This window comes from Tenacibaculum haliotis, from assembly GCF_025215075.1.
Classification (GTDB): domain Bacteria; phylum Bacteroidota; class Bacteroidia; order Flavobacteriales; family Flavobacteriaceae; genus Polaribacter; species Polaribacter haliotis_B.
On the sequence record NZ_JAOBTH010000025.1, the window covers coordinates 131,411 to 189,081 of the forward strand.

The following is a 57,671-nucleotide window of genomic DNA, read 5'->3' on the forward strand; positions in this document are numbered from 1 at the left end:
CAGTAAAATAATATGATAACCAAAAGGAGATTTAAAAGGTTCTGATATTTGACCTTCTTCTAGAGAAAATGCGATTTCTTTAAATTCTTTTACAAAACCTGTTTCTTTGGTTATGACCCCCATATTACCACTATTTTGAGAAACACTAGGATCGTCAGAGTTTATAATCGCTTTTAATTTAAAACTAGCTCCAGCTTCAACTTGCTTTTTAATTTCAGTAAGCTTGTTTATAATACGATCGTTTTCATCTTTTGTAGGTGTAGCTTTTAAAACTAATTGTGCTATTTTCACTTCAGCAGGAATTTCTGGCAATTCTTTTTTATCTGCTAAACTTTTAAAATACACACGTATTTCTTCTGGAGTTACATCTATATCTCCAGTAATTTTTTGCTGTTCTTTTTCGATAAGAAGGTTTTCTTTTTGAACTTTTGCTAGCTCTTTCTTTAAATCTTCAATATCGTTAAAACCATAGGCTTTAATTACTTTTTCTTCGCTACCATATTCATTTGTAAAGTAAGCAATACTTCTTGCTACTTTACTGTCAATATCTGATTGAGCAACAACAACACTATCAATAACACCATGGTGTGCTAATAATTTTTGCTCCATTAACTCTTCTAACATTTCACAATTAGAAATTTTAACTTTCCCTTCACTCCTTAGCTCAACCTCTTGCTTAAACTTATCTATATCAGAATCTAAAACAATGTTTTTACCAATTACTACTGCTACTCCATCTATTTTAGTTTCTTGTGCATTTACAGCCCCTAAACTAGCTAAGAAAAAGGTGAATAATAGACTAGTATTCTTTAAAGTTTTTGTTTTGAATTGCATCATTTATCAGCGTTTTTTCTATCTCTCTAATTAATTCTAATTTTCTTTTGTGTAAAATTATTTGTTTAATCCTCGGACTTACAAATAACAAAGGTGCTGTGGCGTTTTGTTGCAACATCTTTTTTACAGCGACCAAATATACTCCTAAACTATCTTCTTTTTGTATGTATTTAGAAATTTTTAACAAACTTTGCTTCGTTTCCGCCTGAAAAGGCGGAACTTTTTCTTGTAAGTAAGAAAATGAGACCCAAGTTGAATCTTGTAATCGATAAGATTTAAAGTTTAATAAATACCTTTCTAAATCTTCTTTGTCTTCTTCCTTTGAAGATTCAAAGTTTTTGATGACTTCTTCTTTGTCTAAAAAATCTTTTCCGAAGTGAATATATTCAAACTGTAATAATTCTTCATTTAGCTTAAAATTATCTTTATTTTTTTGATAATACACTTCAATTTCTTGCGGATTTACAATCGTATCTAACTGCTGTTTTATTAAACGCTCTTTGTAACCATTTATATAAAGGCCTTTCTTATAATCATTTACTAATTTTTCAATCTTAGTACTATTAACACCAGATATATTTTCTTCCGCTTTAGCGAGTAATAATTGTTTTTTTGCCCAAGAGTTAATAAGTCCTTTTACAATAACTAAACTATCTTTTTTGCTAATACCTTTTGGTAGTAACTCTTCAATATCTTTTTTATAAAGGTTTTTGTTATAAACAGTCGCAATAGGCCTGTGTTGTGTTACTTTTTTAGTTTTTAAACTAATTAAATCACACGAAACAATTAAAATACTTATTAATAAAAAGATTATTTTTCTCACTTTTTTATTGATTAAATGTTTTTAAATTTAAAATATCTTGTTCCTTTTATAAAGAAATAATTCCTTTAATAACGTCTGCTTTTTTGTAATAAGCAATTACTTCGTGAGCACTTTTTACATTTAAAAAAATAGAAAGACTATTGTATTTACCTGTTTTAGATTTTTTAGTCTCAATAACGGCACCACCTTTATCAAATAAATTCTTTACCTCTTCTACCTGATTTTCATCTGTTGGCACAATAAATTTATATAAATATTTACTTGGGAATGTAGTGGTATCTTCTAACTGACCTTTTAACTTAATATAAAATGCTTCTCTATCTGACATAATGCTTTATAAATCTTTTTTCTAAAAAATAATATGCATCAATTAAGGCAACCTTAAAATGATACAGCACAAAATTACACTATTTATTACATTTATAGTTTGAAACTTATATTTTTGCATCATGCAACAAAAAATAGTTTTAATAGGAGGACCAGGTACGGGGAAATCTTCAATTTTAAGAGAGCTTATAAATCAAGGATATAATTGTATGCCTGAAATTTCGAGAGAAGTAATACTTAAAGCTCAAAAAGAAGGAATAGATCAATTGTTTTTAGAACAACCCTTGCTTTTTAGTCAAATGTTATTAGAAGGTAGAGAACAACAATATTTAGAAGCTGAAAAAAGTAATACCGATATTGTTTTTTTTGATAGAGGGATTCCTGACGTACATGCATACATGAATTATTTAGGAAATGAATACCCTCCTATTTACAGAGAAAAAAGTGATCAATATTTATATACAAAAGTATTTATGTGTGCTCCATGGCAGAAAATTTACAGATCAGATAATGAGCGCTACGAAAGCTACGAACAAGCTGTAAAAATTGATACTTATTTAAAAGCTGCCTATAAAGAAATAGGATATGAAATTATAAATGTTCCTTTCGGAACTATAAAAAAACGTTGCGATTTTATTTTACAATCGTTATAAAACGATGTATGAAGCATCCATAAACATATTAAAACATTATTGGGGACACAGTTCTTTTAGAGCTCCGCAGCAAGAAATTATAGCGGCTATATTAGAAAAAAAAGATACCATCGCTTTATTACCCACAGGTGGCGGTAAATCTATTTGTTTTCAAGTTCCTGCTTTAATAAATGATGGTGTTTGTATTGTTATTTCGCCATTAATAGCATTAATGCAAGACCAAGTAGAAAGTCTTGTTGCTAAAGGCATAAAAGCTACCGTTATTCCTTCTGGAAGCTCCCAAGATGATATTATTACACTTTTTGATAATATCCGTTTCGGAAAAATAAAGTTCTTATATATTTCTCCCGAACGCTTACAATCTCGTTTTATTCAAGAAAAAATAAAGCAATTAGAGGTAAATTTAATTGCAATTGATGAAGCGCATTGTATTTCTGAGTGGGGACACGATTTTCGCCCTTCTTATCAGCATATAGCTATTTTAAAAGAACTACATCCAACAACAAGTATTATTGCTTTAACGGCAACAGCTACCAAAAAAGTTATTGATGATATTATAGTTTCTTTAGGCTTGGAAAAACCTACGGTTTTTAAAAAGTCTTTTTATAGAGAAAATCTAGCGTATCAAATTTTTAAAACGGATGACAAACTCCGTAAACTACATCAGATTTTTACTAAAACAAAAGCACCAGCAATTGTTTATGTAAACGCTAGAATTAAAACCAAAGAAATTAGTGCTTATTTAAATGCAAATGGTTTTAAAAGCACTTTTTATCACGGCGGATTAACAAGTTTAGAAAAACAACTTTCTTTTGATAGTTGGATGACCGAAAAAACACCAATTATTGTTGCTACAAACGCTTTTGGTATGGGAATAGACAAACCAAATGTTCGGGTTGTTATTCACTTAAACCTTCCAGGATCTATAGAAAATTATATTCAAGAAGCTGGTCGTGGCGGACGAAATGGTAACAAAGCTTTTTCTGTCGTTTTAACAAATGATAATGATATTAAGCTTAGCAAAGAATTATTGGAAAAATCGCTGCCTGTTATCGAAGATATAAAACTGGTACATCGAAAGTTATATCAACATTTTCAAATTGCCAAAGGAGAACTTATAGAAACTGCTTTCGATTTTAACTTTTTAGAATTTTGCAGTAAATACAAGTTAATTCCTAATAAAACCTACAACGCTTTACAGATATTAAATAGTAACGGAATCATAGAATTAAATTCTAATTTTCAACAAAAATCTACCATTCAATTTTTAGTTTCAAGTAAACAAATTTTGCTGTACTCTCAACAAAATCCATCTTCTAAAAACTTTGCACAAACATTATTACGCTTGTATGGTGGTGTTTTTGAAAACCTGGTAAAAATTGATGAGTTTTATATCGCTAAAAAAGTAGGTGTTACTTCTTGGCATGTTATTGAGGAATTAGAACGAATGGCTGAAAAAGAAATGCTTGAATACAACCAAGCAACCAATAATTCAGAATTATTTTTTCTGCATCCGAGAGAAGACGATACAACTGTAAATCGTGTTTCTAAAAACATCCGTTTGTATTTAGGTCAAAAAAAACAAAAAAATAATGATTTATTAGCGTTTATTAAAAACAATAACGTTTGCAGAAGTGTACAGTTGTTACATTACTTTAATGAAACTAGTAGTAAAGAATGCGGTATTTGCGATGTTTGCTTGCAAGCAAAACAAAACATTGTTATAAAACCGGCTGATATTCTTAATTTATTGCAAGAATATAAAACCTTAACATCATACGAAATCAGTACACATCTAAACGAAAAAGAAGCAAACATTTTAATACTTTTGCGCACGCTTTTATCCGAAGAAAAAATAAACGCTATTAATAATAAATACTTTTTATAAATGAGAGATTTACGCATCGTTTTTATGGGAACACCCGATTTTGCTGTGACCATTTTACAACACCTAATCGAAAACAATTATAATGTAGTTGGTGTAATTACTGCTGCAGATAAACCTGCCGGTAGAGGTCGTAAGCTAAATCAATCTGCTGTAAAAAAGTATGCGTTGTCTCAAAACCTTCCTATTCTTCAACCTACCAATTTAAAAAATGAAGAATTTCAGGATGCTTTAAAAGATTGGAATGCTAATTTACAAATAGTGGTTGCTTTTAGAATGTTACCAAAAGCTGTTTGGGCAATGCCGGAATATGGTACTTTTAATCTGCATGCATCTTTATTGCCGGAATACCGTGGAGCTGCTCCTATTAACTGGGCACTTATAAATGGTGAAACCAAAACAGGTGTTACAACTTTTTTTATTGATGATAAAATTGATACTGGTGAAATTATCTTACAAAAAGAAGTAACTATTAAAGAAAATGAAATTGTTGGTGAGTTACACGACCGATTAATGCATTTAGGTGCAGGCTTAGTTGCTGATACTTTAGACTTAATAGCTACTGGAGATGTAAATACCACAAAACAGCCCGAATTAGAGGAGAAACCTGCTCATAAACTGTTTCCTCATAATTGTAAAATAGATTGGGATAAATCTTTAACCGATATTTACAATCATATTCGTGGCTTAAACCCATACCCTGCTGCTTGGACAACTATAAAAAATGGTGAAGAAGAAGTTTCAGCTAAAATATATGGAGTAACAAAAGAATTTTCTGCCCATGAATTTACAAACGGAACAGTTATTACTTCTAAAAAGGAATTAAAAATTGCTGTAAAAGATGGTTTTCTTATTGTTGATGAAATTAAGATTTCTGGTAAAAAATTAATGGATGCTAAAAGTTTGTTAAACGGTTTTCAATTCGATAAAGAAGCAAAAGCGCTGTAGCCCTCTATTTATAAGGTTTTAACGTTTTATGGTAAAAAACGACCGTGGTTATTAACAATTGTAACCTACTTATTAACAAATAAGCTTTTTTTCAGAGTCAAAACTTGCATGGTACCGCATTCCTACTATATTTGTTGAGCTATTTAGCGAAAAACAAAAATTAATTTTTAAAACTTATTAAAATTATGAACAAATCAGATTTAATCGATGCAATGGCTGCTGACGCAGGAATTTCTAAAGCTAATGCTAAAGCTGCATTAGACTCTTTAACTTCTAACGTTACTAAGTCTTTAAAGTCAGGTAACAAAGTTGCATTAGTTGGATGGGGAACTTGGTCTGTTTCTGAAAGAGCTGCTAGAACTGGTAGAAACCCTCAAACAGGAAAAGAAATTCAAATTGCTGCTAAAAACGTAGTAAAGTTTAAAGCGGGTGCTGGCTTAAGTGATTCAGTAAACAACTAAGACTTTTCTTAAAAACATATTTAAAACAGCATTTAGGCAACTAAATGCTGTTTTTCTTTATAATAGTGTCACAAGTAAAACAAATATTTGTCTATTAAGTATACTACAAAAACAAAAACATGAAAAATACAATTACATTTATTGCCGTTTTATTATGCTTAACTACCTATGCGCAAAAAACAGTAAATGCTTCGGATATTATTAAAGATGTAAAAAATGGTAAATCAGTAACTATTTCTAACGCTACCATTAAAGGCGTATTAGACTTTACTTTTATGAATGAAGCGCTACCTAAATTACCAAAAAGGAAAAGCTGGTGGAATAACGGCGGCTCTAATACTATAGAAAAACAAATTACTAATAAAGTATCATTTGTTAATTGTACTTTTAATAATGATGTATTAGCATATATTCCTCATGAAAAAAGCGGTTATACATTTATTGCAAATTTTGAAGACGAAGTAATATTTAAAGATTGTACTTTTAAACAAAAAGCCATGTTTAAATACTCTGATTTTGAAAGAAATACTGATTTTTCAAATACTAAATTCAACGATGACTCTACTTTTAAATATGCCAAGTTCGAGAGAGGTATTTCTTTTAAAAATACTTTCTTTGAGGAACCTGCTACATTTAAATATGTCAATTTTAAACAATATGTAAGTTTTGCTAATTCAGTTTTTAATGAAAGTGCTATTTTTAAATACACCGAATTTAATAATGGAGTTTCTTTTAAAAACGTAAAGTTTAACGAAGATTTAAATATAAAATACGCTAAAGTATCTGGTGATTTTAATATTACCGATATGGATGTTGCTTATGATATAGACTCTAAGTACACTAAAATAAACGGAAAAAGCTTTAGCAAACATTCAATAAAAAATAAATAGTAAGTTTATAAGATCTCAAAAAAAACTCTAGCTAATGCTAGAGTTTTTTTTATGATATTATCTACCCCTATAGAAAATATCATAAAGATTGAAATAAAACCCCTTAACTTTTTATTTCATTACAAAAATGACACTTTTTTGGTGTATAATTCAAAGGAAAAACACCTTTTATAAAACAGAACAATCTAAAAAACAAACGAAAGCTCTAGTGTTATACACTAGAGCTTTGTTTATAATGATATTTTATCCCCTTACAGAAAATATCATCTAAATTGAAATAAATCCCCTTATTTTTATTTCACTACAAATATGTATCATTTTTAAAATTCTTTGTTTAGGAAAACCACCTTTTAAAATTCTGATAACAACCTTTTTTTCTACAAAAAAACAAGATTTGTATATTTCTTATAAATAATTTCACAAAAAACAATGCTTCGTTACATTTGACACTTCAAATAATAGATAAAAATGAATAGAGAAGAATTATTAAATTTAGCCAACAAGTATGGTTCTCCACTTTATGTATACGATACTGAAAAAATAATACATCAGTATAAAAATATAACAGCAGCTTTTTCTAAGGTTAAAAGTTTAAAATTAAATTATGCTGTTAAAGCATTATCTAATGTTAATATTTTAAAGGTTTTTAATACACTAAAAAGTGGATTAGATACTGTTTCTATTCAAGAAGTAAAACTAGGCTTACATGCAGGGTTTAAACCTAAAGATATAATTTATACTCCTAATGGTGTTTCTTTACAAGAAATTGAAGAAGTGGCTAAATTGGGAATTCAAATTAATATTGATAATTTGTCGATACTTGAATTATTTGGACAAAAACATCCTAAGGTTCCTGTTTGTATTCGTATAAACCCACATATAATGGCTGGTGGAAATAGTAATATTTCTGTTGGACATATAGATTCTAAATTCGGAATTTCAATACACCAAGTTCCGCATATAAAAAGAGTTGTTGAAAATACAGGAATGCGTATTAACGGTATTCACATGCACACAGGATCTGATATTTTAGATATTGACACCTTTATTAGAGCTTCTGATATTTTATTTGACGTTGCTAAGCAATTTAAAAATATCGATTTCATTGATTTTGGTAGTGGTTTTAAAGTGCCCTATAAAAAAGATGATATTTCTACTGATATTGTTGAATTAGGTGAAAAATTATCTGATCGATTTAATAAATTTTGTAAAGAATACGGTAAAAATGTTACCTTAATGTTTGAACCAGGTAAGTTTTTAGTAAGTGAATGTGGATATTTTTTAGCAAAAGTAAATGTTATAAAACAAACAACCTCTACTGTTTTTGCAGGTATTGATAGTGGAATGAATCACTTATTACGTCCGATGCTTTATAATTCATACCATTATATAGAAAACTTATCTAATCCGAAAGGTAGAGAACGTTTTTATAGCATTGTAGGTTATATATGCGAAACTGATACTTTTGGGTCTAACAGGCGAATTAATGAAATTTCTGAAGAAGATATTTTATGCTTCCACAATGCTGGTGCTTATTGTTACTCAATGGCTTCTAATTACAATTCAAGATTTAAGCCAGCGGAAGTTATGATTTACAAAGGCAAAGATTATTTGATAAGAAAAAGAGAGACTATAGAAGATATTCTTAGAAATCAAGAAGAAATTAAACTATAAAAAAACTCTGATCTTAACAGATCAGAGTTTATCTAAAATATAATCAACCCCTCAACAGACTATATTTTAAAGTACTGTAATAAAGTCCCCTAACTTCAATTACACTACAAATATGGCACTTATTTTCAGTTAAAAAGGTAGGTAAACCCCCTTTTTTCAACAAACACAGCTATTTAACTCTTTACACCAAAGAGTTTTAACCATAAAAAAACCTACTCGTTGAGTAGGCTTTTTATTATAACTATTTTAAAGTCTTACTTTTCAGCAACAACTTCAAATACGATATCAGCAACTACAGCTCTGTGTAAACGTACAGCAGCGTTATATTTACCTAATCTTTTTACACTACCTCCAGTAACTTTGATATATTTCTTATCAATTACAGTACCAGCTTTAGTTAAAGCTTCAGCAACATTAATGTTGTTTACTGAACCAAATAACTTATCACCAGAACCTACTTTAGAAGTAATTTTTAATTCATATCCTTTAATAGTTTCAGCCACTTTACTAGCATCTTCTACTAATTTAGCTTCTTTAAAGGCACGTTGCTTTAAATTTTCAGCTAATACTTTTTTAGCTGAAGAAGTAGCTAATATTGCAAACCCTTTAGGAATTAGGCTGTTACGACCATAACCATTCTTTACAGTTACAACATCGTCTTTAAAACCTAAATTTTCTACGTCTTGTTTTAGTATCAATTCCATGTCTCTACTTCTTTATTATTTTAATAAATCACCAACGTATGGCATTAAAGCTAAATGACGAGCTCTTTTAATAGCTTGTGCAACTTTACGTTGATATTTTAATGATGTTCCTGTTAAACGTCTTGGTAAAATTTTACCTTGTGCGTTTACTAAATACATTAAGAAGTCTGCATCTTTATAATCGATGTACTTAATATCGTTCTTTTTAAAACGACAGTACTTAGCTTCTTTTTTTGTTTCGATATCAAGCGGAGTTAAGTAACGTACTTCACCTTGCTTATTTCCTTTTGATTGTTGTTCTATTGTAGTTGACGCCATTTCTTACTTTTTTGCAGATTTAACACGTTCTCTTCTTTTTTCAGCCCACGCTTCAGCATGCTTGTCTAACCTTACAGTTAAATAACGCATAACACTATCATCTCTTCTGAATTCTAATTCAAAAGGAGTAATAGCATCTCCAGCTACTTTGTAGTCTAATAAGTGGTAAAATCCACTTTTTTTCTTTTCAATTGGGTAAGCTAATTTTTTTAAGCCCCAATCTTCTTTAGAAATCATTTCTGCACCTTTAGATAGTAAGTAGTCCTCAAACTTCTTTACTGTCTCCTTTATCTGAGTTTCAGATAAAACGGGATTCAAAATGAAAACAGTTTCGTAATGATTCATAATTAAATTGTTTAAAATTTATTTTAAGTTTGCAAATATACTGTTTTTCATTGGGGAAACAATCTCTTGTTGCTAAAAATAATATATGTTTTTTTATGTATTATTGTAACCAAACTATTTGTATGCAAATTCCTGAAATCCCTAACTTAATTCATTACGCTATACCTTTTTTTATACTAACGGTTATTATTGAAGTAATAATTACAGTAAAAGTAAAGTTAGAAGGTTACGAATTTAAAGATGCTGCTACTTCTATAACAATGGGTTTAGGCAATGTAGCTATTGGTTTATTTACCAAAGGTGTTGTATTTACTATTTTTACTTTATTATACAATTACAGAATATTTACAATACCTTTTATATGGTGGTCGTGGATTATCTTATTATTTGCTGAAGATTTTGTGTATTACTGGAACCATAGAATCGCACATGAAAGCAGGTTGTTCTGGGCAAGTCACGTAGTGCATCACTCTTCTACAAAATATAATTTAAGTACTGCTTTACGCCAAACTTGGTCCGGGAGCTTTTATACGTTTATTTTTTGGGCTCCGTTGGCGCTTATTGGGTTTCATCCGTTAATGATTTTAACGCAAATGAGTATTAGCTTATTATATCAATATTGGATTCATACCGAGCTTATTAAAAAATTACCGAAATGGTTTGAAGCTATTTTTAATACGCCAAGTCATCACAGAGTACATCACGCTACGAATCCTCAGTATTTAGACAGAAATCATGCTGGAATTTTTATTATTTGGGATAGACTCTTTGGTACTTTTGAACCTGAAGTTGAAAAACCTGTATACGGATTGGTTACCAACATTAATACTCACAATCCTATTAAAATAGCATATATAGAATGGTATAACCTATTAAAAGATGTTTTTACTAGCAAAACATCTTTAGGTAAAAGAATTTTATACTTTTTAAAACCTCCTGGATGGAAACACGACGGATCAGGAAAACTTTCTGGTGATTTACGCCAAGAATGGGAAGAAAACAAAAAAGGAGAAGTTTAAAACTTCTCCTTTTTTTGTTAATTAATATCAAATCGCAATCCTAATGAAAGATTTCTTGTTTCTGTATTTTTAAACAACGGGTTCAAATCATATTTTGCGTATAACCCACAACCTTTATAAGCAAAATAAGCACTTAATCCGTAATTAATAGTATTTGTATTAAAACTTGCCTTCTGAAGCTCTTCTACACTTACTCCCTCTGCATTTTTGTACTCTAAATATTGACGTGTTCCTAATTTAAAACCAAAGAAACCTCCTAGTCCGAAACGAATAGCTTTATGTGTTCTGTCCACAACTTTATTGTCAGCGTATTTTTTGTTTTTTGAAAAATCAAATTCTAAATGCATTGGAAAAGTCATTTGTACATGACGCAACCTACTTTCGCTTAACTTATTTACGTGCTCACTTAAAACCGTTTCCTTACCATTTATAGTATGATATTCATTATTTTCAGCTCTTAAATTATTCCAAAGAAAAGAAAGTCCGTATTTAAAATATGTTTTTGAGGGTTGTTTAGAAATACGCGTTTTCCAGGTAAAACCAACTTCATAAAAATGCGATTGCCAAAACTTATAATCCGAATTATTTAATGAGTTAAATTCGTTATTTGTTAAAACATTATTTACACCCAATGCAAAAACAAACTGAGTAGTTGTTCGCTTACTTTCTCGGTACTTTTTCTTCTTTTTATCTTTTTCTGACAAACTTAATTTAAAAGTGGTTCCTCCTATTTTAAAAGTATTTTCTTCTTCAATATCATCATTACTTACAACTTTTCCTTCAGTTTTATCTTGTACTAATTGTTGTAACATTTGCTCTTGAAAACTTACACTTTTTTCAATTTGAGAAGCATGATATACTGCAGCTTCCTTTTTTAAGGAAGTGGCTTCAGCATTTGTAAGCTCATTTTCTGTTAGCTTAAAATTAATTTCTTTTATTTTAACCTTTAATGAGTCTTTTTGCTCTTTTGTTATTTTATCAATTTTTCTAGATATTTTTTGCACTTCACTTTCAAATGTTTTTACTTGAGACTGGGCAATAGTTGTTACTAACAACACTAATAGTAGTATTCTTTTCATGGTTTTTAAATTTTAAATTAAACGGTAAAATTGGGTGATTTTAATTATCGATAATTAGTAAGCGCTTATTTATTTCTATCTGCAATTGCAACAATTACATCTGACATTTTTGATTTGAACTTCTGCATAAAGTTTTGCTTAAAATCTGCCTCTTCAATGTCGTACTCTACTTCTGCTAAAATTGTTTCAGGATTTATTTTTAAGTTAGATCTTATCAATTCTTTTTGAATCGTATCCAACATATCTTTTCTTTTTATTTTATAGGCAGCGTAATATTCTTTTACTTCTTGTTTTGAGTGCGTTACAGCAAACAATAAATCATCACTATTAACTTTTATTCTTGGTCTTGCAACTTTATTTTTTTGAATATTTACAACCGATATAACTTCTCTTTTCTCATCTATTAAAGCATCTTTTTCTTTATCTAAAGGAGTGTTTTCTACAATTGCCATTATACTTTCTGTAGCTCTTATATACTTCTTAACTGCCAGTTTTTCAATTCTTTTTGATGGAATTTCGTTATCTATAACTGTTTTATCTTTATTAACAATAGCTTCTTCAATTGGTGATATTTCATGTAAATTAATATCCTTTATTTTTAGCGTATCTAAAGAAGCATTAACTATGGTGTTTTCGATATTTACAATATTATCATTGCTTTCGTAAAAAAAACCAATACTAATTAACACCGCAATGCTAGCAGCATAACTTAAATAGATAAATCGTTTCCTTTTTTTCTTTTGCTGCTCTTTATCTAACTGAACACTCAAACGTTCCCAGGCTGATATTGATGGATTTATTTCTCTATCCTTTAACTTATCAGCAAAATGTGTATCTATATTATTTTTCTGCATTTTCAATCTGATTTGTTTTTATATAACTTTCTTGCAACCATTTTCTAGCTTTAAACAATTGCGATTTAGAGGTACCTTCTGAAATATTTAATTTTTTTGATATTTCAGCATGTTTGTATCCTTCGATAGCATATAAATTAAAAACTAGTTTATATCCTTCTGGTAATTTGTCTATCAATTTTTGAATATCATCTACCGAAGTATTCTCTAAACTTTCAGTAGCCGCATCATTAAAAACAAATTCTTCATCTGTTAATTGAATAGGATTTTTTTTATTTAGATATGTAAGACAAGTGTTTACTATTATTTTACGAATCCAACCTTCAAAACTTCCTTCATTTTTAAAGGTGTGTAATTTTGTAAATACTTTTAAAAACCCTGAAAGCATTAAATCTTCTGCATGATGTATATCTTTTACATATTGCCTACAAACACCTAACATTTTAGGTGAATACTGTTCAAACAACAATTGCTGAGCTTCTCTGTTTTGCTCGCTTGCTCTTTTTATTAGTACAGCTTCTTTTTTATGTAACTGGATAATTTTCAATTCAAATAGTTAATTTACTTGTCTACAAATATAAAGACTAGAAGATTGTAAAAAAGGTTGCCTGAAAGTAAAAAAAGAATCTCCGACTTTATAAAAAAGTCGGAGATTCAAATATCATATTGAATGATATTTCAGGGGGACTTACATGTTTTAAAGCCTTATTACCTCTGAATTATACAACAAATGTATCTTTTTAAATTAATATAACTTGTAGGAAAACCACCTGATATTTATAACTTTAATATTTTTTATCCTTTTATATACTTTACTTAAAAAAAATGAAATAAACTTCCAATCAAAAAAACAGACGCTAAGTTTTTATCATTCATAAATTAGTCTTAAACATTTCTCTTTAAAACTTGCTCAGTAAAATTCTTTACACTATTTTTATTTTGAAACACATCTAACAAAAGAGCTTTAAGCGTATGAGTTATAATGCAACGATAGAAGAAGAGAATAAAGAAATAGCCCACAGATATAAAGATTTATTAAAAGGAACCTATCAAACCCTATCCGACGAGGATAAAAAATTAATACGTAAAGCTTTTGATATTGCTGTAGAAGCACATTCAGAACAACGTAGAAAAACTGGTGAACCTTATATTTTTCATCCAATAGCTGTTGCTAAAATTGTTGCTTACGAGATAGGTTTAGGAGCTACTTCTATTGCTGCTGCGCTACTTCATGATGTTGTTGAAGACACGCATTACACCATTGATGATATGGAGCGTTTATTTGGCGAAAACATAGCACGTATCGTTAGCGGACTTACCAAAATATCTAGCTTAAAAAAAGAACAAGATTTTTCTATACAAGCAGAAAATTTCAGAAAAATGTTACTTACTCTACATGATGATGTAAGAGTGATTTTAATTAAAATTGCCGACCGCTTGCACAATATGCAAACAATGGATGCAATGCCACCTCATAAGCAAGTAAAAATAGCTTCTGAAACATTGTACATATATGCGCCTTTAGCCCACCGTTTAGGTTTGTACAACATTAAAACAGAACTTGAAGATTTAGGTTTAAAATATACAGAACCTGAAGTTTACAAAGACATCTTAATTAAAATAAAAGACAGCAAAGAAGACCAACAGAAATATATTGATACTTTTACAGGAATACTTAACGAAGCTTTAGATAAAGAAGGTTTTAAATATGAAATTAAAGGACGTTTTAAATCCATTTTTTCTATTAGAAGAAAGATGCAAAAACAAAATGTAACCTTCGATGAAGTATATGATAAATTTGCTATTCGTATTATTTACGAACCAACATCTGGTGATGAAAAATTTGATGCTTGGAAGATATACTCTATCGTAACCGACTTCTTTAAGCCAAACCCTGCACGTTTGCGAGATTGGATTTCCCAACCTAAATCAACAGGTTATGAAGCCTTACATATTACCGTTATTGGTCCGCAAGCAAGATGGGTAGAAGTACAAGTCCGTTCTGAAAGAATGGATGAAATTGCTGAAAAAGGTTATGCTGCACATTTTAAATACAAACAAGGTAAAGTGCAAGAAAATGGACTTGATGGTTGGTTAAATCGTTTAAAAGAAACCTTAGAAAACCACAGTGCAGATGCAGTAGATTTTGTAGAAGATTTTAAGCTTAATTTATACGCTAAAGAAATATATGTTTTTACGCCTAAAGGCGATTTAAAATCCTTACCGAAAGGAGCATCTGCTTTAGATTTTGCTTTTTCTGTACACACCGATGTTGGTTTAAAATGTAGAGGAGCCAAAGTAAACGGTAAATTAGTACCTTTAAGTTATACGCTAAAAAGTGGAGATCAAGTACAAGTGCTTACAGCTAGTAACAACAAACCTAATGTACGTTGGTTAGATTTTGTTTTAACCGCTAGAGCACGTACAAAAATCAAATCAGCCTTAAAAGCAGAAGAAAAAATAATTGCTGAAGAAGGAAAGGCTATTTTATTAAGAAAACTACGCCATTTAAAAATTGGTTCTGGTGAAAAAATAATTAATGAACTTGCTAGTTATTTCGGTTTAAAAACCAGTTTCGATTTATTTTTTAGAATTGGTAATGGCGCTATAGACAACACACAACTAAAAGAGTTTGTTGCCCAACGAAGTGGTTTAATAATGGGCTTTATTAAAAATACTTTTCGCCGTAATTCTAGTGGAATTTCAGGAAAAGAAGAAGTTACCCATAAATATGATGCACTAGTTTTTGGTAAAGACGAACAAACTTTAGATTATACCTTAGCAAAATGCTGCTCTCCTATTCCAGGAGATAAAGTTTTTGGTTTTGTAACCATTAACGAAGGTATAAAAGTACATAAAAACGATTGCCCCAATGCAATATCTTTACAATCTAATTACGCCTACAGAATCATGCTTGCCAAGTGGATAGACTCTACAAAACAAGAGTTTACTGCAATTATACTTCTATCAGGAATAGATAATAAAGGAATTGTAAATAGTATTACACGAATTATTTCTAATAGTATGGACGTTTTTATAAATAGTATTAATATTTCTGGTGATCATGGCGTTTTCGAAGGAAAACTATCCTTAAATGTTCAAAATAAATCGCAATTAAATAAGCTAATCGATAGCATGAAAAAACTAGAAGGCGTACAAAAAGTAGAGCGTGTTAATACATTGTAAATATCATTTTAATATCCTTGTTTTTTTATCAATAAATAACTGTAAATTTGTCCGTCCGTAAATTTTTAAATCATAATGAGTAATTCAGCCGAAAATCAAGAAATTGTAAAAAAAGTTTTCACTACTTTTTTAGAAGAAAACAAGCATCGTAAAACGCCAGAGCGTTATGCTATTTTACAAGAAATATATGTTGCTGAAGAACATTTTGATATTGAATCTTTATATATTAAAATGAAAAACAAAAACTATCGTGTTAGTAGAGCAACGCTTTACAATACGATGGATTTACTTTTAGACTGTGGATTGGTTCGTAAACATCAATTTGATGGGCAATCAATGGCCCGTTATGAAAAAAGTTATTTCGATAAGAATCACGATCATTTAATTATGACAGACTCTGGCGAAGTAAAAGAATTTTGCGACCCAAGAATTCAAATCATCAAAAAAACAATTGAAGATGTTTTTGATATTGATATTCACAACCACTCTCTTTATTTCTACGGAACAAAACGAAACACAAAATAACAACAACAAATACACTTAATAACACACTAAATGGCAGTAGATTTATTACTCGGATTACAATGGGGAGACGAGGGAAAAGGTAAAATCGTAGATGTATTAACAGGTAATTACGATATTATTGCACGATTTCAAGGAGGTCCAAACGCTGGTCACACCTTAATTTTTGATGGTAACAAACATGTTTTACACACAATTCCTTCTGGAATTTTTCACAAAACCGCTTTAAACGTAGTTGGTAATGGTGTGGTAATTGATCCTGTTATCTTTAAAAAAGAATTAGAAAATTTAGATGTTCACAACATCGATTATACTTCTAAATTATTAATTTCTAGAAAAGCGCATTTAATATTACCTACGCACAGGTTATTAGACGCGGCTTCTGAAACTTCAAAAGGAAAAGCAAAAATCGGATCTACTTTAAAAGGAATTGGCCCAACTTATATGGACAAAACCGGTAGAAACGGAATGCGTGTTGGAGATTTAGAGTTAGACAACTGGAAAGATAAATACAGAGCCTTAACTAAAAAGCATTTAAGCATGCTTGATTATTTTAATGTTCAGGTTGAATATGATTTAGATGAATTAGAAGCTGAATTTGATTTAGGTATCGAAAAATTAAGAACTTTACAGTTTATAGATTCTGAAGAATATTTAAACTCAGCAATAAAAGAAGGAAAAACAATTTTAGCTGAAGGTGCTCAAGGATCTTTATTAGATATCGATTTTGGAACGTATCCTTTTGTAACTTCTTCAAATACAACTGCTGCTGGTGCTTGTACTGGTTTAGGTATTGCGCCTAACAGAATTGGTGATGTATTTGGTATATTTAAAGCATACACAACACGTGTTGGTTCTGGACCTTTTCCTACCGAATTATTCGACAAAGATGGTGAGGAAATGGCAAGAATTGGTCACGAATTTGGTGCTACAACAGGTCGTGCTAGAAGATGTGGTTGGTTAGATTTAGTTGCTTTAAAATATGCTGTTGATGTAAATGGTGTTACAAAGTTAATGATGATGAAAGGAGATGTACTTTCTGGTTTTGATACCTTAAAAATATGTACATCATATAACTATAAAGGTGAAAAGATAACACACTTACCTTATAATATCGAACCTGAAAACATTTCAGTAAATTATACTGAATTTAAAGGATGGGAAGATGATTTAACAAAAATGACTGCAGCAGATCAATTACCTAAGAACTTATTGGAGTATGTTGCTTTTATTGAAAAAGAAACAGGAGTTCCGGTAACAGTAGTCTCTGTAGGACCCGATAGAAAACAAACAATTAATAGATAAATTTAAAAAGGAGCTCATAAAGAGCTCCTTTTTTTTGTGCTTTATGATAGAAGAATATTTACAGAATATAACCAAGCAATTTAAATCTTATAAAGAGGTCGCCGATAAAACTATAGATCAATTACAAGAAAAAGAATTGCATTTTAAGTATAATGAAGAAAGTAACAGCATTGCTTCTATTATTGTACATCTTTCTGAAAACATGTTATCACGTTGGACAGATTTTTTTACTTCGGATGGAGAAAAAGATTCTAGAGATAGGGATGCTGAGTTTGAAACTCAAAATTTATCAAAAGATGAATTATTAACTAAATGGGAAAATGGATGGAACTGTCTTTTTACGGCTTTGAATTCGTTAAATGAAACTAATTTCGAGCAACCTATTTATATCAGAAATAAAAAGCATAAACTTATAGAAAGTATTACTAGACAAATAGCTCATTACCCGTATCATATTGGTCAGATAACTTATGTGGGTAAAATGATTTTAAATGATAAATGGAAAACAGCTTCTATTGCCAAAGGAAAATCAAAAGAGTATATGAAACAACAGTTTCAAGAAAATTCAAAAATAAAAAAGGGAGCTCTTTAAGAACTCCCTTTTTATTTACTTCTTTAAAATTTCTTGTCCGAATTTATGACACAAAGCTAATGTTTCATTTACATCATCAATTGTCGTTTTCGGGTTTATTAAACACATACGTAATACAACTTGTTTATTTAAAATAGTTGTTACTAAAAACGCCTCTTTAGAGTCCATTACCTTTTTAGAAATTTCTTGATTTAATACATCAATTTCTTTTTCTGATAAATTTAATCCAATCGGGTTATATCTAAAATTAATTACTGCTAAGGTTGCTGGTGAAATAATTTCCCAATTTCTACTTTTTCTTAATATTTTTTCAACATCATCCGCTAGTTTAATATTATAACTAACTGCTTTTTTAAAAGTATCTAATCCATAGGTTTTTATCGACATGTAAAATTTTAGCGCTCTAAATCTTCGCGTTAATTGAATACCGTAATCATAAAAGTTTATTTCAGACTCATTCCCTTCAATATCTCTCAAATATTCAGGTTTTTCACTAAAGGTACCACTTAACCATGACGAATCCTTTACTAATAAACATCCTATTTCGTAGGGTTGATAAAACCATTTGTGTGGATCAACAGTTAAAGAATCTGCTCTTTCGATTCCTCGCAAAGCTTTTGCCCCTTTTTTTGATAAAATTGCGGCTCCACCATAAGCGCCATCAATGTGAAACCATAAATTTTCTTCTTCACAAATATCAGCAATTTCATCTAAAGGGTCAACAGTACCTGTATTTGTTGTTCCTGCCGAAGCTAAAAAACAAAAAGGTTGTAACCCTTCTAGCCTATCTTTAGCTATGGCATTTTTTAGTTTATTTATACTTATCCTAAATTCAATATCAGTTGGTAAAATACGAATCTGCTCTTTTTTAAATCCTAAAACACGAATTGCTTTAATATTAGAAGAATGTGCCTGATCAGATAAGTAAATGACAGCTTTCGAAAAATCATCCCCACATTTAATACGACGTGCTGTAACCAAAGCCGTTAAGTTAGCCATTGACCCACCACTTGTAAAAATACCTCCACCTTTTTCTACAGGGAAATTAAACATTTTTAACAGCCAGTTCATGGTTACTATTTCTAATTCTGCAGCAGCAGGAGAAACCATCCACCCACCAGAAAAAACATTAAATCCTGTAGCCAAACTATCGGCCATTGTACTAATAAAATTACTAGGTCCTGGCACAAAAGAATATGCTTTTGGATGAGAAATAACAGTACTATTTGGTATTACATTATCCATCACAAAGTCTAAAACATCGTTTGCTTTCATCCCTTTATCAGGAGCTTCTTGTAAAAATAGGTTATCCATTTCTTTACGGGTCGCAGATGTAACAGGGTTTTTATCTTTTAAAGTATCCCAATGCTCAGCAATTAGGTCTACTATTTTATAGCCATAAGACTTCATTTCTTCTAGAGATAAATCAAAATGGGCGCTCATAAAATTCTTTTTTTAATATTTCTACAAAAATAATCATTAAAAAAGCGACACTCACTTTTAATAGTTATAATTTTATTGATTTATTAAGAAATATCGCAGGTTCTTTTCATTATTTTTGTTGGCTAAACACTGTTACTTTGAAAAAAATATTTTTTTTTAGTTTTTTATTGTACGCTTTTGGAAGTTTTTCCCAAGCAAAAAAAATAAAAATACTTTCTACTCAACAAGCCACTGCGGATGAAGAAAAATATCCTGGAGCAACAATACTTATAGGTAAAGTAAAAATGGAACATGAAGGTGCTACTTTAGATTGCCAAAGAGCACTTCTTTATAAAAAAGAAAACATTTTTAAAGCGCTTGGAGAAGTTATAATCGAGCAAGGTGATAGTATTATTCAGTATAGTGATTTTGCCATTTATAACGGAAATACTAAAAAAGCAAAATCTTGGGGAGATGTAGAAATTCATGATAAAGAAATGAAACTTAGCACAGATACACTTCATTTTGATAGACTAAATCAAATTTTATATTACCCTAGCGGCGGAACTATCCGCGATAAAAAAAACACACTAAAAAGTATTAAAGGAACTTATTTTTTAAGGGATAAAAAATTCACAGCGAAATCTAAAGTTACGGTAGTAAATTCTGAAAGTAATTTAGAATCTGACCATTTAGATTATTATACAAACTCAAATTTAGCGTATTTATACGGGCCTAGTACGGTTACTAATTTAAAAGATAGTACCAAAGTTTACTCTGAAAGAGGGTTTTATGATACCAATACAGACATATCTTATTTTGTGAAAAATGCAAAGCTTTTTTTAAAAGAACGCACCATTTTAGCTGATAGTTTATACTATGACAAACGCAAAGGTTTTGCTTCTGCTACGAATAAAATAAAAGTGATAGACACATTACAAAACATGGTTACCAAAGGTAATTATGCAGAATTATATGAAAAGAAAGATTCGCTGTTTATCATCAACAGAGCTGTCGCAATTTCTGTATTAGATAAAGATTCTATGTATGTTGCGGGTGACAAAATCTTATTAACTGGTAAGCCAGAAAAACGAATTGTTAGAATTTTTAAGAATGTAAAAATTTTTAAATCTGATTTACAAGGAAAATGTGATTCTATTCATACAAGTCAGAATACTGGATTAACAAGAATGTTTAACAACCCTATTTTGTGGTCTGGAAAAAGTCAGATTACAGGAGATAGCATTCAATTTATTACTGATAAAAAAACAAATAAACTCGATTCGTTAAGAGTCTTGCAAAACGCGTTTATGATTCAAAAAGATTCTTTATCAGAAGATGATTACAATCAAATAAAAGGTCGAAATATTTATGGTAAGTTTGAAAATAATGATTTAAGGACCATGCTTGTTAAAGGGAACGCCGAATCGTTATATTTTAATAGAAATGACGAATCTCAAAAACTAGAAACAATCACTAAAGAGATTGCTAGTGATATTGAATTTCTGTTAGAAAACAACGAGATTATTCAAACAAAATATTTTAAAAAATCTGAAGGAAAAACATACCCTCCTTCTGAATTTCCTTCCGAAGAAAAAAAGTTTAAAGACTTTGTTTGGCGAGAAGAAGAACAACCAAAAAAGGTTGAAGACATCTTTGTGAAAAACAAAAAAAACAGTAGTACTTCTACTATTAAAAAGAATGATTCTGCAATAAAAAAAGCAAAAAAATTATTCATTAAAGAAACTACAAAAAAACAAAGCTTAAAAAAATCAGGGGAGGTTAAATCGCTATTAAAAATAAAACGTTTAAAATAATAAAAACTAGTGAAAAACGATTTTTTAAAATATCAAGGGCAAACAACACCTCATCCTTTAGCTATTGAAATTTCACATGCTAGCGGAAGCTATATATACGATACTAACGGAAAAAAAATGTTAGATTTTGTTGCTGGTGTATCTGCAAATACATTGGGACATAATCACCCCAAAGTTACTAATGCTATAAAAAATCAATTAGACTCTTATACACATGTTATGGTGTATGGTGAATTTATACAAAAACCTCAACTAGAATTGTGTAAAGCACTAGCAAAAACATTACCAGAAAACTTACCTTCTGTTTACATCGTTAATTCAGGAACTGAAGCTACTGAAGGTGCCCTAAAACTAGCAAAACGTTTTACAGGCAGAGATGAAATGATAGCCGCTAAAAACAGCTATCACGGTAATACCCAAGGCGCAATGAGTGTTTGTGGTGCCGAACAACAAAATCGCGCATTTCGTCCGTTGGTTCCTGGTATTAAATTTATTGAATTTAATAACGAAGCCGATTTAGCAAAAATTACTACAAAAACAGCAGGTGTTATTTTAGAAACGATTCAAGGTGGTGCTGGTTTTATTGAACCAAAAAATAATTATTTAACAAAAGTAAAGCAACGTTGTGAAGAAGTTGGTGCTTTATTAATTTTAGATGAAATTCAAACAGGAATTGGGCGCACCGGAAAATTTTGGGGTTTTGAAAATTACAATGTTATTCCTGATATTATTATAACTGGTAAAGGTTTAGGTGGCGGAATGCCAATTGGTGCTTTTATTGCTTCTTTTGAAATTATGAATTGTCTTAAAGAAAATCCAAAATTAGGACATATTACAACTTTTGGTGGACATCCTGTAATTGCAAGTGCTGGTTTGGCTACTGTAAAAGAAATTACTGAATCAAACCTCATCGAAGAAACACTAAGGAAAGAGAAATTAATTAGGGATAAATTTAAAAATAACACTGCCATTAAAGAAATTAGAGGGCGTGGATTAATGTTAGCTTTATTAGTTGGCTCTCCTGAAATTGCTTCAAAAGTTATTTTAAATTGTTTAGATAAGGGCTTAATTTTATTTTGGTTGCTTTTTGAAGGTAGTGCTATAAGAATCACTCCTCCATTAACCATTTCTGATAAAGAAATTAACGAAGGATGTGATTTTATTTTAAATGAATTAAATAATATTTAAACTAAAAATTCAAATAAATTTGGTTTATCATTTAAGTATTCACCGTAAAAATTAAGAGCTTTCATTCTAGCCATTAAAGGTGCTAAATCTTCACTTTTAACAAGTTCAATACCAACTACAGCTGGTGCATTTTCTTTACTCGTTTTCTTTGAGTATTCAAAATATGTAATATCATCATTTTCTCCTAAAACGTCTATTACAAATTCTTTTAATGCTCCTGCTCTTTGCGGAAAACGAATAATAAAATAATGCTTTAATTTACCATATAATAATGCGCGTTCTTTAATTTCGGCAGTTCTTGTTATATCGTTATTACTACCGCTTATAACACAAACAACATTTTTACCTTTAATTTCATCTGCAAAAAAATCTAGCGCTGTTATTGTTAAAGCGCCAGCAGGTTCAACCACAATAGCTTCTCTATTATATAAATCTAAAATCGTTTGGCATACTTTTCCTTCAGGAACCGTTATCATATCATGCAAATTTTCTTTACAAATATTAAAAGTTAAATTCCCTACTTGTTGTACTGCTGCACCGTCAATAAACTTATCTATTTTTTCTAACTTAACATTTCTATTGGCTGAAATAGATGTTTTCATAGATGGAGCTCCTTCTGGCTCTACTCCTATTATTTTTGTGTTTGGAGACAGTAATTTAAATACACTAGATAGCCCTGAAGCTAATCCTCCTCCTCCTACAGGAACAAATACATAATCTATAGCCTCTTTAGATTGGTTTATCATTTCTAAACCAACTGTTGCCTGCCCTTCTATAATTTTTTCATCATCAAAAGGGTGTACAAATGTTTTACCTAAAGTATCACATACATGTTTTGCAAACTTATAAGCATCATCAAAAGTATCACCAGACAATTCAATATCAACATAATCTCCACCAAACATTTTAACCTGTTCTACTTTTTGTTTTGGTGTAGGTGCTGGCATTACAATAGTACCATGAATTTTTAATTTCTTACAAGCAAAAGCGACTCCTTGCGCATGATTTCCTGCACTTGCACAAACAATTCCATTACGTCGTTGTTCTTTAGTTATCGAACTAATTTTATTATACGCTCCTCTAATTTTATAAGATCTAACCTGTTGTAGGTCTTCTCTTTTAAGGAAAACATTTGCCTTAAACTTTTCTGAATAAATATAATTTTTGAATAAAGGAGTTTCTATAGCTACACCTTTTAGTGTAGCTACAGCCTCCTTAATTGCCTTTATTGTTGGTGAATATGTGGTATTTACTTGCATATTATTAATGAAAAACTACTGCTTCTTTTTCTTCTTCTTGATCTATTGTTTTCATGGCGGTCATTGACGCTCTTAATGTTTTACCAATAGCCTCAATTGGATGTCCTTGAATTGTATTATTTACAGCAATTAAATCTAAATTATCTACTTCATTAGAAGATGTAAATGATTTACCTATAACAGAAGTATCAACGTCTTTCATAAAATCAACTAACATTGGTTTAGCAGCATGGTCAAATAAATAACATCCATATTCAGCTGTATCAGAAATAATACGATTCATTTCATATAATTTCTTTCTTGCTACGGTATTCGCGATTAATGGTAATTCGTGTAAAGATTCGTAATAAGCTGACTCTGCCTTAATACCTGATGCTACCATGTTATCATAAGCTAACTCTACACCTGCTCTTACAAAAGCAACCATTAAAGTACCATGATCAAAATATTCTTGTTCGTTAAACTCTATTTCTGTAGCTGTTATTTTTTCAAAAGAAGTTTCTCCTGTAGCTGCTCTCCATGATAATAAGTTAACATCATCATTAGCCCAATCTTCCATCATTGTTCTTGAAAAATGACCTGACATAATATCATCCATATGCTTTGTAAACAATGGCGCTAAAATAGTTTTCAATTCTTCTGAAATTTCAAATGCTTTAATTTTAGCTGGATTTGATAAACGATCCATCATATTTGTTATTCCTCCATGCTTTAAAGCTTCGGTAATAACTTCCCATCCGTATTGGATTAATTTAGATGCATATGTAGGTTCAATTCCTTCTTCAACCATTCTTTCAAATGATAAAATAGAAGCTGTTTGTAACACACCACATAAAATAGTTTGCTCTCCCATTAAATCAGACTTAACCTCAGCAACAAACGATGATTCTAATACCCCTGCTTTATGACCACCTGTTGCAACGGCATATGCTTTTGCTTGCGCCCATCCTTTGTTTTCAGGATCATTTTCTGGGTGTACTGCTATTAAAGTTGGTACACCAAAACCTCTTTTATATTCTTCTCTTACCTCTGTACCAGGACATTTTGGTGCAACCATAATAACCGTTAAGTCTTCACGAACTTGCATTCCTTCTTCTACAATATTAAAACCGTGAGAATAAGATAATGTAGCTCCTTTTTTCATTAAAGGCATTACCCTGTTTACAACTCTTGTGTGTTGTTTATCTGGTGTAAGATTTAATACTAAATCTGCAGTAGGAATTAACTCTTCAAAAGTACCTACGTTAAAATTGTTTTCAGATGCGTTTTTAAAAGAAGCTCTTTTTTCTTCAATTGCAGCAGCTCTTAAAGCATAAGAAACGTCTAATCCTGAATCTCTCATGTTTAAACCTTGATTTAAACCTTGAGCTCCACAACCAATAACAACAATTTTCTTTCCTTCTAATGCTTTTACTCCATCAGTAAATTCTGATGAGTCCATGAATCTACATTTTGCTAATTGTTCTAATTTTCCTGCTAATGATAATGTATTGAAATAATTTGTTGCCATTTTTTAGTTGTTTGTTGATAATAATGTTGATATTTTCATTTCGTCTTTAGTAATTGCAATTCGCCCTGATCTGATAAATTGCATAATACCATGTTGATCTAACGTATGATATAATTCTTCTATTTCTTCTTTAGCTCCTGATTTTTCAAGTACAAAAAAGTCTTTATTTATATTAATTACTCTAGATTTACTACTATTAATAATTGTTTGAATTTCATCATTTGCAATTAATAACTCTGAACTTAATTTAAATAAACATGATTCTTGATAAATTGTATTTTCATCCGTATGATAATATGCTTTAATTACCTCTACTTGCTTTTCAACTTGACCGATAATCTTTTTTATTTGTTCTTCTGTTACTTTAACTAATAACGTAAATCTAGACACACTTTTTATTTCTGATTTAGAAATATTCATGCTTTCAATATTAATGTGTCTTCTTAAAAAAATTCCTGAAATTCTATTCAACAACCCTAATTTGTTTTCGGTATAAACCGAAACGGTATATGTTTGTTTATTTTCCATAATTATGCTAATCTTATATCTGAAACTGATGCTCCTGTTGGAATCATCGGAAATACATTATTCTCCTTCTCAACACAAACCTCTAAAAAATATGCATCTTTAGATTCCATCATTTCTTTAACAGTACTTGCTAAATCTTCTCTTTTGGTAACTCTTTTTGCATCTATACTGTAACCTTTTGCAATCGCTACAAAATCTGGATTGGTCATTTCTGTTGACGCATATCGTTTATCAAAAAACAATTGTTGCCATTGACGTACCATTCCTAAAAACTCATTATTTAAAACAACAATTTTAACTGCTGCTTTCGTTTGTAAAATGGTTCCTAATTCTTGAATTGTCATTTGATAACCTCCGTCTCCAGCAATCATCACAACTTCTCTCTCTGGAGCTCCCATTTTAGCTCCAATTGCAGCTGGTAATGCAAAGCCCATTGTACCTAAACCACCTGAAGTAACATTACTTTTAGTTTTGTTAAATTTAGCGTAACGACATGCAAACATTTGGTGTTGCCCAACATCTGAGACAATAATCGCATCTCCTCCTGAAGCTATATTTATTTCCTTTAAAACCTCAGCCATTGTTAAACCATCTTTGGTCGGGTATAAATCTTCTTTCTTTACTTTTTCATATTCAATAGCTTCTAGTTTTGTAAACTCTTCTAACCACTGATTATGTTTGTTTTGGTTGATTAACGGTAATATTTGTGCTAAACTCTCTTTAACATCACCTAAAACAGCAACATCTGCTTTTACGTTTTTATCAATTTCAGCAGGATCTATTTCAAAGTGAATTACTTTTGCTTGTTTAGCATATCTACTTAAATCTCCTGTAACACGGTCATCAAAACGCATTCCTACAGCTATTAATAAATCACATTCGTTTGTTAATTTATTAGGCGCATAATTACCATGCATTCCAACCATACCCACATTTAATTCATGTTCTGTTGGTAATGCTGACAATCCTAAAATTGTCCATGCCGACGGAATATTTGCTTTTTCTATAAACTTCTTAAACTCTGCTTCTGCTTCTCCTAAAATAACACCTTGCCCAAAAACAATCATTGGTTTTTTAGCGTTATTAATTAATGATGCAGCTGCTGCTACTTTTGTTATATTAACTTCTGGTTTTGCTTGGTAACTACGTACTGAAGTACATTTTTCATATTCAAAATCAAAAGTTTCAAACTGAGCATCTTTTGTAATATCAATTAATACAGGTCCTGGTCTACCTGATTTTGCTATATAAAATGCCTTTGCAAAAATTTCTGGAATCTCAGAAGCTTTTGTTATTTGATAATTCCATTTAGTTACAGGAGTTGAAATACCAACTATATCAGTTTCTTGAAAAGCATCCGACCCTAATAAATGAGAAGCTACCTGACCTGTTATGCATACCATCGGTGTAGAATCTATTTGTGCATCAGCAATACCAGTAATTAAATTCGTAGCTCCAGGTCCAGAAGTTGCTATTGCTACACCAACTTTACCAGTTACCCTTGCAAATCCTTGTGCTGCATGCGTAGCTCCTTGCTCATGGCGAGTAAGCACATGATTAATTTTATCTTGGTATTTGTATAGCTCATCATATACCGGCATAATTGCCCCACCAGGATATCCATAAATTAAATCTGCTCCTTCTTCAAGTAAGCATTTAACAACAGCTTCTGCTCCAGAGATATGTATTTTCTGCTTTGAAACTGTTTCAGGTTTTGTTTGCGTTTTTGTATTCATAATTTCAGCTATTAAAATGCATCAGTTACACAGCCTTTAGATGCTGACGCTACTGTTTTTGCGTATTTGTATAATATTCCTTTTTTATGCTTTAATGCAGGTGCTACCCATTGTGCTTTTCTTTCTGCTAATTCCTCATCAGAAAGTAATACATTTATAGAATTGTCTTCTGCACTAATTCTAATTTTATCTCCTGTTTTAAGTAAACCAATTGCTCCTCCAGATTGTGCTTCAGGTGTAATATGCCCAACTACAAACCCATGCGTTCCTCCAGAAAAACGACCATCAGTAATTAATGCTACAGATTTTCCTAAGCCTGCTCCCATAATAAGCGAAGTTGGCTTTAACATTTCTGGCATTCCAGGTCCTCCTTTTGGTCCAACATATCTAATTACAACCACATCACCTCTTTCTACCTCTCCGTTAGAAATACCTGTATTTGCTGCCTGTTCTCCATCATATACAACTGCTTTTCCTTCAAAAAGCAATCCTTCATTTCCTGAAATTTTTGCAACAGCTCCTTCAGAAGCTAAGTTCCCATAGATTATTTGAATGTTTCCTGATGTTTTTAAAGCTTTATCTTTTGGGTGTATTACATCTTGATCATCAAACTCCATTGCCTCAACATTTGCTAAGTTTTCAGCCAATGTTTTTCCTGTAACAGTTAAACAATCACCATGTAAATAACCATTATCTAATAAATATTTCATTACAGCAGGTGTACCTCCTATTGAATGAACATCTTCCATTAAATATTTTCCTGATGGTTTTAAATCTGCAATTAAAGGAGTTCTATCACTCACTTTTTGAATATCTTCTAAAGTAAAATCTATATCAGCAGCATGTGCTATTGCTAAAAAGTGTAATACCGCATTGGTAGAACCTCCTAAAGCATTTACTAATGCCATTGCGTTTTCTAAAGACTTTTTAGATATAATATCTAAAGGTTTTAAATCTAACTCTAATAAGTTTTTAATAGCCAAAGCTGTTCTTTCTGCTTCAGATAATTTATTAGGATTTTCTGCTGGTATTGATGAATTATATGGTAATGCAAATCCCATACATTCTATTGCTGATGCCATTGTATTTGCAGTATACATACCACCACAAGCACCTGCACCAGGAATTGCTCTTTTTATAATTTCTCTATATTCATCCTCTTCTATTTCTCCTGCTACTTTTTGGCCTAAAGCTTCAAAAGCAGAAACAATATTTAATTTCTTTCCTTTGTAGTTTCCAGAAGCAATTGTTCCTCCATACATCATAATTGATGGACGATTTAAACGCAACATGGCAATTACTGCTCCGGGCATATTTTTATCACAACCAACTACCGATACTAATGCGTCATAACTTTGCGCATTCATAACCGTTTCTATAGAATCGGCAATAATATCTCTTGAAGCTAACGAGTAATTCATTCCTGAAGTTCCCATCGAAATTCCATCAGAAACTCCAATTGTATTAAATCCTAAACCAACTAAACCTGCAATTTTTGTTTCAACTTTAACTTCGGCTGCTAAATTGTTTAAATGCATATTACATGGGTTACCATCATAGCCAGTACTTGCAATACCAACTTGAGCTTTACTCATGTCTTCATCTGTTAAACCAACTGCATACAACATTGCTTGTGATGCTGGTTGAGATTCATCTTGTGTTAACCTACTACTGTGTTTGTTTAATTTCATTTTAACTTGCTTTACGTTTATTACGTAATCCTAATACTTCGTTTTTATATAATTTCATTAATTGATATCCGTGCGATTTCTCCCATGCTAATGGGAAATGATACTCATCTAATGATTCTAATCCTACAACTTCTGCCGCTGTTCCTGTAAAAAAACAAGCGTCCATATTTTTTAATTCTTCTAAAGTCACATGCTTTTCTTCTAGTGGAATTCCATTTTCTTTACATAAATCAATTACTGTTGATCTTGTAATACCTGCCATAATATGACCTTTAGGAGGCGTATATAATTTCCCATCTTTCTCCATAAATATATTTGCTCCAGAACACTCAGCAACATTATTATTCATATCTAACAACAAAGCCTCATCATAACCTGCCGCTTTCACTTCATTTGATGCTAAAATAGAGTTGGTATAATGCCCTGTTACTTTTGCTTCAACAAAGCATGATTTAGGATTTGGACGTTGAAATTTAGATGTTTTAACTCTTAATAGTTTATTCCCCATTAATTTACCCCATTCCCAACATTGTATAATTAATTGAGAATCTTTAGCTGAAAAGACCCCCATATTTTCACCTGCTACAATTAGAGGTCGGATATATGCGTCTTGTAAATTATTTTTTTCTAACAACTCATATGTTAATCGTGTAAGCTCTTCTTCGGTATAATTAAACTCAATACTCATTACTTCTGCTCCGTATTTAAGTCGTTTATAATGTTCTTCTGATTTAAATATTCTAGTGCCTTCACTCGTTTTATAAGCTCTTATTCCTTCGAACACACCATTACCATAGTGTAAACTTTGACTGTATGGATTTGACGTAGCATCTTTTGCTTTGATAAACTCTCCATCGTAAAAAATCACACTTTCTTCGTTATAATACATCCTCTCCTTTTTTTAATATTCAAAATTATTTTATTGTTTCTTTATTAATTCTATTTTCTTTTCACTTTAATGATGCCTATCTAACAATAAAAACACTTAATTGTTTAATTATCAATAATTTAAAAAACAACATATATACTATTCAACATATAAAAAAAACCTGTGTCAAAATTGACACAGGTTTTTTATTGTATAGCAATAAACATCTGTATCAACTCGGTGGTGAGCTAATAATGACAATAATTAATGCGATAATGTTTAAAGTTTGATTCATTTTGTTGTAATAAAAAAGGCTTCCTAAAAATTTAGGAAGCCTTTTAATATTTATTTTTTTTAAATATACTTCCTTTATCCTTGTAAAATAATTACAATGACTACAATAGAAATAATATTTAAAATTTGTTTATTCATTTTTTGTTTAATCTCCGTTTATAAAAAACCGATAGGCAAATATTGAAATTTATTTTTTAATTATCCTAATTATTTTATATTAATTTAAAATTAATTTATATGTTTGCAATATGATTACACAAAAAAATAAAATACGTAGTACTGCTCCCAGTACATTTGTTCGCTTTCGCCGTCGCAGCTAAAAGCAAACAAATATTTCTTTATACGTAATTTTTATTCTTTTATTCTTTGTACAATTTCAAATTCATATCAATAGTATCTGTAGTTATTCTTTCGAATAGCCCCGCAGTTGTACGCCCTATTTTCCGCCGTCGCCCTTTGGGTGCTATCTAATTTATTGAACCTAGGTGAGTCCGGTTCTTCTTTTCAAACAATCAATTTATTTCAAATAACACAATACCTATCAAACACTTAAATGTTTACAAAAATCATATTGGTATTATTTAAAATCAAGAACAATGGAAATTGTTATTGCTAATAAATCACATAGTATATACGCAAAAATTATCTGTGACACTATTGCCGAATCTGCTAATGTTAGAGGTACAGGAATTGCTAAGCGTACACCTGAATATATCATAACTAAAATAGAAAACGGCAATGCTGTTATCGCTTTAGAGAATGAGAAATTTGCTGGATTTTGTTATATAGAATCTTGGGGACATGGAAAATTCGTTGCTAATTCAGGCTTAATTGTACATCCTAATTTCAGAAAACAAGGATTGGCTAAAAGAATAAAAGCAACCGTTTTTGAACATTCGAGAACAAAATTTCCTTCAGCGAAAGTCTTTTCAATAACAACAGGTTTACCTGTAATGAAATTAAATAGCGATTTAGGGTACAAACCTGTTACTTTTTCAGAATTAACAAATGATCAATCTTTTTGGAAAGGCTGTCAAACCTGCAAAAACTATGACGTTTTACAAAGAACAAAACAACAAATGTGTTTATGTACAGGCATGTTATACGATCCATCATTCAAAGAAAAAAACAACACTAAAGTAAAAATTAAAGAGAAAGTTTTTCAAAGATTAAAGAGAATTAAAGAAAGCCTTTTCTTAAAAAAATATAAAAAATGAAAAAATTAGTCATTGCATACAGCGGAGGTTTAGATACATCATATTGTGCCGTTAGCTTATCTAAAGCTGGATATGAAGTTCATGCTGTTAGCGTAAATACAGGTGGATTTACAAATACTGAAATTCAAGATATTGAAAAAAACGCCTATAAAATGAGAGTTACTACTTATAAGAATATTGATGCTGTCGCTACATTTTATCAAAAAGTAGTAAAATATTTAATCTACGGAAATGTATTAAAAAACAATACATATCCTTTATCTGTAAGTGCAGAAAGGATTATTCAAGCAATCGAAATTGCAAAATATGCTAAAAGTATTAATGCAAAATATATTGCTCACGGAAGTACTGGAGCAGGAAATGATCAGGTACGTTTTGATATGATTTTTCAAACTATTGCTCCTGAAATTGAAATTATCACACCAATTAGAGATCAACAACTCTCTAGACAAGAAGAAATACAATACCTAAAAGATAATGGAATTGACTTGTCTTGGGAAAAAGCAAAATACTCGGTAAATAAAGGTTTATGGGGAACAAGTGTTGGCGGAGAAGAAACGTTAACTTCTGCTAAAGCATTACCTGAAAAAGCATATCCTTCTCAATTAGAAAAAAACGGAGAGGAAAAAGTAAAAATGACTTTTAAAAATGGCGAATTCATTGCTATAAACGCTATAATTGATTCACCACAAAATAACATTCAAAAATTAAATGAATTAGCATCTAAATATGCTATTGGTAGAGATATTCATGTAGGTGATACCATTGTTGGAATTAAAGGAAGAGTTGGTTTTGAAGCTGCAGCCGCGCTAATTTCAATTAAAGCACATCATTTATTAGAAAAACACACCCTTACTAAATGGCAATTACAACATAAAGAATATTTGTCTAGTTTTTACGGAATGCATTTACACGAAGGCCAATATTTAGATCCAGTTATGAGAGATATCGAAGCTTTTCTTGAAAATAGTCAAGCTAAAGTTTCAGGTGAAGTATCTATAACTCTTAAACCATATCATTTTCAGTTAGATGGTATTACTTCTAAACATGATTTAATGAATCCAGAATTTGGAAGTTATGGAGAAGAAAATAAAGCTTGGACTGCAAATGATGCAAAAGGTTTTATTAAAATTCTAGGAAATCAAAATAAAATATATCAACAAGTTAATTCTTAAAAAATGATACAAGTAGGAATTATAGGAGGCGCTGGTTATACCGCTGGCGAATTAATTAGATTATTAATACATCACCCAAAGGTTGAAATTAACTTCGTTTTTAGTACCTCTAACGCAGGCAATAAAATAAGTAACATTCATCAAGATTTAATTGGTAATTTAGATTTGAGTTTTACCAATACAATTAATTCAAATATTGATGTATTGTTCTTATGTTTAGGTCATGGAAATTCTAAGAAGTTTTTAGAAAGTAATACTTTTTCTGATGCTACAAAAATCATCGATTTAGGAAATGATTTTAGATTAAAAAAAGATACTATTTTTCAAGAAAAGAACTTCGTTTATGGTTTGCCTGAGCTACAAAAAAGCAAAATTAAAAAAGCAAAATACATTGCAAACCCTGGTTGTTTTGCTACTGCAATTCAATTAGCAATACTTCCATTAGCTAATGCCAACTTAGTTACGAACGATATACATGTAAATGCTGTAACAGGTGCTACTGGTGCTGGTACCTCTTTATCTGCAACAACCCATTTTACTTGGAGAGATAATAATTTTTCATATTACAAACCTTTAACGCATCAACATTTAGGAGAAATCAATCAATCTGTAAAAACGTTACAAACTAATTTTAGCTCTCAAATTGTGTTTATGCCAAATAGAGGTGATTTTTCTAGAGGAATTTTTGCTACGGCTTACACCTATTTTAAAGGAACTTTAGATGAAGCAAAAACACTTTATAAAGAGTTTTATAAAGACGCTAATTTTACTATTATTTCAGATAAAGAAATACATTTAAAGCAAGTAGTAAATACCAACAAGTGTTTAATTCACTTACACAAGCATGAAAATAAATTACTCATAACAAGTGTTATTGATAATTTATTAAAAGGAGCCTCTGGGCAAGCAGTACAAAACATGAATTTGATGTTCGGGTTTGAGGAAACAGCAGGACTAAATTTAAAAGCAACTTATTTTTAGAAAACGAAATGTCAATTCGAGCGGAGTTGAGAACTCTCGACTGTGCTCGAAAAGCCACAAAAAATATAAAACATGAAAATAGCAATTATAGGTACAGGAAATTTAGGGAAATCTATTGCAAAAGGATTAATAACAACCAATGCTATAACTTCTTTGTATTTAACAAGAAGAAAACTAGATACTATTAAAGATTTTGAAGGATATAAAAATGTTAGTTTAACAACTAATAACTCTGAAGCTGTTATAAATTCAGACATCATTATTCTAGCTGTTCAACCAGCACATTTAAAACAAATTTTAAATGATATTAAGCCTCTATTAAAAGAGAATCACATTATTATTTCTACCATTACTGGTTTTTCAATTACTCAAATTGAAGAGGTTGTTGGAGTTCATAATTTTATTATTAGAGCAATGCCTAATACTGCAATTGCCGTTGGTAAATCGATGACTTGCTTGTGTGGAAACATCAAAGGATTGGAAAGAATAAAAGTAGCCGAAGCTGTTTTTAACAGATTAGGTACTTCTATTGTTATTCCAGAATCTAAAATGCAAGCTGCAACCGTAGTTTGTGCAAGCGGAATTGCTTTTTGGATGCGGATGATAAGAGCAACTACTCAGGCTGTTATTCAATTAGGTTTTGATGCCAAAGAAGCACAAGAATTAGCCATGCATACTTGTGATGGTGCTGCAAACTTATTAATTACAACAGGAAATCATCCAGAACAAGAAATAGATAAAGTTACAACGCCTAAAGGCTGTACTATTGAAGGGTTAAATGAAATGGAACATCAAGGGTTGAGTTCTTCATTAATACAAGGAATGGTTACCTCATATAATAAAATTAACACCATAAAAACTGAGCAATTATGAGTTTATTTAATGTATATCCACTTTTTGATATTACTCCCGTAAAAGCAAAAGATGTTTTTGTTTATGATGAAAATAATACGGAGTATTTAGACTTATACGGAGGGCATGCTGTTATTTCTATCGGACATTCTCACCCAACATATGTAAAAAGTATTAGCAATCAAGTAAGTAATTTGGGCTTCTACAGTAACTCAATTCAAAATCCGTTACAAACAAAATTAGCTGATGAGTTAATAAAGCAATCTAATTGTAACGATTATCAATTGTTTTTATGCAATTCAGGAGCTGAAGCAAATGAGAACGCTTTAAAACTAGCTTCTTTTCATACCAATAAAAAGAAAATTATTGCTTTTAAAAATGGTTTTCATGGTAGAACATCTGCTGCGGTTGCTGCTACAGATAACACTAAAATTGTTGCGCCAATTAATGCACAACAAGAGGTTGAATTTTTCGAATTAGGTGATTTACAATCTGTAGAAAAAGCTTTACAAAAAAAAGATGTTTGTGCTGTAATTATTGAATGTATTCAAGGAGTTGGTGGTTTAGATGAAAGTACTACTACTTTTTATCAAAGTTTAGATAAATTATGTAAACAATACAAAGCTTTGTTTATAGCCGATGAAGTACAATCTGGTTTTGGAAGAACAGGTAATTTCTTTGCTTTTCAAAAACACAATATTACCCCAGATATTATTTCAATGGCTAAAGGAATGGGAAATGGTTTTCCTATTGGCGGAATTTTAATTCATCCTTCAATTGAAGCTTCTTATGGTTTATTAGGAACCACTTTTGGTGGAAATCATTTAGCTTGTGTGGCTTCTTTAACTGTTTTAACTATTTTGAAGGAAGAAAAATTACTAAAAAATGCAAGTATTATTTCTGAATACTTTATTAAAAAAGCAGCAGAGATTCCAGCAATTAAAAAAATAAAAGGGAGAGGTTTAATGCTTGGAATAGAATTTAATTTTCCAATTGCATCGTTAAGAAAAGAACTAATTTTTAAACATCATATTTTTACAGGAAGTGCTAAAAATCCTAATTTACTAAGAATTCTTCCGCCACTAACAATCAAAAAACAACATGTTGATCAGTTTTTTGAAGCTTTAAAAAAAGCATTATCATGAAAAAATACACCACAATAAACGATATTGAAAATGTTTCTGATATAATTCAAGAAGCAATTCAATTAAAAGAAAACCCCTTTCAATTTGAAAATTTAGGAAAACATAAAACTCTTGTAATGTTATTTTTCAATTCCAGTTTAAGAACAAGATTAAGTACCGAAAAAGCTGCAAAAAATCTTGGTTTACAAGTTATGATATTAAATGTAAATGATACTTGGAATTTAGAATTTGAAGATGGTACAGTTATGAATTTAAATTCATCTGAACATGTAAAGGAGGCCGCAAAAGTTATTTCTCAATATGCTGATATTATTGCCGTAAGAGCTTTTTCTTCCTTAAAAGATAAAGAAAAAGATGAAGCTGAATTTGTACTAAATAGCTTTACAAAATATGCAACAGTTCCGGTAGTAAATATGGAAAGCTCAACCGCGCATCCTTTACAAGCTTTAACAGATGCAATTACTATTGAAGAGTTAAAAACAAAACCAAAGCCAAAAGTTGTATTGTCTTGGGCTCCGCACCCTAAAGCATTGCCTCATGCTGTTGTTAATTCATTTGTTAAAATGATGCAAGAAACAGCTGTTGATTTTTCTATTACGCATCCGAAAGGTTATGAATTGAATCCTGAAATCACTAAAAACACGCCTATTAATCATAATCAAGAAGAAGCTCTTAGAAATGCTGATTTTGTATATGTAAAAAACTGGAGTAACTACATTGATTACGGAAAAATTACTTCTCAAGACCCAAATTGGATGCTTACAAAAGAAAAGTTAGGCAACTCAAAATTTATGCATTGCTTACCAGTTAGAAGAAACGTGGTAGTTGAGGATGCTGTTTTAGATAGTGACAATGCTGTAGTAATACATGAAGCTAATAACAGAACGTATGCAGCTCAGGTTGTACTAAAAAAAATAATAGAGAATCTTTAAAAAGAACGTCGTTCTGAATTTATTTCAGAATCTCATACATATAATAATGAGAAACTGAATCAAGTTCTGCTTAACGATGTAAAAATTTAAATATGGAAACATTAAAAATTATAAAAATAGGAGGAAATATTATAGACAATCCAATAGCATTAGATAATTTTCTTATGGAGTTTTCTAAAATTGAAGGCCCAAAAATATTAGTACATGGTGGCGGTAAATTGGCCACAAAACTAGCACAACAAATGAATGTAGAAGTTAAAATGGTTGATGGTAGAAGAATAACAAATACAGAAACATTAGATATAATTACGATGGTCTATGCTGGAAAAATAAACAAAACAATCGTAGCTTCTTTACAACAAAAATCAACCAATGCTCTTGGTTTTACAGGTGCTGATGGCAATACAATTCTCTCAGTAAAAAGACCTATAAAAGAAATAGATTATGGCTTTGCTGGCGATATAATTAATGTAGATACTACTGTCTTAAACACATTATTAGATATAGCCATTATACCTGTTTTTTGCGCCATTACTCATGATAATAATGGGCAATTATTAAATACCAATGCCGATACTATTGCCGCTGAATTAGCCATTGGTTTTGCTAAAAAACATCAAACAGAATTGTATTACTGCTTTGAAAAAAACGGCGTTTTATTAGATGTAAACAATGATGATTCTGTCATAGAAAACATCAACACAAAAAAATATAAAGAGTTGTTAAACAACAAAATAATTGCAGACGGAATGTTACCAAAAATGAATAATTGTTTTCATGCAATTAACCAACAGGTACATAAAGTTTGTATTGGAAAATCAGAAATGTTATACAACCAGAATTCAAAATTCACAACAATACAAGCTTAATGAAAACACAACAAGAATTAACGCTTGATGCGATCGAATTATTAAAAAACTTAATAGAAACACCTTCTTTTTCATCAGAAGAGAACCAAACAGCACTGCTTTTAGAAAGTTGGTTTATTAGTAATAATATTCCTTTTAAAAGAAATGTACATAACGTTTGGGCTATTAATAAATATTTTGATGAAAGTAAGCTTACCTTACTTTTAAATTCACATCACGATACCGTAAAACCCAATAATGGCTACACAAAAGATCCTTTTAAGGCAATTATTGAAGATGGAAAATTATATGGCTTAGGAAGTAACGACGCTGGTGGTTGTTTAGTTTCACTATTAGCTACTTTTACTCACTTTTATCATGAAAAAGACCTAACATATAATTTAGTAATTGTAGCGTCTGCAGAAGAAGAAAGTAGTGGTGATAATGGTTTAAATAGTATGCTATCTATCATTCCGAATATTGATGTTGCTATTGTTGGCGAACCAACTTTAATGAATTTAGCAGTTGCAGAAAAAGGATTGGTTGTTTTTGATGCTATAGTTAAAGGTACTCCAAGTCATGCTGCACACCCAAATACCAATAATGCCATTTATAATAGTATTAATGTTTTAAAGTGGTTTGAAAATTATCAATTTAAAAAATCGTCAGATGCTTTAGGTGATGTAAAAATGACCATTACACAAATAAATGCAGGTAAGCAACATAATGCAATACCTTCAGAAGTGAAACTAGTTGTTGATGTTCGTGTTAATGATAAATATACAAATCAAGAAATTGTAGATATTTTACAAAAAGAATCTCCTTGTGATACTATTGAACCTCGTGGAATAAAATTGAGTTCTTCTTCAATTCCGATTAATCATGAATTGATAAAAGCAGGTATTTCTTTAGGAAGAAAAACTTATGGCTCTCCTACCCTATCAGATCAGTCTGTATTAAGTTGTCCTTCTTTAAAATTAGGCCCTGGTGATAGCACTCGTTCGCACACAGCAAATGAATTTATTTATTTACATGAAATTGAAGAAGGAATTGAAATTTATATCAAATTATTAAATCGAGTAATAGTTTAAAAAATAAGTAATCGTCATAACGAGGAAGTATGGTAAAGTTACCTCTTAATTAATTATGAGATTGCTTCGTGCCTCGCCTCGCATTGACAATAAAACATAAAGAATATGAAACTTTGGGATAAAGGATTAACCATAGACAAAAAAATAGAACAATTTACAGTAGGGAACGATAGAGAGATTGACATGCATATCGCAAAATACGATGTGCAAGCATCTTTAGCACATGCAAAAATGTTGCATAAAATTGAAATAATCAATTCAGATGAATTACAAAAATTAGAAGAAGGGCTTGATGAAATGAAACATCAAATCGAAAATAACACGTTTGTAATTGAAAATAACTTTGAAGATATACACTCTAAAATTGAATTTGAGTTAACTAAAAAATATGGAGATGTTGGAAAGAAAATTCACACTGCTCGTTCTAGAAACGACCAAGTTTTAGTTGCCTTACATTTATATTACAAACAGAACATAGCTGACGTAATTAAACAAACGAATACTTTATTCGAAACTCTTTTAGGTTTGTCAGAAACATATAAAAACAATTTATTACCTGGCTATACACATTTACAAGTAGCAATGCCTTCTTCTTTTGGTTTGTGGTTTTCTGCCTATGCCGAAGTCTTAATAGACGATATATATTTGTTAGAAGCCGCTTTTAAGGTAGTAGATCAAAACCCTTTGGGCTCTGCTGCTGGTTACGGAAGTTCTTTTCCGATTGATAGAGCTTTCACAACACAAGAGTTGAATTTTTCTACGTTAAAATACAATGTTGTTGCTGCACAAATGAGCAGAGGTAAAAGTGAACGAACAATTGCAGCGGCTTTGGGCGGATTATGTAACACCTTAGCTCGTTTTTCGATGGATATTTGCTTGTATATGAGTCAAAATTTTGGTTTTATTTCCTTTCCTGATGAGTTAACCACAGGAAGTAGTATTATGCCTCATAAAAAGAATCCAGATGTATTTGAGTTAATTAGAGCTAAATGTAATAAAATACAGGCATTGCAAGCTGAAATGATTTTAATTACTAATAATTTACCGAGTGGTTATCATAGAGATTTTCAGTTATTAAAAGAAAATATGATTGCTGCTTTTGAAGAAGTGAAGAGTATTTTAGAAATTTTCAATTTTTCTATCAAACAAATTATTGTTAATGAAGTAAATCCGAATGATGAAAAATACAAATTTTTATTTACGGTTGATAATATGAATACGTTAGTTGAAAACGGGATGACCTATAGAGATGCTTATAAAAATATTGGTGCTAAAGTTGAAGATGGAACATACAAACCAGATACTTTAAAAAAACATACACACGTAGGTAGTATTCATAATTTAAGTTTAGATAAAATTAAAGATAAGTTTCCGAAGTAAAAAAATAAGAGTATGATTTTGCCAAAATCATACTCTTAAAACTTCCCTTTTTCAAAAAAATTCAATTCTTTATTAAATCCCTACTAAATCTCCACTCGCATTTTTAGAAGGTAACTCTGATTTTCCCATTAAATAAATATCAACTTGTCTTGCTGCTTCTCGACCTTCAGAAATTGCCCAAACAATTAATGATTGTCCTCTACGCATATCTCCTGCCGCAAAAATATTCGGAATGTTGGTTTGGTATTTTCTATAAGTTGCTTTATAATTAGAACGAGCATCTTTTTCAACACCTAATTTATCCGCTAAAGTACTTTCCGGACCTGTAAAACCTAACGCTAACAAAGCCAAATCACAAGGCCATGTTTTTTCTGTCCCTTCAATTTCAATAAGCTGAGGTCGTTGTCCATGAACCATTTTCCATTCTACATTTACTGTTTTTAAAGCAGTTAAATTTCCGTTTTTATCTTTAACAAACTCTTTGGCATTTATTAACCAATTTCTTTCTACACCTTCTTTATGAGAAGTAGATGTTTTTAATTGTAAAGGCCAATATGGCCAAGGAGTTGTTGGTGAACGGTGCCCTGGTGGTTTTGGCATAATTTCGAAATTTACAACCGATTTTGCACCTTGACGATTTGAAGTACCGATACAATCAGATCCTGTATCTCCACCTCCAATAACAATTACATTTTTATCAGTAGCTAAAACTTGGTTTTCAACATCTTTTCCTAAAACTACTTTAGTTTGTTGGGTTAAAAAATCCATGGCTTGTACAACGCCATTTGCCTCGATACCTGTTGTTGGTAAACTACGTCTTTCGGTAGCACCACCACATAAAACCACTGCATCAAAATCTTTTAAACCTTCTACATTATAATTAACACCAACATTTACATTGGTTTTAAATAAAATACCTTCAGCTTTTAAAATTGCTACACGACGATCAATAATTCCTTTTTCTAATTTAAAATTAGGAATTCCGTAACGTAATAATCCTCCTACTTCATCATCTCTTTCAAAAACAGTAACCGTATGGCCGGCTCTATTTAATTGTTGCGCTGTTGCTAAACCAGCAGGTCCAGAACCTACAACAGCAACCGTTTTTTGAGTTCTATTTTTTGGTAGCTGTGGTTTTATCCATCCCTCTTTAAATGCACGTTCAACTATATTTTTTTCAATATTTTCGATAGAAATTGGATCTTCAATAATACCCAATACACATGCTTTTTCACATGGAGCAGGGCATAGACGTCCTGTAAACTCAGGAAAATTATTGGTAGAATGCAATAACCATGAGGCTTTTTGCCATTCTCCCTGATGTATCATATGATTAAAATCTGGAATTAAATTTCCTAGCGGACAACCACTATGACAAAAAGGAATACCACAATCCATACAGCGGGAACCCTGTTTTTCTAAATCTTTTTCTGAAAGCGCAACGGTAAATTCCTTGTAATTTTTTACACGATCTTTTACAGCTGTGTACGTTTCATCTTGTCTTTCAAACTCTTTAAATCCTGTTACTTTTCCCATGACATTATGCTATTGTTAATTCTTCAAACATTGGTTCTGCTGTTTTTATACGCTCTAAAGCACGCTTGTATTCCGTTGGCATTACTTTTACAAAGTTTTTTAAACTCGCATCCCAATCGGCTAATAAAGCAGCACCTTTTTTACTACCAGTATATAAAACATGTTTTTCAATAATCGTTTTTAATTCTACAGCATCTTCATTTAAAACCGCTTCAAAATCGATTGTTTCTGTGTTACACAATCCATTTGTAAATTTATTTTGCGCATCAAAAACATACGCAATTCCTCCACTCATACCAGCGGCAAAATTTCTTCCTGTTTTACCTAAAACAACAACTCTACCTCCTGTCATATACTCACAACAATGATCTCCAACACCTTCTACAACCGTTGTTGCACCAGAGTTACGAACAGCAAAACGCTCGCCTGCAATTCCGCTTATATAAGCTTGCCCTTCTACAGCGCCGAATAAACAAACATTACCTACAATGATGTTATTTTCTGCTATAAAATCGGCTTTATCTGGTTTTTTTACGATTAATTTAGCTCCAGATAAGCCTTTTCCTAAATAATCATTCGTATTACCATCCACTGTAAAAGTTAATCCATGTGCACCAAAGGCACCAAAACTTTGCCCTGCAGAACCGGTAAAATTAAGATTCAATGTATCTTCTGGTAAACCTAAATGCCCATAAATTTTTGACACTTCATGACTCACTATTGCCCCAACAGTACGATTTGTATTTTTTATCGGATACGTAAGATTCATTTTTTCTTTTCGATATAAAGCTCTGTGAGAATCTTTAAGGATCGTAAAATCTAATACGTTTTCTAAATTATGCTCTTGAGTTTCTGTATTTTTAAGCACCATACTCTTATAAGTAGCAGGTCTATGTAAAATACTTGACAAATCTAATCCTTTAGCTTTGTAATGTTTAATTGCTTTATTGGCGTTTATTTTATCGGTTTGACCAACCATTTCGGCTAAAGTTCTAAAACCTAGTTGTGCCATTATTTGTCTTAATTCTTCAGCTATATAATAAAAGAAATTAATTACATGTTCTGGAGTTCCTTTAAAGTTTTTACGCAACTCTTTGTCTTGCGTAGCAATACCAACCGGACACGTATTTAAATGACATTTACGCATCATAATACACCCAGATGCTACTAATGGTGCCGTTGCAAAACCAAATTCTTCGGCTCCTAATAAGGCAGCAATTGCTACATCTCTACCCGTTTTTAACTGTCCGTCACACTCTACAACAATTCTACTTCTTAATTTATTTAAAACCAGTGTTTGTTGTGCTTCTGCCAAACCAAGTTCCCAAGGTAAACCAGCGTGTTTTAATGAGGTAAGCGGTGAAGCTCCTGTACCACCATCGTAACCAGAAATTAAAACTACATCAGCTTTTGCTTTTGCAACACCTGCTGCAATGGTACCTATTCCTACTTCTGATACTAATTTTACATTTATTCTTGCATCTCTATTAGCATTTTTTAAATCGTAAATTAATTGTGCTAAATCTTCAATTGAGTAAATATCGTGGTGTGGCGGCGGAGAAATCAATCCTACAAAAGGAGTTGAATTTCTTGCGGCAGCTATCCATGGCAATACTTTTTCACCAGGTAACTGACCGCCTTCTCCTGGTTTTGCACCTTGTGCCATTTTTATTTGAATCTCTTTTGCGCTTGATAAATAATGAGAAGTTACTCCAAAACGCCCAGATGCAACTTGTTTAATTGCTGAGTTTCTGCTATCACCATTTACATCTTTTTGAAAACGTTTTCTGTCTTCACCACCTTCACCTGAATTAGATTTTCCGCCAATTCTGTTCATGGCAATGGCTAAGTTTTCATGAGCTTCACGAGAAATAGATCCGTAAGACATAGCTCCTGTTTTAAATCGCTTTACAATTTCTGTCCAAGGTTCTACTTCACCTAAAGGAATTGGATCTAAATTATTAAATTCAAACAAACCACGAATGGTCATTAAACTTTCTGACTGCTCGTTAATCGCTTTTGCATATACATTATAACTATCCTGATCACTTAACCTTACAGCTTGTTGTAATTTTGCAACTGTAGTTGGATTAAATAAATGGCGCTCTCCATTTCTTCTCCACCGGTAATTACCTCCAATATTTAAACTTAAATTTTTATCTATTTCTTTATCTGGATACGCTTGTTTATAACGTTTATCTATTTCTTTTTCTATTTCATACAAACCTATACCTTCAATTCTTGAGGCGGTATATGGAAAATATTTTTCAACAAATTGTGAGTTAAAACCAACAATTTCAAAAATTTGAGAACCTCTGTACGAATGTAAAGTTGAGATTCCTATTTTATTCATCACCTTTAAAATCCCTTTTCCGATAGCGGTATTAAAATTATCAACTGCTTTTTGCTCATCCATTCCAGTAATAAAACCTTCTTTTACCTGAGAACGGATAATTTCATTTACCATATACGGATTAATAGCACTTGCACCATACCCAAATAAAGTGGCAAAATGATGCGGCTCACGCGGCTCTGCCGATTCAATAATAATATCGAAAAAAGAACGCTTACGTAATCTGTTTAATTGGTGATTTACAAACGAACACACTAATAAAGCTGGTATGGGTGCAAACTCTTTATTTACACCTCTATCAGAAAGTATTATAATATTTGTTTTTCTTGTTAATGCTTTTTCAACCTGAACAATAATAGCTTCTAAAGCATCTTCTAACCCGTTAAGTCCTTCTGATTTTTTGTATAAAATCTCTATCGTTTCTGCTTTAAAACTTTCTACCGATATGTTTCTTATTTTTTCTAAATCATCGTTAGATATTACAGGATTTTGGATTTCTAATTTTCTACATTGTCTTTCGGTAATGCTAAAAATATTTCTGTCTTTTCCTAAATTTAAACTAATGTCTGTTACAATTTCTTCACGAATACCATCTAAAGGCGGATTGGTTACTTGTGCAAATAATTGCTTAAAATAACTTGAAATTAATTGAGGTTGGTCTGATAAAACTGCTAACGGTGTATCAATTCCCATCGACCCTAACGCTTCTTTACCTACAATTGCCATTGGTGTTATTACTTCTTGAATATCTTCGAAAGTATAATTAAATAAACGCTGACGTGTTTTTATATCGATAGATTCTATCGGACAAGTTTCGCTTGTATAAGGAACATCTTTTAAATGTAAACGTGTTTTATTTAACCATTCTTGATAAGGTCTTTCTGAAACAATTTTACTTTTTATTTCTTCATCTTCAATAATTCTACCTTCATTCATATCCACCAAAAACATTTTTCCTGGCTCTAATCTTCCATGCTCTTTTACATCTTCTGGCGCTACATCAACTACACCAATTTCTGAAGACATAATTAAGTTTCCACTCTTTGTTACTGTATACCTTGAAGGTCTTAATCCGTTTCTATCTAACAAAGCGCCAATATAATCTCCGTCTGTAAAAGGTACTGATGCTGGCCCATCCCAAGGCTCCATAATACAACCATTGTATTCGTAAAAAGCTTTTCTTTCTTCTGACATGGTTTTGTGTTTTTCCCAAGCTTCAGGAATCATCATCATCATAATTTCTGGTAAAGAACGCGCTGTGTGCGTTAATAATTCTACCACCATATCCATAGAAGCAGAATCAGATTTTCCTGGTAAAATTATGGGGAATAATTTGTCTATTTGTGGACCGAAAACATCACTTTTCATAATTTCTTCTCGAACTCGCATTCTACTTACATTACCACGTAAAGTGTTTATTTCTCCGTTTTGACACATATGCCTAAAAGGCTGCGCCAGTTCCCAAGTTGGCATTGTATTGGTAGAAAAACGCTGGTGTACTAAGGCTAAACGCGTAACTAAATCTGTTTCTTGTAAATCTTTATAATAAGGCCCAATATCTTCAGGCATAATAATACCTTTATAAATAATGGTAGTTATTGATAAACTTGGAACATAAAAATAGGCACTTTCAGAAATTTTAGATTTTCTGATAATATGTTCTGCTATTTTACGTGCCGCATATAATTTTGCTTTAAAAACAGCTTCTGTTATTCCTTTTGTTTTATGAATAAAAAGCTGTTCGATATTAGGTTCTGATGCCAATGCTATTTCACCTAATTGAGTAGAATCTACAGGTACTTCTCTCCACCCTAAAATAGCAAGTCCTTGTGCTTTTATTTCGTTTTCAAAAGTTGTTTTACAAAAATTGTATTGATTTAAGTTTTTGGGAAGAAAAACCATTCCAACTGCATATTCTCTTTGATTTGGGATACCAAAATCACAAACTCGTTTAAAGTAATCATGCGGAATATCTATTAACAAACCTGCACCGTCTCCCGTTTTTCCATCAGAACTAACACCACCTCTATGCTCTAATTTTACTAATATTTCTAACGCATCATGTATAATTTTATTCGTTCTTTCTCCATTCAAATTACAGATAAAACCTGCACCGCAATTTTCATGTTCAAATTCGGGTAAGTATAAGCCTTGTTTCTTCATTGTGAATTATATTATACTTACTAAAATAGCTTTTTTAATGAAAATAAATCAACAAAATAGATAAAACACACAATTAAACACACGAACAACTTGTTTTTATTGAATTTTAATAACAAATCAATAATCAAAGTACTTCTTTAGTAAAAACAAAACACTTTTATAAACTTAAAAAGAATCAACAAAAAACACCATTGTAATTTCTTTTGGTAAAGAAACTACAATGGTGTTTTATAAATATGTGAATTTAGGCTAGATAATTGTGCTCTGACCTGCGTGAATATTATTAAAATTCATATCACTATCTTCTTGATTGTATATATAATCTGCAATAAAATCTCCCACTTTGCTTGTTCCGAAGTTTTTATCAGAATTAATATCTTCTGTGGTAATGCCTAATTCTAATGATTTTTCTACTGCTTTTTCTATAACTATTGCTTCTTCATCTAAACCTAAATGATTTAATAACATTGCTGCTGATAAGATAGAGGCTAAAGGATTTGCGATGTCTTTACCTGTTGCTTGCGGAAAAGAACCGTGAATTGGCTCAAACAATGCGTTTTCTTTTCCTATTGATGAGGATGCTAATAAACCTATAGAACCACCAATAACGCTTGCTTCGTCTGATAAAATATCACCAAATAAATTTTCGGTAAGAATTACATCAAACTGTTTTGGGTTTAAAATTAACTGCATTGCAGCATTATCTACAAATATAAAATTTAACGTTACATCAGGATAATTACTAGCCAAAGCAGTAACTGTTTTTCTCCATAATCTAGATGTTTCTAAAACATTTGCTTTATCAACCAATGTTAGTTTTTTACGTCTCTTTTGTGCTGCTTTAAATGCTAAATGAGCAATACGTTCTATTTCTTCTACTGAATAAGAACATCCATCAAAAGCAATTTGTTTATCATCACTAAGTTCTTTAATACCAAAGTAAATTCCGCCAGTTAACTCTCTGTAAATTGTAATATCAGTTCCTTCAATAATTTCTCTTTTTAACGGAGAGTTTTCAATTAATTGCTGATATGCTTTTACAGGGCGTTCGTTACAAAAAAGCCCTAGTTCTTTTCTTAATTTTAACAATCCTTGCTCTGGACGCACTTTAGCCGTTGGATCATTATCATATTTAGGATGGCCAATTGCACCAAATAAAATAGCATCACTTTTTTTACATAAAGAAATTGTTTTATCTGGTAACGGATTACCTGTTTTATCAATAGCACAGGCACCCATTAAGGCTTCTTTAAATATAAATGTATGTTCATATACATTTGCAATTGCATTTAAAACTTTTTGCGCTTGTAGGGTTACTTCTGGTCCAATACCATCTCCGGGGATAACTGCTATATTAAATTTCATTTTTTATCTTTTATAATGCTGCTTCAAAAGCTTCTATTTTATCTTTTTTACTTACTAAAAAATCAATATCATCATACCCATTAATTAAACATAGCTTTTTATAGGAATTAATTTCAAATTCGCTGGTTCCTACTGGTGTTTTAATTATTTGGTTTTCTAAATCGATAATTATAATCGTATCTGGTTGTTGTGCCACTCTTTCAAGTAACTTATTTAAAAACTCTTCAGATACTTGCACTGGTAAAATGCCATTATTTAATGCATTTCCTTTAAATATATCAGCAAAAAAACTGCTTATAACTACTTTAAATCCGTAGCCTGCTAATGCCCACGCTGCGTGCTCTCTACTTGATCCGCAGCCAAAATTATCGCCAGCAATTAATATGCTTCCTTTATAATTTTTATTATTTAAAATAAAACTCTCATTTACACTTCCATCTTTATGATAACGCCAATCTCTAAACACATTATCTCCAAACCCTTTTTTATCGGTTGCCTTTAAAAAACGAGCTGGAATAATCTGATCTGTATCTACATTTTCAGTTGTTAATGGAACCGCTGTATCAATTAATTTTACAAATTTTTCCATCTTAATTTAAGTGTTTCGTTATGTCAATAATTTTTCCTTCTACTGCTGTTGCTGCTGCCATTAACGGACTTGCTAAAATGGTTCTTGCCCCTTGTCCTTGTCTTCCTTCAAAATTTCTGTTAGAGGTAGAAACACAATATTCCCCTTCAGGAATTTTATCATCATTCATTGCTAAACAAGCTGAACAACCTGGTTGACGTAATTCAAATCCTGCCGCTTCAAAAATAGTTTGCAAGCCTTCTTTTTGAATCTGTTGCGCTACTTTTTGTGAGCCAGGTACTAACCAAGCATTTACATTTCCTGCTTTTTGCTTTCCTTTTACATAATTAGCTACTTCTCTAAAATCTTCTATTCTAGAGTTGGTACAACTTCCTATAAATACATAATTTACCTTTTTATCAATTAAACTTTCACCTTTTTTAAAGTTCATGTAGGCTAATGATTTTTCGAACGATGCATCATTATCTGTAGGAATATTTTCAGATATTTTAATTCCCATTCCTGGGTTTGTACCATAGGTAAGCATTGGTTCAATGTCTTCTGCATTAAAACTATATTCTTGATCAAACTTAGCATCAGCATCTGATGGTAATGTTTTCCAATAAGCTACTTTTTTATCAAATTCACTCTCTTTTGGTGCAAACTCTCTATCTTTTACATAATTAAAAGTAGTTTCATCAGGAGCAATCATTCCGCCTCTTGCACCCATTTCAATACTCATATTACAAACGGTCATACGGCCTTCCATAGACATTTCTTCGAATACATTTCCTGCATATTCACAAAAATATCCTGTGCCCGAATTGGTTCCTAATTGAGCAATAATGTATAATATAACGTCTTTAGGAGATACCCCATTTTTTAATTTTCCATTTACAGAAACTCGTAAACTTTTAGGTTTTTGTAACAATAAACATTGACTTGCAAATACTTGTGCTACTTGACTGGTACCAATACCAAAAGCGATGGTACCAAAAGCACCGTGAGTAGAGGTATGACTATCTCCACAAACCATGGTCATTCCTGGTTGTGTAATTCCTAATTCAGGAGCAATAACGTGTACAATTCCGTTATTTTCATGTCCTAACTCATATAAAGTAATATCGTTTTCTTTACAGTTTTTTGTTAACTGCGCTAACTGATTTCTAGACAACGCATCTTTAACAGGTAAATGTTGATTTACTGTTGGCGTATTATGATCTGCCGTAGCAACAATTTTATTTGGTCGCGCAACAGGAATGTTACGTTCTTTTAACTCGTTAAAAGCTTGCGGACTGGTAACTTCGTGAATTAGATGTTTATCTATATATAAAACTTGTGGCCCGTCTTTAACTGTATCTACCACATGAGCATCCCATACTTTGTCAAATAATGTTTTTCCCATTAGGCAATTGCGATTTTAGATATTTTATTTACTTGTTTCATTATTAAATGCAAATCGTCGTCTATTATTTCTTTTTGTTTATCAGCAAAATTTAAAAAAGTTTTATAGGCTGAATCTAATTGTATTTTGGTTAATTCATACCCTATTTTTTTTGCTCTATAAGCCAATGCTGCTCTACCACTTCTTGCGGTTAGTACAATGGCACTTTCGGTAACTCCTACATCTGCAGGATCCATAATTTCGTAAGTTTCACGGTTTTTTATTACACCATCTTGATGAATTCCAGAACTATGTGCAAATGCATTTGCGCCAACAATTGCTTTATTTGGTTGTACTGGCATTCCCATACTCTCACGAACCATGATACTTGTATCGTATAATAATTGAGTGTTTATATCGGTTTGTAAATTTAAATACGGGTGTTGTTTTAAAATCATTACCACCTCTTCTAAAGCGGTATTTCCGGCACGCTCTCCTATTCCGTTAATCGTACATTCTATTTGTCTTGCACCATTAATTGCGCCCGCAATAGAGTTTGCGGTTGCCAAACCTAAATCGTTATGACAGTGACAAGAAATTATAACATTTTCAATTCCTTTTACATGCTCTTTTAAATACTTAATTTTTGCCCCATATTCTTCAGGCAAACAATAACCTGTTGTATCTGGAATATTTAAAACAGTTGCGCCAGCTTTTATCATTTCTTCGCATACTTTAGCTAAAAAAGCATTCTCGGTTCTTCCTGCGTCTTCTGCATAAAACTCTACATCATCTACAAAATTTTTAGCGTAAGAAACAGCTTCTTTACCCCTTTTTATTACCTCATCTTGCGAGGCATTAAATTTATATTTTATATGAGAATCACTGGTACCAATACCTGTATGAATTCTTGGTTTCACAGCGTATTTTAAAGCTTGAGCTGCTACTTCTATATCTTTTTTAACGGCTCTTGTTAAACCACAAACGGTTGCGTTTTTTACAATTTTTGCAATTTCGTTTACCGAAGTAAAATCTCCTGGGCTAGAAACCGGAAAACCAGCTTCGATAACATCAACACCTAAAAAATCAAGTCTTTCTGCTATAATTAGTTTTTGTGTTGTATCTAATTTACATCCAGGAACTTGCTCTCCGTCTCTTAAAGTGGTGTCGAAAATTTGGACTTTATCGTTATTCATTAATTTAAAATAATTGTCATTATATAAATCAAATGTATATATTGGTTTTCTTTACACGCTTTATTCTATTTGTTACTTACGATATTAAAAAGGTGTAAAAAAAACACAAAAGACTAAAAAACAGCTAATTATGAATAAATCAATTACATCATCCAATCAACAAAACGATATGCTGTTTGTTTTGATAAAGTCTTTATCTAAGTCTGAAAAACGTCAATTTAACCTTTATGTTGGTCGTTTAGACGGTAATAATGATGCTAAATTTTTTTCTCTTTTTAAATTTTTAGAAAAGCAAAAGAAGTACGACGAAAAAGGAATTATAAAAACAGGTATTGTAAGTAAACAACAATTATCAAATTTAAAAGCGCATTTGTACAAACAAATTTTAATTAGTTTACGAATGAATCCTGCGCATAAAAATATTCGAATTCAAATACGAGAATTATTAGATTTTGCTACAATTTTATATCAAAAAGGCTTGTATAAACAAAGTTTAAAATTACTTGATAAAGCAAAAAATACGGCAATTGATAATCAGGAAAAAAATATTGCTTATGAAATTGTTGAACTAGAAAAAGTTATTGAAAGTCAATACATTACCAGAAGTATTAGCACTAGAGCTGATGAGTTAACAATTCAAGCTAAAGAATTAAGTCAGCAGAATGTAATTACTAGTAAATTATCTAATTTATCATTACAATTATACGGTACTTTATTAAAAACCGGCTATGTAAAAAATGATGCTGAACTAAAAAAAGTAAACTCTTATTTTAACTTAAAATTGCCTAATTATGAATATGAAAATCTAGGTTTTAGAGAAAAACTTTGGCTGTATAAAGCCAATTTATGGCATAGTTTTTTAACACAAGATTTTTTACAAAGTTATAAATACGCCAATAAATGGGTTGATTTATTTAAAAACGAGCCTAAAAACATCCAAATTCACCCTGTTTTTTACTTAAAAGGGAAAAATTACTTATTAGAAAGTTTATTTTTCATTAAACATTATACCTTATTTAAAAAAGAACTGACTCTTTTTGATGAAGAGATTAAAAACAACGTAATTCCACAAAATAGTAATACTGAAATTTTAATTTTTCAATATTATTATGCAAATAAATTACACTTGCATTTTTTAAATGGTAGTTTTTCTGAAGGTGAATATTTGGTAGAAACCATCAATAATAAAATTAATGTTTATAAAGACCGATTAGACAACCATCATATTGTGGTTATGTATTATAAAATTGCTTGTTTATACTTTGGTATGGGTAAAAACAAAGAATGTATTTTATATTTAGATAAAATTATTAAATCTAAAATAATTCATGTTGCAGAAGACTTACAATGCTTTGCCCGAATTTTAAGTTTAATTGCGCATTATGAATGTGGTTTAGATTATGATTTTGAGCGACAATTTAAAGACACCTATCGCTTTTTATTAAAAATGGAAAACCTTCAGGAAGTTCAGAAAGAATTCATTTCATCAATAAAAGCGCTAGGTGACGTATTTCCTCATCAAATTAAAAAGGAATTTAAAAAAATATATGACCGTTTAAAAATTTACGAAAATCACCCTTATGAAAAAAGAGCTTTTTTATATTTAGACATATTATCGTGGCTAGAATCTAAAATAGAAAACAAGCCAGTTGCACTAATTATAAAAGAAAAAATAGCTAAAAACAAACGCTAATTTTAAAATAATGCCTTTGCAATCGCTTTAACATTATCGCTTTTTCCCATAGAGTAATAATGCAATAAAGGTACTCCTGCGGCAAGTAACTCTTTAGATTGCTCAATACACCATTCTACTCCTATTTGTCTTACTTCTTTGTTTGTTTTACAATCATCAATCGATTTAATTAATGTTTCTGGTAAATCAATTTTAAAAACTTGAGGTAGTAATTGTAAATGTCGTTTTACTGCAATTGGTTTAATACCTGGAATGATAGGAATCATAATTCCTATTTTTCTTGCCGCATTTACAAACTCAAAATACTTTTGATTGTTAAAAAACATTTGCGTTACTACGTAATCGGCACCGGCATCAACTTTTTCTTTTAAACGTTTTAAATCTGTTTGTAACGATGGTGATTCTAAATGTTTTTCTGGATAACCAGCAACTCCAATACAAAAATCAGCTTTATGATTAGCTTCAATTACATCGTGTAAATACTTTCCGGTATTTAAACCCTGAATTTGACTTACCAATTCTGTTGCATATTGATGACCTCCTTTTGTAGGTTCGAAATATTTTTGATGACTCATCGCATCACCTCTCAAAGCCATTACATTTTCAATGCCTAAATAATGGCAATCTACCAACAAATACTCTGTTTCTTCTTTGGTAAACCCTCCACATAAAACATGCGGAACCGTATCAACATCATATTTATGCTTTATTGCTGCACAAATACCAACCGTTCCTGGTCGCATTCTGGTTATTTTTCTATCTAATAATCCATTTCCTTTATCAATATATAAATGTTCTTCTCTTGATGTGGTTACATCAATAAAAGGCGGATTAAATTCCATTAAAGGATCTATATTGTTATATAAATCTTGAATATTATTTCCTTTTTTGGGCGGAATGATTTCAAACGAAAACAATGTTTTTCCGTTTGCTTTTTTAATGTGATCTGTTACCTTCATAAGTTACTACAAAGGCATATTTAATTATATAAATGATGCTATTAATAATGATATTGTAAACATTACCAGTAATTGAATTATAAACTTAATTTCTAAACGATACTTTTTCACTTGTTACAGTTTTTATGAATTTTTACAGTTCAAAATTACAATCGTTTTTAAGTTTACATTTTACCTAAAAGATAATTTATTGTTAATTAAATACGCACTTTTTTTTATGTTTTATAGTTGTTTTAATAATTGATTTTTAACCGATTCGTACGACTCTTTATATTCCCAATAAATCCATCTACCTTCTATATAATCGGTTAAAATATATTTATCACTCAAAGATTTAATTCTACTAACGGCAATTGTTTTAGGAGAAAAATTTTCAGCAATAACCTCAACCGTTATTTCCTCATTATTTTCATCATAACCATGAGAAATAATATGATTTTTAAGATGTAATTCTATAAATTTCTGACTCATTCTATTTTTTAATTATCAGCTATCGCTGGATGCAACCATTTACGAGCTTTATCTAATGTTATTCCTTTTCTGTTAGCAAAATCACGTACTTGATCGTCTGTAATTTTTCCTAATCCAAAATATTTAGCTTCTTCGTTTCCAAAATAATATCCAGAAACTGCTGCTGCTGGCCACATCGCTAAACTTTCAGTTAGTGTTACACCTATTTTTTCTTCAACATTTAGTAAACTCCAAATCGTTTCTTTTTCTAAATGATCTGGACATGCTGGATATCCTGGTGCCGGACGAATTCCTTTATAGGTTTCCTTAATTAAGTCTTCATTAGATAATGTTTCGTCAAATGCATATCCCCAATGTTTGGTTCTTACTCTGTGGTGTAAATATTCGGCAAAAGCTTCGGCAAAACGATCGGCAATTGCCTGTACCATAATGGCATTATAATCGTCTTCTTTTTCTTTATATTTTTTGGCTAATTCATCGGCACCATAAATAGCCGTACAAAATGCCCCCATATAATCTTGTTTTTTAGCTTCTTTTGGCGCTATAAAATCTGACAAAGCAAAACTTGGTTTTCCTTCTCGCTTTTTTAATTGCTGACGTAAGGTTCTAAAAACAGCTATTTCTTCTCCCTTTTTCTGAATTGAAATATCATCATCATTAACGGTGTTTGCTTCAAACAAACCAAATATTCCTTTTGGCTTTAGTAATTGTTTGGTAATAATTTCATCTAAAATCACTTTAGAATCTTCATATAACTGTGTTGCTTGCTCTCCAACTACCTCATCAGTTAAAATATCTGGATATCTACCGTGTAAATCCCAACTTCTAAAAAACGGACTCCAATCTATATATGGTAATAATTCTTTTAAACTAACTTGTTCTAAAGTTTGAATTCCTAGCTCTTTAGGTTTAAAAATAGAGCTTGTTTTCCAATCTATTTTAAACTTACGTTCTCTAGCTTCTTCAATTGAAATATAGGCTTTAGTTTTACCTCTTTTTAAGAATTTTTCGCGAAACTCATCGTAGTCTTTTTTTAACTTTGCAACATAGGCATTACTGGTTTCTTCGTTTAATAAATCACTTACCACAGTTACCGCTCTTGATGCATCGTTTACATGCACCACCGCATTTTTATATTGAGGATCTATTTTTACAGCCGTATGTGCTTTTGATGTTGTTGCCCCACCTATTAATAAAGGTACAGAAAACTCTTGGCGTTCCATTTCTTTAGCCAAGTACACCATTTCATCTAACGAAGGTGTTATTAAACCTGATAAACCAATAATGTCAACATTTTCTTTTTTAGCAGCTTCAATAATTTTTTCTGGCGGAACCATAACTCCTAAATCAACAATTTCATAATTGTTACAGCCTAAAACAACACTTACAATATTTTTACCAATATCATGTACATCTCCTTTTACAGTTGCCATTAAAACTTTACCCAAGGCTTTTTGTTTTTCTCCTTTTTCTGCTTCAATAAACGGATTTAAATAGGCCACCGCTTTTTTCATTACTCGTGCCGATTTTACTACTTGAGGTAAAAACATTTTTCCGGCTCCAAATAAATCTCCAACTACATTCATTCCAATCATTAAATGCCCTTCAATTACTTGAATTGGTTTTGCTGATTCTTGCCTTGCTTGTTCTACATCTTCAATAATAAACTCATCGATTCCTTTTACTAAAGAATGGGTAATTTTTTCTTGCAAAGGCAAACTTCTCCACTCTAAAACTTTTGCTTCATCTTGCTTTTTAACGCCTTTTACCGTTTCTGCAAAATCTAACAATCGTTCAGTTGCATCGTCTCTTCTATCTAAAACGACATCTTCAATATGTTCTAATAAATCTTTTGGTATATCATCGTAAATCTCTAGCATTGCCGGATTTACAATTCCCATATTCATTCCTGCCTCAATTGCATAATACAAGAAAACAGAATGCATTGCCTCTCTAACAATATTATTTCCTCTAAAAGAAAACGAAACATTACTTACACCACCACTTACACTTGCGTTTTGTAAATTTTGTCGTACCCAACGTGTAGCTTCAATAAAATCGATGGCATTTTTTCTGTGCTCTTCCATTCCCGTTGCAACAGGAAAAATATTTAAATCGAAAATAATATCTTCGGATGCAAACCCTACTTTATCTACTAAAACATTATACGATCGTTCGGCAATTTCAATTCTTCTTTCGTAAGTATCGGCTTGCCCAACCTCATCAAAAGCCATAACAATTACGGCAGCTCCGTACCTTTTAATTTGAGTAGCTTCCCAAATAAATTTTTCCTCTCCTTCTTTTAATGATATTGAATTTACAACACATTTTCCTTGTACAACTTGCAAACCAGCTTCAATGATTTCCCATTTAGAACTATCAATCATTAACGGAACTCTACATATATCAGGTTCGGCTGCAATTAAGTTTAAAAAACGAACCATGGCTTCTTTTCCATCAATCAAACCATCATCCATATTTACATCGATAATCTGAGCTCCTCCTTCAACCTGATGTCTTGCTATTGCTAATGCTTCATCAAATTTCTCTTCTTTTATTAACCGTAAAAACTTACGAGATCCTGCAACGTTTGTACGCTCTCCAACATTAATAAAGTTCGTATGTTCACTTAAAACTAAAGACTCTAAACCTGAAAGTTTCATGTATTTTTTGGTTTTTATACTCATCTTTTAATAATGCTACTTATTTAATTCTGATATATTTTTCAATAATATCTCTATGAATTCCTGCTTCTTTTACCTCTTCTAATCCGTATTGAATTAGAGTATCTCCTACTATTTTTACCGTAAAAGGAAACACGTGACCTCTAACAGCATCTACCGAAATATAGTTTAACGTTTCTTTGTAATTATTACCTTTTAAGGTATAACTACCTCCGCCTCCATAAAACCCTTCTGCTGTTGCTTTTGGTTGATTAAAAAAAGCAAAATGACTCTTGTTTATAATTTTAATAAATTCTGCTTTAGATAAATCTTTAACTTTTACCGAATCATTTTCTTTAACTTCACCATAAACAAGTTTCCAGGTACCCTGCAAAGCCAATTTTGAAGTTTCTTTTTTTTCTTCTTTTACAGAATCGGTAGTTTTATTACAAGAAATTAATAGAACTACAACCAAGATTAATTGAATTATACTTTTCATTACTTATATCGTTTTTAACTGTCTAGGTGAATATTTTAGCGCTAAATCAGCAATTGCTTTAATATGCTTTGGAGTAGTACCACAACAACCACCTACAATGTTTATTAAGTTTTTCTTTAAATACTCTTCAATTTGTTCGGCTGTTTCTTCGGCTGTTTCATCATACTCACCAAATGCATTTGGTAAACCGGCATTTGGGTGTGCCGAAATAGCAAACTCAGTTTTCGAAGCAATTGCTTCTAAATGAGGTTGTAATAAATTGGCTCCTAAAGCGCAGTTAAATCCAACAGATAATAACGGAATGTGAGATACGGATATTAAAAAAGCCTCGGCAGTTTGCCCAGATAAAGTTCTTCCACTTGCATCGGTAATTGTACCGCTTAACATTATTGGAACCTCAATTTTACGTTCGTCTTTTACTTCTTCTATAGCAAATAATGCAGCTTTTGCATTTAAGGTATCAAAAAC

At 31.1% G+C, this 57,671-nt stretch carries 50 protein-coding genes (2 of these 50 running past the window's edge); 23 read left to right on the forward strand and 27 right to left on the reverse strand.

Features of this window, described 5'->3' with window-relative positions:
* The 3 genes in view from N2251_RS05775 to N2251_RS05785 are tightly spaced (at most 46 nt apart) and all read right to left on the reverse strand, a layout consistent with a single transcriptional unit that may run on beyond the window.
* A protein-coding gene (locus N2251_RS05775; protein ID WP_260585774.1) for a peptidylprolyl isomerase crosses the window boundary here: on the reverse strand, nucleotides 1-837 show its 5' portion. Its footprint begins 543 nt before the window's first position; 837 of the gene's 1,380 nt are visible here — the first part of the coding sequence; it begins with the start codon at nucleotides 835-837; the stop codon falls past the left edge of the window.
* Nucleotides 800-1,657, reverse strand: a complete 858-nt coding sequence (locus N2251_RS05780; protein ID WP_260585775.1) for a hypothetical protein — start codon at nucleotides 1,655-1,657, stop codon at nucleotides 800-802. The genes N2251_RS05775 and N2251_RS05780 overlap by 38 nt, the downstream gene beginning before the upstream one ends.
* Nucleotides 1,658-1,703: 46 nt before the next feature.
* Entirely contained in the window at nucleotides 1,704-1,985 is a 282-nt protein-coding gene (locus N2251_RS05785; protein WP_260585776.1) for a DUF493 family protein, read from the reverse strand.
* 121 nt (nucleotides 1,986-2,106) lie between these two features.
* Here N2251_RS05785 and N2251_RS05790 point away from each other — a divergent pair, with 121 nt between their 5' ends.
* The 6 genes from N2251_RS05790 to lysA all read left to right on the forward strand — a co-directional run bounded on the left by N2251_RS05790 (nucleotide 2,107) and on the right by lysA (nucleotide 8,495).
* The gene (locus N2251_RS05790) at nucleotides 2,107-2,637 is read left to right on the forward strand and encodes an AAA family ATPase (protein WP_260585777.1); all 531 of its coding nucleotides are present in this window, start codon (nucleotides 2,107-2,109) and stop codon (nucleotides 2,635-2,637) included.
* Between the two features lie 4 nt (nucleotides 2,638-2,641).
* Nucleotides 2,642-4,525 (forward strand): RecQ family ATP-dependent DNA helicase, encoded by a 1,884-nt coding sequence (locus N2251_RS05795; RefSeq protein ID WP_260585778.1) that lies wholly within the window; start codon nucleotides 2,642-2,644, stop codon nucleotides 4,523-4,525.
* Nucleotides 4,526-5,470, forward strand: coding sequence for a methionyl-tRNA formyltransferase (gene fmt, locus N2251_RS05800; RefSeq protein WP_260585779.1), 945 nt, complete (start codon nucleotides 4,526-4,528; stop codon nucleotides 5,468-5,470). It begins immediately after the preceding gene.
* A 185-nt stretch (nucleotides 5,471-5,655) separates the two neighbouring features.
* Nucleotides 5,656-5,931 carry an HU family DNA-binding protein gene (locus N2251_RS05805; protein ID WP_218772720.1) on the forward strand — a complete coding sequence of 92 codons (276 nt, stop codon included), beginning with the start codon at nucleotides 5,656-5,658 and terminating at the stop codon, nucleotides 5,929-5,931.
* A 119-nt stretch (nucleotides 5,932-6,050) separates the two neighbouring features.
* Complete coding sequence (locus N2251_RS05810; RefSeq protein ID WP_260585780.1) at nucleotides 6,051-6,821, forward strand: pentapeptide repeat-containing protein; 771 nt, start codon at nucleotides 6,051-6,053, stop codon at nucleotides 6,819-6,821.
* Between the two features lie 468 nt (nucleotides 6,822-7,289).
* The gene (gene lysA / locus N2251_RS05815; RefSeq protein WP_260585781.1) at nucleotides 7,290-8,495 is read left to right on the forward strand and encodes a diaminopimelate decarboxylase; all 1,206 of its coding nucleotides are present in this window, start codon (nucleotides 7,290-7,292) and stop codon (nucleotides 8,493-8,495) included.
* A 254-nt stretch (nucleotides 8,496-8,749) separates the two neighbouring features.
* Here lysA and rplI read toward each other — a convergent pair whose 3' ends face one another.
* Genes rplI through rpsF form a run of 3 tightly spaced genes read right to left on the reverse strand, consistent with a single transcriptional unit; the run spans nucleotide 8,750 to nucleotide 9,862 of the window.
* On the reverse strand, nucleotides 8,750-9,199 hold the full coding sequence (gene rplI, locus N2251_RS05820; protein ID WP_260585782.1) for a 50S ribosomal protein L9: 450 nt from the start codon (nucleotides 9,197-9,199) through the stop codon (nucleotides 8,750-8,752).
* Nucleotides 9,200-9,214: 15 nt separating this feature from the next.
* Nucleotides 9,215-9,517: a 30S ribosomal protein S18 gene (gene rpsR / locus N2251_RS05825; RefSeq protein ID WP_218772302.1), complete on the reverse strand. Its 303-nt coding sequence runs from the start codon at nucleotides 9,515-9,517 to the stop codon at nucleotides 9,215-9,217.
* Nucleotides 9,518-9,520: 3 nt separating this feature from the next.
* On the reverse strand, nucleotides 9,521-9,862 hold the full coding sequence (gene rpsF, locus N2251_RS05830; protein WP_218772301.1) for a 30S ribosomal protein S6: 342 nt from the start codon (nucleotides 9,860-9,862) through the stop codon (nucleotides 9,521-9,523).
* Nucleotides 9,863-9,984: 122 nt separating this feature from the next.
* On the opposite strand from rpsF, the gene N2251_RS05835 reads away from it, so the two are divergent.
* Nucleotides 9,985-10,881, forward strand: a complete 897-nt coding sequence (locus N2251_RS05835; protein WP_260585783.1) for a sterol desaturase family protein — start codon at nucleotides 9,985-9,987, stop codon at nucleotides 10,879-10,881.
* Nucleotides 10,882-10,898: 17 nt separating this feature from the next.
* On the opposite strand, the gene N2251_RS05840 is transcribed toward N2251_RS05835, so the two are convergent.
* From N2251_RS05840 to N2251_RS05850, 3 genes are all read right to left on the reverse strand, one after another.
* On the reverse strand, nucleotides 10,899-11,960 hold the full coding sequence (locus N2251_RS05840; protein ID WP_260585784.1) for a hypothetical protein: 1,062 nt from the start codon (nucleotides 11,958-11,960) through the stop codon (nucleotides 10,899-10,901).
* 65 nt (nucleotides 11,961-12,025) lie between these two features.
* Nucleotides 12,026-12,814, reverse strand: coding sequence for a hypothetical protein (locus N2251_RS05845; protein ID WP_260585785.1), 789 nt, complete (start codon nucleotides 12,812-12,814; stop codon nucleotides 12,026-12,028).
* The gene (locus N2251_RS05850; RefSeq protein ID WP_260585786.1) at nucleotides 12,801-13,361 is read right to left on the reverse strand and encodes an RNA polymerase sigma factor; all 561 of its coding nucleotides are present in this window, start codon (nucleotides 13,359-13,361) and stop codon (nucleotides 12,801-12,803) included. Before N2251_RS05850 ends, N2251_RS05845 begins: the two co-directional genes overlap by 14 nt.
* A 425-nt stretch (nucleotides 13,362-13,786) precedes the next feature.
* Between N2251_RS05850 and N2251_RS05855 the strand changes: the two genes are divergently transcribed.
* The 4 genes from N2251_RS05855 to N2251_RS05870 all read left to right on the forward strand — a co-directional run bounded on the left by N2251_RS05855 (nucleotide 13,787) and on the right by N2251_RS05870 (nucleotide 18,419).
* A complete protein-coding gene (locus N2251_RS05855; protein WP_260585787.1) occupies nucleotides 13,787-16,000 on the forward strand; it encodes a RelA/SpoT family protein in 2,214 nt (737 codons plus the stop codon).
* Between the two features lie 75 nt (nucleotides 16,001-16,075).
* Nucleotides 16,076-16,525, forward strand: a complete 450-nt coding sequence (locus tag N2251_RS05860) for a Fur family transcriptional regulator (RefSeq protein WP_218772295.1) — start codon at nucleotides 16,076-16,078, stop codon at nucleotides 16,523-16,525.
* A 30-nt stretch (nucleotides 16,526-16,555) separates the two neighbouring features.
* Nucleotides 16,556-17,827 carry an adenylosuccinate synthase gene (locus N2251_RS05865; protein ID WP_260585788.1) on the forward strand — a complete coding sequence of 424 codons (1,272 nt, stop codon included), beginning with the start codon at nucleotides 16,556-16,558 and terminating at the stop codon, nucleotides 17,825-17,827.
* A gap of 43 nt (nucleotides 17,828-17,870) precedes the next feature.
* Nucleotides 17,871-18,419 (forward strand): DUF1572 family protein, encoded by a 549-nt coding sequence (locus tag N2251_RS05870; protein WP_260585789.1) that lies wholly within the window; start codon nucleotides 17,871-17,873, stop codon nucleotides 18,417-18,419.
* A 15-nt stretch (nucleotides 18,420-18,434) separates the two neighbouring features.
* Here N2251_RS05870 and N2251_RS05875 read toward each other — a convergent pair whose 3' ends face one another.
* A complete protein-coding gene (locus N2251_RS05875) occupies nucleotides 18,435-19,862 on the reverse strand; it encodes a pyridoxal phosphate-dependent decarboxylase family protein (RefSeq protein WP_260585790.1) in 1,428 nt (475 codons plus the stop codon).
* Nucleotides 19,863-19,999: 137 nt separating this feature from the next.
* Here N2251_RS05875 and N2251_RS05880 point away from each other — a divergent pair, with 137 nt between their 5' ends.
* A complete protein-coding gene (locus tag N2251_RS05880) occupies nucleotides 20,000-21,658 on the forward strand; it encodes an OstA-like protein (protein ID WP_260585791.1) in 1,659 nt (552 codons plus the stop codon).
* A 9-nt stretch (nucleotides 21,659-21,667) separates the two neighbouring features.
* Complete coding sequence (locus tag N2251_RS05885) at nucleotides 21,668-22,846, forward strand: aspartate aminotransferase family protein (protein WP_260585792.1); 1,179 nt, start codon at nucleotides 21,668-21,670, stop codon at nucleotides 22,844-22,846.
* Here N2251_RS05885 and ilvA read toward each other — a convergent pair.
* The 6 genes from ilvA to N2251_RS05915 are packed head-to-tail and all read right to left on the reverse strand — an operon-like array spanning nucleotide 22,843 to nucleotide 30,459.
* Complete coding sequence (gene ilvA / locus N2251_RS05890; protein ID WP_260585793.1) at nucleotides 22,843-24,105, reverse strand: threonine ammonia-lyase IlvA; 1,263 nt, start codon at nucleotides 24,103-24,105, stop codon at nucleotides 22,843-22,845. The genes N2251_RS05885 and ilvA overlap by 4 nt on opposite strands.
* Before the next feature lie 4 nt (nucleotides 24,106-24,109).
* Entirely contained in the window at nucleotides 24,110-25,615 is a 1,506-nt protein-coding gene (gene ilvC, locus N2251_RS05895) for a ketol-acid reductoisomerase (RefSeq protein WP_260585794.1), read from the reverse strand.
* A gap of 3 nt (nucleotides 25,616-25,618) precedes the next feature.
* The gene (ilvN, locus tag N2251_RS05900; RefSeq protein WP_260585795.1) at nucleotides 25,619-26,143 is read right to left on the reverse strand and encodes an acetolactate synthase small subunit; all 525 of its coding nucleotides are present in this window, start codon (nucleotides 26,141-26,143) and stop codon (nucleotides 25,619-25,621) included.
* Between the two features lie 2 nt (nucleotides 26,144-26,145).
* A complete protein-coding gene (gene ilvB / locus N2251_RS05905) occupies nucleotides 26,146-27,879 on the reverse strand; it encodes a biosynthetic-type acetolactate synthase large subunit (RefSeq protein ID WP_260585796.1) in 1,734 nt (577 codons plus the stop codon).
* An 11-nt stretch (nucleotides 27,880-27,890) separates the two neighbouring features.
* Nucleotides 27,891-29,570, reverse strand: a complete 1,680-nt coding sequence (gene ilvD, locus N2251_RS05910; protein ID WP_260585797.1) for a dihydroxy-acid dehydratase — start codon at nucleotides 29,568-29,570, stop codon at nucleotides 27,891-27,893.
* Between the two features lies 1 nt (nucleotide 29,571).
* Nucleotides 29,572-30,459, reverse strand: coding sequence for a branched-chain amino acid transaminase (locus tag N2251_RS05915; protein WP_260585798.1), 888 nt, complete (start codon nucleotides 30,457-30,459; stop codon nucleotides 29,572-29,574).
* A gap of 869 nt (nucleotides 30,460-31,328) precedes the next feature.
* Here N2251_RS05915 and N2251_RS05920 point away from each other — a divergent pair.
* From N2251_RS05920 to argH, 9 genes are all read left to right on the forward strand, one after another.
* On the forward strand, nucleotides 31,329-31,949 hold the full coding sequence (locus tag N2251_RS05920; protein ID WP_237275065.1) for a GNAT family N-acetyltransferase: 621 nt from the start codon (nucleotides 31,329-31,331) through the stop codon (nucleotides 31,947-31,949).
* Nucleotides 31,946-33,124 (forward strand): argininosuccinate synthase, encoded by a 1,179-nt coding sequence (locus tag N2251_RS05925; protein WP_260585800.1) that lies wholly within the window; start codon nucleotides 31,946-31,948, stop codon nucleotides 33,122-33,124. The genes N2251_RS05920 and N2251_RS05925 overlap by 4 nt, the downstream gene beginning before the upstream one ends.
* A gap of 3 nt (nucleotides 33,125-33,127) precedes the next feature.
* Nucleotides 33,128-34,105, forward strand: a complete 978-nt coding sequence (gene argC / locus N2251_RS05930; protein ID WP_260585801.1) for an N-acetyl-gamma-glutamyl-phosphate reductase — start codon at nucleotides 33,128-33,130, stop codon at nucleotides 34,103-34,105.
* Nucleotides 34,106-34,177: 72 nt separating this feature from the next.
* Nucleotides 34,178-34,978, forward strand: coding sequence for a pyrroline-5-carboxylate reductase (gene proC / locus N2251_RS05935; RefSeq protein WP_260585802.1), 801 nt, complete (start codon nucleotides 34,178-34,180; stop codon nucleotides 34,976-34,978).
* Nucleotides 34,975-36,102 carry an aspartate aminotransferase family protein gene (locus N2251_RS05940; protein ID WP_260585803.1) on the forward strand — a complete coding sequence of 376 codons (1,128 nt, stop codon included), beginning with the start codon at nucleotides 34,975-34,977 and terminating at the stop codon, nucleotides 36,100-36,102. Before proC ends, N2251_RS05940 begins: the two co-directional genes overlap by 4 nt.
* The gene (locus tag N2251_RS05945) at nucleotides 36,099-37,034 is read left to right on the forward strand and encodes a Rossmann-fold NAD(P)-binding domain-containing protein (protein WP_260585804.1); all 936 of its coding nucleotides are present in this window, start codon (nucleotides 36,099-36,101) and stop codon (nucleotides 37,032-37,034) included. The genes N2251_RS05940 and N2251_RS05945 overlap by 4 nt, the downstream gene beginning before the upstream one ends.
* A gap of 92 nt (nucleotides 37,035-37,126) precedes the next feature.
* Nucleotides 37,127-37,903: an acetylglutamate kinase gene (gene argB, locus N2251_RS05950; RefSeq protein WP_260585805.1), complete on the forward strand. Its 777-nt coding sequence runs from the start codon at nucleotides 37,127-37,129 to the stop codon at nucleotides 37,901-37,903.
* A complete protein-coding gene (locus tag N2251_RS05955) occupies nucleotides 37,903-38,973 on the forward strand; it encodes a M20/M25/M40 family metallo-hydrolase (RefSeq protein ID WP_260585806.1) in 1,071 nt (356 codons plus the stop codon). Before argB ends, N2251_RS05955 begins: the two co-directional genes overlap by 1 nt.
* A 105-nt stretch (nucleotides 38,974-39,078) precedes the next feature.
* Nucleotides 39,079-40,353, forward strand: coding sequence for an argininosuccinate lyase (gene argH, locus N2251_RS05960; RefSeq protein ID WP_260585807.1), 1,275 nt, complete (start codon nucleotides 39,079-39,081; stop codon nucleotides 40,351-40,353).
* A gap of 72 nt (nucleotides 40,354-40,425) precedes the next feature.
* Here argH and N2251_RS05965 read toward each other — a convergent pair whose 3' ends face one another.
* The 6 genes from N2251_RS05965 to N2251_RS05990 all read right to left on the reverse strand — a co-directional run bounded on the left by N2251_RS05965 (nucleotide 40,426) and on the right by N2251_RS05990 (nucleotide 50,918).
* Nucleotides 40,426-41,889 (reverse strand): glutamate synthase subunit beta, encoded by a 1,464-nt coding sequence (locus tag N2251_RS05965; protein WP_260585808.1) that lies wholly within the window; start codon nucleotides 41,887-41,889, stop codon nucleotides 40,426-40,428.
* A gap of 4 nt (nucleotides 41,890-41,893) precedes the next feature.
* On the reverse strand, nucleotides 41,894-46,405 hold the full coding sequence (gene gltB / locus N2251_RS05970) for a glutamate synthase large subunit (RefSeq protein ID WP_260585809.1): 4,512 nt from the start codon (nucleotides 46,403-46,405) through the stop codon (nucleotides 41,894-41,896).
* A 249-nt stretch (nucleotides 46,406-46,654) separates the two neighbouring features.
* The gene (gene leuB, locus N2251_RS05975) at nucleotides 46,655-47,770 is read right to left on the reverse strand and encodes a 3-isopropylmalate dehydrogenase (protein ID WP_260585810.1); all 1,116 of its coding nucleotides are present in this window, start codon (nucleotides 47,768-47,770) and stop codon (nucleotides 46,655-46,657) included.
* Between the two features lie 10 nt (nucleotides 47,771-47,780).
* Nucleotides 47,781-48,359: a 3-isopropylmalate dehydratase small subunit gene (gene leuD / locus N2251_RS05980; protein ID WP_260585811.1), complete on the reverse strand. Its 579-nt coding sequence runs from the start codon at nucleotides 48,357-48,359 to the stop codon at nucleotides 47,781-47,783.
* 1 nt (nucleotide 48,360) lies between these two features.
* Nucleotides 48,361-49,743 (reverse strand): 3-isopropylmalate dehydratase large subunit, encoded by a 1,383-nt coding sequence (gene leuC / locus N2251_RS05985; RefSeq protein ID WP_260585812.1) that lies wholly within the window; start codon nucleotides 49,741-49,743, stop codon nucleotides 48,361-48,363.
* Nucleotides 49,743-50,918 (reverse strand): 2-isopropylmalate synthase, encoded by a 1,176-nt coding sequence (locus N2251_RS05990; protein WP_260585813.1) that lies wholly within the window; start codon nucleotides 50,916-50,918, stop codon nucleotides 49,743-49,745. The genes leuC and N2251_RS05990 overlap by 1 nt, the downstream gene beginning before the upstream one ends.
* 130 nt (nucleotides 50,919-51,048) lie before the next feature.
* Between N2251_RS05990 and N2251_RS05995 the strand changes: the two genes are divergently transcribed.
* Complete coding sequence (locus tag N2251_RS05995; RefSeq protein WP_260585814.1) at nucleotides 51,049-52,611, forward strand: hypothetical protein; 1,563 nt, start codon at nucleotides 51,049-51,051, stop codon at nucleotides 52,609-52,611.
* A 2-nt stretch (nucleotides 52,612-52,613) separates the two neighbouring features.
* Here N2251_RS05995 and metF read toward each other — a convergent pair whose 3' ends face one another.
* From metF to N2251_RS06020, 5 genes are all read right to left on the reverse strand, one after another.
* Nucleotides 52,614-53,570, reverse strand: coding sequence for a methylenetetrahydrofolate reductase [NAD(P)H] (gene metF / locus N2251_RS06000; RefSeq protein WP_260585815.1), 957 nt, complete (start codon nucleotides 53,568-53,570; stop codon nucleotides 52,614-52,616).
* A gap of 222 nt (nucleotides 53,571-53,792) precedes the next feature.
* Nucleotides 53,793-54,041 carry a hypothetical protein gene (locus tag N2251_RS06005; protein WP_260585816.1) on the reverse strand — a complete coding sequence of 83 codons (249 nt, stop codon included), beginning with the start codon at nucleotides 54,039-54,041 and terminating at the stop codon, nucleotides 53,793-53,795.
* Nucleotides 54,042-54,049: 8 nt separating this feature from the next.
* Nucleotides 54,050-56,728: a methionine synthase gene (gene metH / locus N2251_RS06010; protein ID WP_260585817.1), complete on the reverse strand. Its 2,679-nt coding sequence runs from the start codon at nucleotides 56,726-56,728 to the stop codon at nucleotides 54,050-54,052.
* A gap of 16 nt (nucleotides 56,729-56,744) precedes the next feature.
* Nucleotides 56,745-57,203 carry a hypothetical protein gene (locus N2251_RS06015; RefSeq protein ID WP_260585818.1) on the reverse strand — a complete coding sequence of 153 codons (459 nt, stop codon included), beginning with the start codon at nucleotides 57,201-57,203 and terminating at the stop codon, nucleotides 56,745-56,747.
* Between the two features lie 3 nt (nucleotides 57,204-57,206).
* A protein-coding gene (locus N2251_RS06020; RefSeq protein ID WP_260585819.1) for a homocysteine S-methyltransferase family protein crosses the window boundary here: on the reverse strand, nucleotides 57,207-57,671 show its end. It continues 534 nt past the right edge of the window; the window shows 465 of its 999 coding nt (coding positions 535-999); its start codon lies off the right edge, out of view; the stop codon is at nucleotides 57,207-57,209.

Bases quoted from the DNA above. Each gene is read 5' to 3' on its own strand.
- N2251_RS05785 (WP_260585776.1), bottom strand. From the start codon at position 1,985: ATGTCAGATAGAGAAGCATTTTATATTAAGTTAAAAGGTCAGTTAGAA.
- N2251_RS05790 (WP_260585777.1), top strand. From the start codon at position 2,107: ATGCAACAAAAAATAGTTTTAATAGGAGGACCAGGTACGGGGAAATCT.
- N2251_RS05795 (WP_260585778.1), top strand. From the start codon at position 2,642: ATGTATGAAGCATCCATAAACATATTAAAACATTATTGGGGACACAGT.
- fmt (WP_260585779.1), top strand. From the start codon at position 4,526: ATGAGAGATTTACGCATCGTTTTTATGGGAACACCCGATTTTGCTGTG.
- N2251_RS05805 (WP_218772720.1), top strand. From the start codon at position 5,656: ATGAACAAATCAGATTTAATCGATGCAATGGCTGCTGACGCAGGAATT.
- N2251_RS05810 (WP_260585780.1), top strand. From the start codon at position 6,051: ATGAAAAATACAATTACATTTATTGCCGTTTTATTATGCTTAACTACC.
- lysA (WP_260585781.1), top strand. From the start codon at position 7,290: ATGAATAGAGAAGAATTATTAAATTTAGCCAACAAGTATGGTTCTCCA.
- rplI (WP_260585782.1), bottom strand. From the start codon at position 9,199: ATGGAATTGATACTAAAACAAGACGTAGAAAATTTAGGTTTTAAAGAC.
- rpsR (WP_218772302.1), bottom strand. From the start codon at position 9,517: ATGGCGTCAACTACAATAGAACAACAATCAAAAGGAAATAAGCAAGGT.
- rpsF (WP_218772301.1), bottom strand. From the start codon at position 9,862: ATGAATCATTACGAAACTGTTTTCATTTTGAATCCCGTTTTATCTGAA.
- N2251_RS05835 (WP_260585783.1), top strand. From the start codon at position 9,985: ATGCAAATTCCTGAAATCCCTAACTTAATTCATTACGCTATACCTTTT.
- N2251_RS05840 (WP_260585784.1), bottom strand. From the start codon at position 11,960: ATGAAAAGAATACTACTATTAGTGTTGTTAGTAACAACTATTGCCCAG.
- N2251_RS05845 (WP_260585785.1), bottom strand. From the start codon at position 12,814: ATGCAGAAAAATAATATAGATACACATTTTGCTGATAAGTTAAAGGAT.
- N2251_RS05855 (WP_260585787.1), top strand. From the start codon at position 13,787: ATGAGTTATAATGCAACGATAGAAGAAGAGAATAAAGAAATAGCCCAC.
- N2251_RS05860 (WP_218772295.1), top strand. From the start codon at position 16,076: ATGAGTAATTCAGCCGAAAATCAAGAAATTGTAAAAAAAGTTTTCACT.
- N2251_RS05865 (WP_260585788.1), top strand. From the start codon at position 16,556: ATGGCAGTAGATTTATTACTCGGATTACAATGGGGAGACGAGGGAAAA.
- N2251_RS05870 (WP_260585789.1), top strand. From the start codon at position 17,871: ATGATAGAAGAATATTTACAGAATATAACCAAGCAATTTAAATCTTAT.
- N2251_RS05875 (WP_260585790.1), bottom strand. From the start codon at position 19,862: ATGAGCGCCCATTTTGATTTATCTCTAGAAGAAATGAAGTCTTATGGC.
- ilvA (WP_260585793.1), bottom strand. From the start codon at position 24,105: ATGCAAGTAAATACCACATATTCACCAACAATAAAGGCAATTAAGGAG.
- ilvC (WP_260585794.1), bottom strand. From the start codon at position 25,615: ATGGCAACAAATTATTTCAATACATTATCATTAGCAGGAAAATTAGAA.
- ilvN (WP_260585795.1), bottom strand. From the start codon at position 26,143: ATGGAAAATAAACAAACATATACCGTTTCGGTTTATACCGAAAACAAA.
- ilvB (WP_260585796.1), bottom strand. From the start codon at position 27,879: ATGAATACAAAAACGCAAACAAAACCTGAAACAGTTTCAAAGCAGAAA.
- ilvD (WP_260585797.1), bottom strand. From the start codon at position 29,570: ATGAAATTAAACAAACACAGTAGTAGGTTAACACAAGATGAATCTCAA.
- N2251_RS05915 (WP_260585798.1), bottom strand. From the start codon at position 30,459: ATGTATTATAACGAAGAAAGTGTGATTTTTTACGATGGAGAGTTTATC.
- N2251_RS05920 (WP_237275065.1), top strand. From the start codon at position 31,329: ATGGAAATTGTTATTGCTAATAAATCACATAGTATATACGCAAAAATT.
- N2251_RS05925 (WP_260585800.1), top strand. From the start codon at position 31,946: ATGAAAAAATTAGTCATTGCATACAGCGGAGGTTTAGATACATCATAT.
- argC (WP_260585801.1), top strand. From the start codon at position 33,128: ATGATACAAGTAGGAATTATAGGAGGCGCTGGTTATACCGCTGGCGAA.
- proC (WP_260585802.1), top strand. From the start codon at position 34,178: ATGAAAATAGCAATTATAGGTACAGGAAATTTAGGGAAATCTATTGCA.
- N2251_RS05940 (WP_260585803.1), top strand. From the start codon at position 34,975: ATGAGTTTATTTAATGTATATCCACTTTTTGATATTACTCCCGTAAAA.
- N2251_RS05945 (WP_260585804.1), top strand. From the start codon at position 36,099: ATGAAAAAATACACCACAATAAACGATATTGAAAATGTTTCTGATATA.
- argB (WP_260585805.1), top strand. From the start codon at position 37,127: ATGGAAACATTAAAAATTATAAAAATAGGAGGAAATATTATAGACAAT.
- N2251_RS05955 (WP_260585806.1), top strand. From the start codon at position 37,903: ATGAAAACACAACAAGAATTAACGCTTGATGCGATCGAATTATTAAAA.
- argH (WP_260585807.1), top strand. From the start codon at position 39,079: ATGAAACTTTGGGATAAAGGATTAACCATAGACAAAAAAATAGAACAA.
- N2251_RS05965 (WP_260585808.1), bottom strand. From the start codon at position 41,889: ATGGGAAAAGTAACAGGATTTAAAGAGTTTGAAAGACAAGATGAAACG.
- gltB (WP_260585809.1), bottom strand. From the start codon at position 46,405: ATGAAGAAACAAGGCTTATACTTACCCGAATTTGAACATGAAAATTGC.
- leuB (WP_260585810.1), bottom strand. From the start codon at position 47,770: ATGAAATTTAATATAGCAGTTATCCCCGGAGATGGTATTGGACCAGAA.
- leuD (WP_260585811.1), bottom strand. From the start codon at position 48,359: ATGGAAAAATTTGTAAAATTAATTGATACAGCGGTTCCATTAACAACT.
- leuC (WP_260585812.1), bottom strand. From the start codon at position 49,743: ATGGGAAAAACATTATTTGACAAAGTATGGGATGCTCATGTGGTAGAT.
- N2251_RS05990 (WP_260585813.1), bottom strand. From the start codon at position 50,918: ATGAATAACGATAAAGTCCAAATTTTCGACACCACTTTAAGAGACGGA.
- N2251_RS05995 (WP_260585814.1), top strand. From the start codon at position 51,049: ATGAATAAATCAATTACATCATCCAATCAACAAAACGATATGCTGTTT.
- metF (WP_260585815.1), bottom strand. From the start codon at position 53,570: ATGAAGGTAACAGATCACATTAAAAAAGCAAACGGAAAAACATTGTTT.
- N2251_RS06005 (WP_260585816.1), bottom strand. From the start codon at position 54,041: ATGAGTCAGAAATTTATAGAATTACATCTTAAAAATCATATTATTTCT.
- metH (WP_260585817.1), bottom strand. From the start codon at position 56,728: ATGAGTATAAAAACCAAAAAATACATGAAACTTTCAGGTTTAGAGTCT.
- N2251_RS06015 (WP_260585818.1), bottom strand. From the start codon at position 57,203: ATGAAAAGTATAATTCAATTAATCTTGGTTGTAGTTCTATTAATTTCT.